The organism is Streptomyces sp. NPDC056160 (assembly GCF_042268205.1).
Classification (GTDB): Bacteria; Actinomycetota; Actinomycetes; order Streptomycetales; family Streptomycetaceae; genus Streptomyces.
In genome coordinates, this window is sequence record NZ_JBHJUW010000007.1 from 66,819 (window position 1) to 120,730 (window position 53,912).

Consider the following 53,912-nt stretch of genomic DNA (forward strand, 5'->3'; position numbering starts at 1 on the left):
GAAGAACCGTGACCGAGGGGACCGGCAGACGCGCCGGGGACCTGCCGGACGACCTGACCGACGTCGAGGCCGGGATGTGGCAGGCCTTCCGCAACGGCAGTGTGTACGACCTGCGCAGCGGGGACGCGGCGGTGGACGACCCGCACGGCCCGCACCCCTGGGGGCCCGAGCGGAGCGTACGCGCGCGCGTGGTCTGCTGGCTGCTGCTGGACGGACCGCCCGCGCTCGCCGGGCGCGTCTCGTCCCTGAAGCTGACCGGGCTGCGGATCACGGGCACGCTCGACCTCGCCGGGGGCACGGTGGTGCCCTACGTGGAGCTGATGGGCTGCCGGTTCGAGAACGAGGTGCTGCTGCCCGAGGCCCGCTTCACCACCGTGCGCATGGTGGACTGCGCGGTGCCGCGCCTGGAGGCCGCCCGCGTGCACACCGAGGGCGACCTGCACCTGCCGCACTGCCGCTTCCCGGCGGGCATCCGGCTCACCGACGCGCGGATCGGCACGGACCTGCTGCTCAACCAGGCGAGCGTGCACCACGACCGCGCCGGGCGGTCGATCGCCGCCGACGGGCTGATCGTGGGCCAGGACCTCCAGGCCGAGCTGCTCCGGGCGCACGGCGAGGTCAGCATGCGCGGCGCCAAGGTGGGCGCCTCCGTGAGCCTGCGCGGCGCCCAGGTGACGAGTCCCTACACGCGCTTCGCGCTGAACGCGCCCCAGCTGACCGTCGGCCGCACCCTCTACCTGACCCCGGCCGCCCTCGGCGCCCCGCTGCTGAGCGGGGTGACTCCCGCGCGCGGGACGCGGATCCAGCCGTTCGCGTGCCAGGGCGGGCTGCGGCTGGACGACGGGCGGTTCGGGGAGGCCGTCGACCTGGAGGGGGCCCGGTTCTCCTTCACCGACGAGCAGGCGCTGTCCCTGCGCCGGGTGCAGGCCCCCGAGCTGCGCTTTCTCGGGGAGCGTCCGCCGCGCGGCCAGGTGGTGCTGTCCGGCGCGCGGATCGCCACCCTCGTCGACCGGGCGGCCGGCTGGCCCGGGCCCGGCAACCTGCACATGGGCGGCTTCGTCTACGAGAACCTCGTGCCGCGCGGCCCGTTCCCGCTGACCGAGCGCCTGGACTGGGTGGCGGCGGCGACCGCCGAGTACAACCCGGAGCCGTACGAGCGGCTGGCAGCGGTGCTGCGCGAGGCCGGCGAGGACGAGGACGCGCGCGAGGTGCTGCTCGCCAAGCACCGCCGCCGGCGCGAGACCCTGCCGCCCGCGGCCCGGCTGTGGGGGTACGTGCAGGACGGGGCCGTGGCCTACGGGTACCGGCCGGGGAGGGCCGCGCTGTGGATGGCGGTGCTGTGGGCGGCCGGGTCGCTCGCCTTCGCGCACGCCGGTCGTCCCGCGCCCGGCCCCGGCGGCGCCCAGCAGCAGTGGAACCCCGCCCTGTACGCGCTCGACCTGCTGCTCCCGGTCGTCGACTTCGGCCAGGCCAGCCAGTGGCAGCTGGACGGCCTCTGGCAGTGGCTCGCGGCGGCGATGGTCCTGCTGGGCTGGACGCTGGCCACCACGGTGGCGGCGGGTGCGACCCGCCTGCTGCGCCGCAGGTGACCCCGGCGGCGACGGTGCCGTCCGGACATGTGAACACCGCCCGAACAATTGTTGAACACTCACCTTTTTGCCTGACCTTGACCGGTCGCCGTACAACTTTCCCCGGCTTGCTCCGGCCCTCTGGCGCGCCGCGACCTGCGGACTTTCAATGGTCGACACCATGGCTCTGCTGCCCCCCTTCATCCGCCCCACCCGGATGACCAGAACCCCGGCCCCCGCCACCGGGCCGCCGCCGGCCGGCCTGGCCGCCGACGACGAGGTGCTCCTCGACGCGCCGGACGACCGGCTGGGCCCGGCCCTGGTCGCCGCCGCGCGGGGCGCCTACGGACCCGCCGCGCACCTGCTCGCCCGCGCCCGGGAGCGGGCGGAGTGGGAGGACCGCGACGGCTATACGCGGCGCCTGGCAGCGTTCGCGGCCGCCCGCGGCGAGTGGCTGGACGCCTGGCGCGCCGCCGCACCCGGCGACCCGGACGCGCTGCTGCTCACCGCCCAGCTCGCCGTGGACCGCGCCTGGCCCTCACCGGCCAGGGCAGAGCTGCTGCGCGAGGCCGGCCCGCTCATCACCGCCGCCGCCCGCGCCGACGACCGGGACCCGGTGCCCTGGCGGGTCGCGCTCGACCACGCGCGCGGCAGCCGCGCCGGGCACCGCTACTTCGAGGAGCTGTGGGCCGCCGCGGTGCGCCGCGCCCCGCACCACCACGGCTGCCACGTGGCCGCCCTGCGGTACCTGGCCACCGTCTGCTGCGTCCCGCCGGGGAACACAGGGCCCGGCTCAAACAGGCCACACGCACCACACCACGCCGCACGCGGCGCACACGCGCCCCAGCACAGCTCCCAAGCACCGCAGGGCTGCTGGGCACCGTACGGCTCGCACGCACCGCACAGCTCCCGTGCGCCGCACGGCCCCCATGCACCGCACGGACCCCATGCACCGCACGGCTCGCTTCGGGAGTGCTTCGACTTCGCCGACCGGGCCGCCCAGGACGCCCCCGCCGACGCCCTCGTGCAGGGCCTGCCGGCGCGGGTCGCCTTCGCCTGCCTCGCCGACGGCGGCGGGCCCTGGGTGGAGCGCTCCCGGCTGGAGGCGGCGGCGGACCGGGCGATCGCGCTGTCCGCCCTCGTCCCGGCGGCGACGCCCCGGCACGCGGAGCTGCGCAACCTGCTCACGTACGTCCTGGTGTGCCTGGACCGCCACGAGGACGCGCTCGTCCAGCTGCGTCTGATCGGCCCGTACGCCACCTCCTTCCCCTGGGACCGGTTCTCCGACGACCCGCTCGGCCTGTTCCTGGAAGTGCGCGCCGACGTCCGCTCCGTCCCGCTCACCAGAGCCGCGCGCACCCCCTGAACCGGGCGCGGCGGACGGGCCGGGGCGCGCGGCCATTAGGCTTTTGCGCCGTGACCACCGTCCGGCTTCCCCTCTTCCCCCTGAACTCGGTGCTGTTCCCGGGGCTCGTGCTGCCCCTGAACGTGTTCGAGGAGCGCTACCGCGCGATGCTGCGCGCTCTGCTGAAGACGCCCGAGGACGAACCGCGCCGGTTCGCCGTCGTGGCGATCCGCGACGGCCACGAGGTGGCCCCGAGCGCTCCGGGCATGCCCGATCCGACCGCACTGCCCGAGCGCGGCCCCGCGGCCGGCTTCGGGCCCGACCCCGCCAGGGCGCTCCACGGCGTGGGCTGCGTGGCGGACGCGGCGACGATACGGGAGCGGGCCGACGGGACCTTCGAGGTGCTGGCGACCGGCACCACACGGGTGCGGCTGCTGTCGGTGGACGCCTCCGGGCCGTTCCTCACCGCCGAGCTGGAGGAACTGACCGAGGAACCGGGCGACGAGGCGGGCCCGCTGGCCGAGGGGGTGCTGCGGTCCTTCCGGCAGTACCAGAAGCGGCTGGCCGGCGCGCGGGAGCGGTCGCTGGCCACGGGCGCGGAACTGCCGGACGAGCCGAGCGTGGTGTCGTACCTGGTGGCGGCGGCGATGGTGCTGGACATCCCGACCAAGCAGCGGCTGCTCCAGGCGCCGGACACCTCCTCGCGCCTGCGGGACGAGCTGAGGCTCCTTCGCTCGGAGACCGCGATCATCCGTAATCTGCCGTCGTTGCCGTCCGCGGACCTGACGAGCGGCCCCACGAGCTTCAACTGAGGGAACGCGGGGCGACGGGGCGGACAGGGCGAACGGCGAGCACGAGGAGACCGGGGACGCATGGCGAAGAAGGCGAAGAAGCAGCAGCAGTCCGGGGGGACGCCCGCGACCGTGGCCCTGGGCGCGGCGGGCGTAACCCACACCGTCCACTCCTACGACCACGACCCGGCCCACCCGTCCTACGGCGAGGAGGCGGCCGAGGCGATGGGCGTCTGCCCGGACCGGGTGTTCAAGACGCTGGTCGCGGACGTCGACGGCGCCCTGACGGTGGCCGTCGTGCCGGTGGCGGGCTCCCTCGACCTGAAGGCCCTGGCGTCGGCGGTCGGCGGCAAGCGCGCGGCGATGGCGGACCCGACCCTCGCCGAACGCACCACGGGCTACGTGCGCGGCGGCATCAGCCCGCTGGGCCAGCGCAAGAAGCTCCCCACGGTCCTGGACGCCTCGGCGTCGTCCCACGACACGATCTGCGTCTCGGCGGGCCGCAGGGGCCTGGAGGTCGAACTGTCACCGGCGGACCTGGCCCGGCTGACGGACGCCGTACTGGCCCCGATCGGACGGACCTGAGGGCCCCGGGCCTTTCCCCCCTGCCGCTCGCGCCTCCTGCCTAGGCCGGGGAAGGCCCCTCGTGGGGTTCCTGGTCGTACGGGTCCGGGTCGCGGGGGCCGAAGAGGGCCGTCAGCGCGAGGTGCACCACGAGGGCGGCCAGCGGCCAGGCCAGCAGCGCGCCCTTGGCGCCCAGCCGGATCGGGGCCGAGAAGGTCTTCCCCTCGCCCACGGCCCTGGCGTGCGCGACGACGTCCTGCTGGGGGCCGAGCCACACGCCGAGCCGCCAGGCCAGCAGCGAGCCGAGGAGCCCGCCGACGCACAGGGCCACCACCAGGGGCACTCCCCCGCGCTTGCGCAGCAGGAAGACCACCACCGCGCTCAGCACCCCGAGCCCGAGGGCGAGCAGCGTGAACGTTCCGTCGACGCCGATCGCCTGCTCCCCCTCGGTGTCCTTGAGGTAGACGACCCAGCTGTTCCCGGTGACGTTCCCGACCAGGGGGACGCGCGGGGCCAGCCACAGCCACAGGAGGCCCAGCAGGACACCGCCGAGCGCCACGGCCACCGTGACCACGGCGGCCTCCCGGAGTTCGGTCTTCATCCCGGGGCCGTCCTGTCCGTCCACCGCTCCAGCCGTCCCCGCGCCGTCCGCGGGCGCCTGCGGGGTCTGCTCGGGCGCGCTCTCCACGGGCGGCTGCGCCGGGGGCTGCGCGTCGCCGCCGGGCCGGGCGGGCTCGGAGGGCTGGGCGGGCCGCCGGTTCGGCGGCGTGGGAGGAGTCAACGGAGCGGTCACCCTGTCATCGTGCCAGGTGACTCTGTCAGCCGCGTCACCGGACGGCCGCCCGGCGGTAGGCCCAGGTGGCCACGGCCAGCGAGACCACCCCGACCCCGGCGCAGACCGCCATGTCGATGCCCACCCACGTCCAGTCCGGACGGTCCGCGAAGCTGCGGGCGTAGGCCTCCACGCCGTAGGTGGAGGGCAGCAGGTCGCGGGCGAGCCGGATGACCTCGGGCATCCGCTCCGGCGGCAGCACTCCCAGGAGCAGCGCGGCCGACATGCCCAGCTGCCCCAGCAGCGTGGCCAGTTCCGGCCGGGGTGCGAGCAGCCCGCAGGCGGCGCCCAGGCCGGAGAGCGCCGCGCCCGCCAGCGGGATCACCGCCACGAGCACCCACAGGTTGCCCAGCGGCAGCCCGAACAGCGCGCAGCCGAAGAGCGCGGTCACGAGCGTTCCCGGCACCGTGAAGGAGGCGTACGCCGCCGCCGCGCCCAGCACCACGGCCGCGGGCGGCACCGGCAGCGTCGCGTAGTGGTCGAGCCCGCCGCTGGAGCGCAGCTGGCCGAAGTACTGGGCGAGCAGGTTGAGGGCGACGTAGGCGACGACGACGATGGACGCACCGGCCACCACGGACCGGGCCTCGCCGCCGCCGCTGACCACGCCCCGCATCATGATCATGATGCCGACGGACTGGAAGGTCGCCACGAACAGCAGCGGGATGCGCGCCACCCGCGCGCGGGACAGCTGGGCCCGGTACACGGCCGCGAGCGACGGCCACAGCCGCGCCCGCGGGCCGAGTTCGGCGACCGCCGCCCGGGCGGGACCGGTGTCCTGCGCGGCCGCCGCGCCGGCCAGCACGTCGGCGGGTACGACACTCACGTCGAACTGCTCCTCTGCTTCGCTGCCTGCCCCAGGCCCTGTCCACGACGTAGTCCGGCACCGCTCACGCCTTCACCAGCCCCTGCCGGGCGGCGCCGCCCAGCGCCAGGTACACGTCCTCCAGGCTGGGCGTGGTGAGGGTGAAGTCGTCCAGGGCTGCGAAGGCGGCGCCGCCGGTGACCGTGGCGACCACGGCGCGGGCCTCCTCGGGCGCGAGCCGCAGCGTCCAGCGGCGCCCGGACCGGTCGGCCCGCTCCTGGAGCGCGGCGACCTCCGGGACGTCCAGGGGCGCGCGCTCGCGCCACACCAGTTCGACCCGCACCTCGCCGGAGACCCGCTCCTTGAGGCCGGCCGGGGTGTCGCAGGCGATGACCCGTCCCCGGTCGAGGACGGCGACGCGGTCGAGGACGGTCTCGGCCTCGATGACGTTGTGGGTGACCAGCAGGACGGTGGTGCCGTGCTCGGCGCGGCGCCGGTCCACGGCGGACCACACGGCGCGCCGCGCCACCGGGTCCATGCCGGTGGTGGGCTCGTCGAGCACGAGCAGCGGGCGCTCGCCGACCAGGGCGGCGGCGAAGCAGGCGAGCCGCCGCTGGCCGCCGGAGAGCTTCTTCAGGGGGCGTGCGGCGATCGGCGCGAGGCCCAGTTCGTCGAGGACGGCGTCCCGCTCGGCGCGGGCCCGCCGCACGTCCAGTCCGCGCAGCCGGCCCGTCGTCTCGGCGGCGAGCGAGACGGTCAGCTCGTCCAGGGCGCTGGACTCCTGCCCGAGGTAGGCGAGGAGGCGGGCGGCCCGCTCGGGGTGGGCCACGATGTCGTGGCCGAGGATCTCGACGGTGCCGCGGTCCGGGCGCATCAGCCCGGTGAGCTGACGGACCAGGGTGGACTTCCCGGCGCCGTTCGGGCCGAGCAGTCCGAAGATCTCGCCGCGCCGCACGTCCAGCTCGATCTCGTCGGTGGCCCGTACCTCGGGGGTGCCCGGGGTGCCGCGCCGGCCGCGGGCCGCGGGATAGGTCTTGGTCAGTCCGCGCACCGCGCACACGACGTCGCCTGTGTGCCGAAGTCCCGGTGCCGCGCGCGTACTCACAAGGGACGAGAGTACGGGGTCCGCGGGCTTTACTCGTCCTTGGGGCGACCTCTCCCGGTTCCTCCGGGTCCTGGAACCGGGGGTCAGTCGCCCGCCGGGGCGTGCTCGGCGGCCGTGCGGACGTCGATCTCCCGCCAGAACCCGGCCCGGATCGCGTACCGGTCGTGCTCGTCGATCTGGTCGTCCTTGTGCGCGAGCAGCCCGAACCGCGCGGCGTAGCGCAGCAGCTCGCCGTCGATGCGGTGGGGCACCCGCGGGTACATCGACGACAGTTTTTGCAGGTGGGCCTGGTCGCCGAGACGTCCCATCCAACGTCGGGCGAACACCTGTCCGACCTCATACGGGTCGCCGCCGACGGTCGTGATGTCCTCCTCGCGGTCCGCCCACCGCTGCTCGGCCGTGGTGAGCTGGGCGAGGGTCGGCAGGGACGCGGCGTCGGGCGACTCGCCGGCCACGCCGGGCCGGTCCACCCAGCCCTTGTCGGAGGACCAGCGCAGGGTCGCGGTGGTGGGGTGCCGGTCGGCCTGCGGGACGCCGGGGGCGCGCAGGGCGGCGAGGTCCTTGGGGGTGGGGACGCCCTTGGCGGCGGCCGGCAGCCGCTCCTCGGCGCCGCCCCGCGTGCCGGCGTCCACCGCGTGGCGCGGCTCCTCGGCGGGGCGCTCGCGGGTGGCGGTCAGGCCGGACTCGGGCAGTGGCGCGGAGAGGATCGCGGCGATCTCGGGGCGGGGGGCGGGCGGCGGTGCGCAGACGCCGCCCAGGTCCTTGGCGCGTACCGCCTTGGTGATCCACGTACGGTCCAGGACACGGCGCTCGTCGGCCTCGGCGACCAGGTCCTCGGACTGGTTGTAGTCACCGTCGGCGGCCTGCACGGCCCACAGGTGGACGGCGACGCCGTGCTCCTTGGCGGCCATCATGCCCGGCAGCAGGTCGCCGTCGCCGGTGACGAGGACGACGTCCGAACAGGCGCGGTTGCGCGCCAGTTCGGTCAGCTCGGCGTGCATGGCGGCGTCCACGCCCTTCTGCGCCCACCGCCCGTCGCTGCGGGTCAGCGCGCCGAGCCGGACGGTGACGCGGGGCATCACGCGCAGCCTGCGGTGCTCGGGCTGGGGAACGCGGTCGGGGGCGCCGTCGAACCAGTAGATGCGCAGCAGCGGCCGCTGCGTCTCGGACTCGGCCTGCTCGCGCAGTCCCTGGATGAGGGCGGTGTGGTCGACGGTGATCCGGGACCGCGACGGCTCCCCGGCGAGGAGGCTCGCGGCGGCCCCCAGCAGATACCCGGCGTCCACCAGGACGATGCAGCGGTCCACGCGATCCACCCTCTTTCCGGGGAGGTTGCTCAGGTAGTGCTTCGGGCTTCTTTCGAGTCTGCCCGACGGCGCCGGGGTTAACGGCCCGAACTCGATCTTCGGCGTGGCGTTTCGGGAGCCCGTGGCCCGATGACCCTTGTTACATACGGTAATTATCCGACATGCGTTCATTGTCGGCGTATGTGAATCTGGTCGCGGCCCTGGCCCCTAGATCCCCCACAGGAGGCTGATCACCATGGCCAAGAACCGCAAGCAGGACCGCAGCCGGCAGAAGGCGTCCGTGGCCGCGAACGGCCCGCGCGAGACGGAGCACTCCGTGTCGGAACCGCAGCCCGAGCATCACGCTCCGCAGCTCAGTCCCACGGACGTGGCGCGCAAGGGCCGGCAGAAGCGCTTCGGCCACAACTGAGACCGGCGCGAGGGCCGTTGAGCGGGCCCTGGCATCCGCGAGGGGCGTACCCGATGCGCACGGGGACGCCCCTCGTCGGCGTCGTCAGCCCGCCAGGCAGGAGGGGCCGAGCAGCACCTTGAGATCGCCGAAGAGCGCGGGGTCGGGCTTGACCCGGTGCCGGTCGAGGCGCAGCACCGTCGTCTTCGACGGGCCCTGGAGCTTGATCCGGACCTCGCTGTCGCCCTTGTGGTGGGTGAGGATCTCGCCGAGGCGGCTGACCATGGGCGGGGTGATGCGGGTGGCCGGGATGGTGAGGACCACGGGCGCGTTGGTGCCCGCGTTGGACAGGTCCGGGACCTGGAGTTCCATGGCGACCAGGCGGGGCACGTCCTCGCGCTTGTCGAGGCGGCCCTTGACGAACACCACGGCGTCCTCGACGAGTTGGGTGGACACCAGCTGGTAGGTCGCCGGGAAGAACATGCACTCGATGGAGCCGGCCAGGTCCTCGACGGTGGCGATCGCCCAGGCGTTGCCCTGCTTGGTCATCTTGCGCTGGAGGCCCGAGATGATGCCGCCGATGGTGACGACCGCGCCGTCGGCGTGCTCGCCGCCGGTGAGCTGGGCGATGCCCGCGTCGGCCTTGTCGGAGAGCACGTGCTCCAGGCCGAAGAGGGGGTGGTCGGAGACGTAGAGACCGAGCATCTCGCGCTCCTGGGCGAGCAGGTAGGTCTTGTCCCACTCCTCGGTGGTGAACTCCACGTCCAGGCCGAAGCCGGGCTCGCTGCTGGTCTCCTCGCCCATCCCGCCGAAGAGGTCGAACTGGCCCTCGGCCTCCTTGCGCTTGACCGCGACCACGTTGTCGATCATCGGCTCGTACTGCGCGGTGAGGCCCTTGCGGGTGTGCCCCATCTCGTCGAAGGCACCGGCCTTGATCAGCGACTCGGTGGTGCGCTTGTTGCAGACCACCGCCTCGACCTTGTCGAGGTAGTCGGGGAAGGAGGAGTACTTCCCCTTGGCCTTGCGGCTCCTGATGATCGACTCGACGACGTTGGTGCCGACGTTGCGGACGGCGGAGAGGCCGAAGAGGATCACGTCGTCGCCCTGGGCGGCGAAGTTCGACTCGGACTCGTTGACGTTGGGCGGGAGCACCTTGATGCCCATGCGGCGGCACTCGTTGAGGTAGACCGCCGACTTGTCCTTGTCGTCCTTGACGGAGGTCAGCAGGGCCGCCATGTACTCGGCGGGGTGGTTGGCCTTCAGGTAGGCCGTCCAGTACGACACCAGGCCGTACGCGGCCGAGTGCGCCTTGTTGAAGGCGTAGCCGGCGAACGGGACCAGGACGTCCCACAGGGCCTGGATGGCCTCGTCGCTGTAGCCGTTCTTCTTGGCGCCCGCCTGGAAGATGGTGAAGTTCTTGGCCAGCTCGTCGGGCTTCTTCTTGCCCATCACGCGGCGCAGGATGTCGGCCTCGCCGAGCGAGTAGCCGGCGATGATCTGGGCCGCCTTCTGCACCTGCTCCTGGTAGACGATCAGGCCGTAGGTGACCGCCAGGACCTCTTCGAGGGGCTCTTCCAGCTCCTTGTGGATCGGGGTGATCTCCTGGAGGCCGTTCTTGCGCAGCGCGTAGTTGGTGTGCGAGTCCATGCCCATGGGACCCGGGCGGTACAGCGCGGAGACGGCGGAGATGTCCTCGAAGTTGTCGGGCTTCATCAGGCGCAGCAGGGAGCGCATGGGGCCGCCGTCGAACTGGAAGACGCCGAGGGTGTCGCCGCGCTGGAGCAGGTCGAACGTGGTCGGGTCGTCCAGCGGCAGGCTCAGGAGATCGATGTCGATCCCCTTGTTGGACTTCACCATCTTGACGGCGTCGTCCATGATCGTCAGGTTGCGCAGGCCGAGGAAGTCCATCTTCAGCAGGCCGAGCGACTCGCAGCTCGGATAGTCCCACTGCGTGATGGTCACGCCGTCGGTGTGCCGGACCCAGACGGGGACGTGCTCGGTGATGGTCTCGCTGGACATGATCACGCCGGCGGCGTGCACGCCCATCTGCCGCACCAGGCCCTCGACGCCCTTGGCGGTGTCGATGACCTTCTTCACGTCCGGCTCGTTCTCGTACATCCCGCGGATCTCGCCGGCCTCGCTGTAGCGCGGGTGCGAGGGGTCGGTGATGCCGTTCAGGTCGATGCCCTTGCCGAGGACGTCGGCGGGCATGGCCTTCGTGAGGCGGTCACCCATGGCGTACGGGTAGCCCAGCACGCGCGCGGAGTCCTTGATCGCGTTCTTGGCCTTGATCTTGCCGTAGGTGCCGATCATGGCGACCTTGTCGGCGCCGTACTTCTCCGTGACGTACCTGATCACCTCGACGCGCCTGCGCTCGTCGAAGTCGATGTCGACGTCGGGCATGGAGACGCGCTCGGGGTTGAGGAACCGCTCGAAGATCAGGCCGTGCGGGATCGGGTCGAGGTCGGTGATGCCCATGGCGTAGGCGACGATCGAACCGGCCGCGGAGCCTCGGCCGGGGCCGACCGCGATGCCGTTGTTCTTGGCCCACATGATGAAGTCGGCGACGACGAGGAAGTAGCCCGGGAACCCCATCTGGATGATGACGTCCATCTCGTACTCGACCTGCTTCTGGCGGTCCTCGGGGATGCCGCCCGGGAAGCGGCGCTCCATGCCGCGCCGGACCTCCTCCTTGAACCAGGTGACCTCGGTGTAGCCCTCGGGGATGTCGAACTTGGGCATGAGGTCGCGCTTCTCGAACATGCCCGTGGTGTCGACCATCTCGGCGACCAGGAGCGTGTTGGCGCAGCCCTGCTGCCAGGCGTCCGAGGAGTCGATGGCGTACATCTCGTCCGTGGACTTCAGGTAGTAGCCGGTGCCGTCGAACTTGAAGCGGTCCGGGTCGGAGAGGTTCTTGCCGGTCTGGATGCACAGCAGGGCGTCGTGGGCGCCCGCCTCGTGCGCGTACGTGTAGTGCGAGTCGTTGGTGACCAGCGGGGGGATGCCGAGCTTCTTGCCGATCTCCAGCAGGCCCTCGCGGACCCGGTGCTCGATGTCGATGCCGTGGTCCATCAGCTCCAGGAAGTAGCGGTCCTTGCCGAAGATGTCCTGGTAGTCGGCGGCGGCCTTCAGGGCCTCCTCGTCCTGGCCCAGGCGCAGCCGGGTCTGCACCTCGCCCGAGGGGCAGCCGGTGGAGGCGACGATGCCCTTGGACCACTGGGCGATGGTCTCCTTGTCCATGCGGGGCCACTTCTGCAGCCAGCCCTCGGCATAGGCGTCGGAGGAGAGGCGGAAGAGGTTGTGCAGGCCCTCCCTGTCCACGGCCCACATCGTCTTGTGGGTGTAGCCGCCGGAGCCGGAGACGTCGTCCCGCTTCTGGTGCGGCTGGCCCCAGCGGACCTTGCGCTTGTTGCGCCGGGACTCGGGTGCGACGTACGCCTCGATGCCGATGATGGGGGTGACCCCGGCCTTCTTCGCGGAGTGGAAGAAGTCGTACGCCCCGTGCAGGTTGCCGTGGTCGGACATGGCGATGTGCGTCATGCCCATCTCGTTGCACGCGTCGAACATGTCCTTCAGCCGCGCGGCACCGTCCAGCATCGAGTACTGGGTGTGGACGTGCAGGTGCGTGAACGGCGGCTTCGACACGGTGCGGCCTCCTGGAATACGGATCGGCGACGGGCTGCGGACGGTCTGGGGGTCAGCGTCGAAGTCTATGCCCCGGCACCGACACCCGGCGGCCGGCGGGGCGTGCCGTCCGCCGGGATTCCGCCGGGGCGGCCGGGCGCCCGCCCGCCACGCCGGAGGTGACATCGAACGTGACGTCGAACACCAGAACCGGGCACTCCTTCGTGACGTCGAACGTTGGTGGTGGAGGAGATCCGCCCGTCATGTCATGCACCACCCGTACCAGGAGGCACCCCGCGATGTCGGTCACCCAGCTCAGCGACGAGCACCGCGGCGAGGAGATCCTCTCCGTCTTCGACACCGCCTTCGGCGAGCTGCTGGCCGCCGACCCGGCCGCGTTCCGCGTGAAGTTCCGGAAGATGGCGTCCTCCGCCTTCGCGTTCTACCGGGGCACGGCGTGCCTCTTCTACCACGACCTGGCCGCGGGGAACACGGGTCCGGACGGCGCGCGCACGGCCGGCGGCCCCTACCTGGACGAGCGCACCTCGCGCGTGTGGATCCACGGCGACCTGCACGCGGAGAACTTCGGCACGTACATGGATTCGAACGGCCGCCTGGTCTTCAACGTCAACGACTTCGACGAGGCCTACGTCGGCCCCTTCACCTGGGACGTCAAGCGCTTCGCCGCCTCCATCGCCCTCGTGGGGTACGCCAAGGCGCTCAGCGACCGGCAGATCACGGAGCTGGTGACGGTCTACGCGAGCGCCTACCGCGAGCGGATCCACGCCCTGGCCACCGGCGCCAAGAGCGACGAGGTGCCGCCCTTCACCCTGGACACCGCCGAGGGCCCGCTCCTGGACGCGCTGCGCGACGCCCGCTCGCTGACCCGGTTCTCCCTGCTGGAGTCGATGACCGAGATCCGCGACTTCGAACGCCGCTTCGCGCCCGGCGGCGGCTCCATCGAGCTGGACGCGGCCACCCGCTACAAGGTGCTCGCCGCCTTCGACGGCTACCTGGAGACCCTGCCGGAGTCGTCGCTGGCCCGCCCGGACTCCTACCGCGTGAAGGACGTCGTGGGCCGCCGGGGCATCGGGATCGGCTCGGCCGGGCTGCCGTCGTACAACATCCTGCTGGAGGGCAACAGCGACGCCCTGGAGAACGACGTCGTGATCTACATCAAGCAGGCCCAGACCCCGGCCGTCTCCCGGCACGTCACGGACCGGGCGATCCGCGACTACTTCCAGCACGAGGGCCACCGCACGGTGATCTCCCAGCGCGCCCTGCAGGCGCACGCCGACCCGTGGCTGGGCTGGACCGAGCTGGACGGCGCCGGGCAGCTGGTGGCGGAGGTCTCGCCGTACGCCGTCGACCTGGACTGGGACGACATCGACGACCCGGAGGAGATCGCGCAGGTCGTCGCCGACCTGGGGCGGGCCACGGCCACCATGCACGCGGCGGCCGACGACCAGTCCGGCGAGTCCCTGGTGCCGTTCTCCACCGAGCGGGCCATCGACGCGGCGATCGCCGCCGACGAGGAGGGTTTCGCCCCGCTGCTCGTCGACTTCGCGCACGCGTACGGGGCACGCGCGCGCGGGGACCACCGGATCTTCGTCGACCTGTTCCGCAACGGCCGGATTCCAGGTCTGTGACGAGACGGCCGCTCACAGCCACCCTTTAGGGGCCTCTTACCGGCGGACGTGCCACACTCTCCTTCTGCTATGGACATATCCGGGACCCGACTCAGAGCCGTGCGCGCGGCGCTGTTCACGGCAGTGGTCGTGACACTCAGCACCGCGTCGCACGTCCTGCTGTCCCGGGTCCCGCTGCCGCTGAACACGGTGGCCTCGGTCGCGGGCGCCGTGTTCCTGCTCGCCTACGCCCTGGCCGGGCGCGAGCGCGGCTTCGGGCGGATAGCCGCCCTGCTGGTCCCGCTGGAGCTGGCCGCCGACACCGTCTTCACCACCGGCCAGCACGTCTGCTACGGCACCGCGGGCGGGCCGCTCGCCGGCCCGCTGCGCTCGGTCGGCTGGGACGTCCTGTGCGGCAACCGCACGCCCGTCGGCACCCCGCTGGCCCGGATGACCGGCGCCGGCCCCGACCGGCTCGCCGTGCTGCTCGCCCACGCCGACCCGGCGACCGCCTGGCTGCTGCTCGGCGGGCACGTCGGCGTGGGCCTCCTCGCCGCCGGGTGGCTGCGCCGAGGCGAGCGGGCCCTGGCCCAGCTGGTGCGCGCGGTGGCCGCCACCACCTTCCGGCCCCTGCTGATCGCGGTCGCGGCGACCACGGTCCGCCGCCGGCCCACGGTCCACCGGCCGACGCGCCCCGCGCCGCACCGCACCGCCCTGCGCGCCCGCCTCCTCGTGCACTGCCTGGGACGACGCGGGCCACCGCGCCCGACCGCCCCGGCCCACCGCCCCGCCCTCGCGCTCGCCCTCGGCTGAGCGGCGACGGCCGGCCCGGGCCGCCCGGTCCCCCACCACGTCCCACGCATCCCGCGCACGAAGCTGCGCGTCCCACAGGAGAACACCACCATGAGCAAGCGGAACACCCAGTCGGCGAAGACGGCGGCCCGGGAGCGGCTGCGCGTAGAGCGCGAGCGCGAGGCCAAGCGGGCCAAGGCCAAGCGGCAGATCACCGTCGCCGCCTCGGTCGTCGTCGTGCTGGCGGCGGCGGGCGGCATCGGCTACGCCGTGGTCCAGGCGAACAAGCCCGGCCACTGGGACGCGGTGAAGGACGACAAGGTCGTCGCACCCGCCAACACCTCGGGCACGGACGGCACGACCGTGATCCTCGGCAAGGCCACCGCGGCGAAGACCCTCAAGGTCTACGAGGACCCGCGCTGCCCGGTCTGCGCCCAGTTCGAACAGACCGTCGGCTCGACCTTGAAGAAGGACCTCGACGACGGCAAGTTCAAGATGCAGTACATCTCCGGCACCTTCCTCGACGACCACGACCAGGGCGAGGGCTCCAAGAACGCGCTGAGCGCCCTGGGCGCCGCGCTCGACGTCAGCCCCGAGGCGTTCCTGGAGTACAAGACCGCGCTCTACTCCGCCAAGTGGCACCCGGACGAGAACGACGACAAGTTCAAGGACGACAGCTACCTGCTCAAGGTCGCGGACACCGTCTCGGCGCTCAAGGGCAACGCCAAGTTCCAGTCGGCCGTGAAGAACGGCACGTACGACGCCTGGGCCATGGCGATGTCGAAGACCTTCGACGACAACAAGGACAAGGTGAGCGGCACCCCGAGCCTGGTCATGGACGGCAAGAAGCTCACCTCCCCCGGCTCGGACAACGCGCCGATGACCGTGGCGGACTTCGACTCGGTGGTCGGCGCCGCACTGAAGGGCTGATTCAGGCAGCGGGCCGGATCCGGTTCGGGCGGCAGGCGCTGAGCCGGCCGCCCGTAGCGGCGCGGACCCCCTGCGATCCGCGCCGGTCCGCACCGGCTCACGCCGATCCGCGCTGAAGAGCGGGCCAACTTCTGCCCCTTCGCCCGCTCTTCGCGTGTACTCGCCAGTAATCTGATCGGCCGTGACCAGCCGACACAGATCATCCGACCCCGCCCCGACGAGCCCGGGACCCTCCGGCCCCCCGCTCACCCCCCGCCGCCGTACGGTCGTCAAGGCCGCCGCGGCCACCGCCGTCCTGGCCGCGCCGCTCGCCGCCGCGCTGCCTGCGCGCGCCGCGACCGCGGCCCCCGCCTTCCTGCACGGAGTGGCCTCCGGCGATCCCCTGCCCGACGGCGTCCTGCTGTGGACCCGGGTGACCCCCACCCCCGAGGCCGTACCGGGCTCAGGGACCGGCCCCGACACCGAGGTGAGCTGGGTGGTGGCCCTCGACAGGGCGTTCACCACCGTCGTCGCCAGGGGATCCACCACCGCGACCGCCGCCCGTGACCACACCGTCAAGGCCGACATCCGCGGACTCCGGCCGGCCACCGACTACTGGTTCCGATTCTCGGCCGGCGGCACCGACTCACCCGTGGCCCGCACCCGGACCGCGCCCGCCCACGACGCCGCCGTCTCCTCACTGCGCTTCGGCGTGGTCTCCTGCGCCAACTGGGAGGCCGGGCACTTCGCGGCCTACCGCCATCTCGCGGACCGCGGTGACCTCGACGCCTGGCTGCACCTCGGCGACTACGTCTACGAGTACAAGTCGGGCGAGTACGCGGCCCGGGGCACGGTCGTGCGCCCGCACGAACCGGCGCACGAGATCATCACACTCGCCGACTACCGTGTCCGGCACGCCGAGTACAAGACCGACCCCGACCTCCGGGCGCTGCACCACAGAGCGCCGGTCATCGCGATCTGGGACGACCACGAGTTCGCCGACAACGCCTGGTCCGGCGGCGCGGTCAACCACACCGAGGGCGCCGAGGGCGCCTGGAGCGACCGCCAGGCCGCCGCCAGGCAGGCCTACTTCGAGTGGATGCCGGTGCGCCCGGCGATCGCGGGCACCACCTACCGCCGGCTGCGCTTCGGCACGCTCGCCGACCTGTCCTTGCTCGACCTGCGCTCCTTCCGCTCCCAGCAGGCGGCCACGGGCAGCGGCTCGGTCGACGACCCGGACCGCACGATCACCGGCCGCGCCCAGCTGGACTGGCTCAAGGCGGGTCTGTCGGCGTCCGGCACCACCTGGCGGCTGGTCGGCAACTCGGTGATGATCTCCCCCTTCGTCGTCGGCTCCCTCTCCGCCGACCTGCTCAAGCCGCTGGCCCAGTTGCTGGGGCTGCCGCGGGAAGGGCTGGCGGTCAACACCGACCAGTGGGACGGCTACACCGACGACCGCCGCGAACTGCTGGGCCACCTGCGCGCGAACGCCATCCGCAACACCGTCTTCCTGACCGGGGACATCCACATGGCGTGGGCCAACGACGTCCCGGTGGACGCCGGGACCTACCCGCTGTCGCCCTCGGCGGCCACCGAGTTCGTGGTCACCTCGCTGACCTCGGACAACCTCGACGACATGGTCAAGGTTGCGGAGGGCACCGTCTCCGCGGTGGCCTCCCCGGTGATCCGGGCGGCCAACCGGCACGTCCACTGGGTCGACACCGACCGCCACGGCTACGGCGTCCTGGACATCACCGCCGAGCGCGCGCAGATGGACTACTACGTCGTCTCCGACCGCACCCGCGCGAACGCGACGTCCGCCTGGGCACGTTCGTACCGCACGCGCAGCGGCACGCAGCGGATCGAGCGGACGTACGACCCCGTCTAGGGCTTCGCGGCCGCGCCGTGGCGACTCAGCCGAGGGTGCCGAGGAAGCCGAGCGCCACCCGCCAGGTGGCCTCGGCGGCCTCGGCGTCGTAGTCCGGCAGGCCGGGGTCGGTGTAGAGGTGGCCGGCGCCGGCGTACCGGTAGATCTCCACGTCGGCGCCGATGCGGCCCATCTGGAGGTACCAGGCGCTCAGCCAGTCGTCGGTCTCGAACGGGTCCGGTTCCGCCACGTGCAACTGGACGGGCAGCTCGTCGGCCCGGACACCCGGCGCGATGTCGGACGTACCGTGCAGGAGGAGCAGGCCGCGCGCCTTGTCGTCACCGAGGGCGAGGGTCTGGGCGATGGAGGCGCCGAGCGAGAACCCGGCGTAGACCAGGCCGCGCTCCGAGTAGGGCGCCGCGGCCAGCACGGCCCGGCGCAGCAGTTCGTCCTTGCCGATGCCGTCCTTGAACGCCATCCCGTCCTCGACCGAGTCGAACGTGCGGCCCTCGAAGAGATCCGGCGTCCACACCTCGTGCCCGGCGCCGCGCAGCCGGTCCGCGGCCTGCCGCACCGCGGGTCCGAGGCCATGGGTCGAGTGGAAGAGCATGATGTTCATGAGGCCATGGTGCCAGCCGGGTACGCCGACGTCCGCGCGGACCCGGCCGGATGTGAACGTCCTGCGAGAGTCTGCGAGAGCCTCGCCACACCGGCCCGGCCCTACCCACGAACCGCGCGAAGACACATGTTCGTGCCCGGCCGCCGCCGGTTACGTTCGCAGGCATGGAGAACGCACTCCGCCCGCTGATCGTGATCGGCGGCTCGGTCGTCCTCACCCTGGTCATCGGATGGGCCACCGACCTGCTGCTGCGCAAGGCCGACGAACGGCACCACGAGACACCGCTGTGGGGCCTGCTGCGCCGTGCCCGCGTCCCCTACCAACTCGTCCTGTGCTCCGCCCTGCTCAGAGGCTCCTACGACCGGGCCGAACTCCTGAAGGAGCACCGCGACGGCGTCGGCCGGGCGCTGACCCTGGTGCTGATCGGGTCGGCCGCCTGGCTCGCCGTCCGGATCGCGGCGGCCGTCGTCGAGACGTCGTACTCGCGTTACGCCAGTGCCCGCGCGCACCGGGACCCGGCCCGGGTGCGGCGGGTGCGCACCCAGGTCGAGCTGATCATGCGGGTGGTCACCGCCGTCGTCATCGTGGTGGCCGCCGCGTCGATGCTGCTGACCTTCCCGGCGATGCGCGCCGCCGGTGCCTCGCTGCTGGCCTCGGCCGGCATCCTCGGCATCGTCGCCGGTGTCGCCGCGCAGTCCACGCTGAGCAACATGTTCGCCGGGCTGCAGATCGCCTTCGGCGACATGGTGCGCATCGGCGACACCGTCGTCGTCGACGGCGAGTGGGGCACCGTCGACGAGATCACGCTGACCTTCCTGACCGTGCGCACCTGGGACGAACGCCGGATCACCATGCCGGTCTCGTACTTCACGTCCAACCCGTTCGAGAACTGGTCCCGCGGCACCCCGCAGATGACCGGCACCGTCTTCTGGCACCTCGACCACTCGGCGCCCCTGGACGCGATGCGCGAGAAGCTGCGGGACATCCTGCGCGAGTGCCCGGCCTGGGACGGCCGTGCCTACAACGTGCAGATCACGGACACCACGCCGAACACCGTCCTGGTGCGGGCGCTGGTGACCGCGAAGGACTCCGACGACATCTGGACGGTGCGGGTCGCGGTGCGCGAGCAGATGATCCGCTGGCTGTGCGAGGAACACCCCTACGCGCTGCCCCGGATCAGTACCGCGGAGGCCGTGCCGCCCCAGGAGGACGGCCTCAGTGGCCGCGCTCCGCGCCGCCGTTGACCTGGATGATCTGCGAGGTGACGTGGGCGGCGGCCGGGGAGGCCAGCCAGTGCAGGGTGGCGGCGACGTCGCCCGGCGTGCCCGCCCGCTTGTCGGAGGTCTCCGCGATGCGCCGCGCGCGCTGCTCCTCGTCCATCGCGTCGCCGAAGAAGCCGGTGTCCTCGATGTAGCCGGGCGCGACGACGTTCACCGTGATGCCGTGCGGCCCCAACTGGCGGGCGAGGTCGTGGGCGTAGGGGTGCAGGGCCGCCTTGGAGGCGGCGTAGGCACCCCTGCCCGAGCCCCGGTAGGCGGCGATGGAGCTGAGGAACAGCACGCGCCCGCCGGGCTCGGCGAGCCGGTGCTTGAGGGCCTCGGTGAGCAGCACGGCCGTCAGCGTGTTGATCCGGAAGTTGAGGGCCCAGTCGTCGGCGATCCGGTCGAGCGGGTCGTCCCGTTCGATCCGGGGTTCCAGGCGCCCCGACCCGCCGGCGCTGTGGATCAGGACGTCCACGGCGCCCAGCTCGTCGGCCACGAAACGGGCCGCCCCGCGCACGCCGTCCGCGTCACCGAGATCGGCGGCGTACGTGAGGGCTCCCGGCACCCCGGCCTTGCGCAGTACCTCCTCCCGCCGCCCGAGCAGCACGACCTGGTCCCCGCCGGCCGCGAACACCTGTGCCGTGGCCAGCCCGATCCCGGTACCGCCACCGCTGATCACCACGTTGCGCGTCATGGACCCGAGCCTAGTTCCCGACGCCCGCCCGCGAGGGTCAGCGCAGGCTGCGCACGTCGAGGTGGCGCAGCACCCGGTCCACGATCTCCGGGTCGGCGCCCGGCTCGCTGCGGGCCGCCAGCACCTCGTGCCGTGCCGCGCTCAGCATCTCGCCCTGGATCCGACGCAGCCGCTTGATGCGGCGCACCCGGTTCTCCTGCGCCTCCCGGCGCTCCTCGTCGCCGATCTGCGGGTTGATGCGCAGCCCGATCTCGAAGGCCCGGCGCAGCATCTGCTCGGAGACCTCGTCCGGCAGGTCCTCGACCGTCTCGATCTCCTTGAGCCGCCGCTTGGCCGCGCGCGCCGCCCGCACCGCCAGTTCCTTCTCGAACTCCTTCTCGCGTTCGGTGTCGGCCCGCACCCCGAGCCGCTTCACCAGCCAGGGCAGGGTGAGCCCCTGCACCACGAGCGTCACCATGATCACCCCGAAGGCGATGAACACGATCTCGTCCCGGTCGGGGAACGGTGCGCCGCTGTCCGTCTTCAGGGGAATGGCGAGCGCCAGCGCCACCGAGGCCACGCCGCGCATCCCCGACCACCACATGACGACGGTCTCCCGCCAGCTGGTGGGGATGTCCTCCTCGTAGTCCCGCCGGGCGTGCAGGCGTTGGGTGAGCCAGGTCGCCGGCAGCAGCCACAGCAGCCGGACGAACACGACCACGCCGACGACCACCCCGGCCCAGCCCAGCAGCTCGCCCCAGCGTCCGGAGGCGGTGCGGATGGCGTTGTGCAGCTCCAGGCCGATCAGTCCGAAGGCGACCCCGGTGACGAGGGTGTCGACGACGTCCCAGACGGTGTGCCCGGCCAGCCGGCTCAGCACGTCGTCGGCGTCGTGGGCGTACTCGGCCAGGAACAGCGCGGTGGTGAGCACGGCCAGGACCCCGGATCCGTGCAGTTCCTCGGCCAGCACGTAGGAGGCGTAGGGCACGAGCAGCGTCAGGCCGATCTGGAGGGTGGCGTCCCCCAGCAGGTCGAGGAGCTTGTTGGCGCCCCAGCCGAGCACCACGCCCACGACGACGGCGACCACCGCGGAGAGCACCAGGTCGAGTCCGGCGTGCCAGGCCGAGAACTCGCCGCTGACGGCGGCGGCGATCGCGACGTGGTAGAGCACGATGGCGGTGACGTCGTTGAACAGTCCCTCGCCCTCCAGGATGGACACCAGGCGGCGGGGCAGGCCGAGCTGTCCGGCGACGGCGGTGGCCGCGACCGGGTCGGGCGGTGCGACCAGCGCGCCGAGCGCGACCGCCGCGGCCAGCGGCAGCCCCGGCACGATGGTGTGGGCGACGACCGCGACACAGATGGTCGTCACGAACACCAGGGCCACGGCCAGCAGGAAGATCGGCCGTCTGTTCGCCGCGAACTGCCGCCAGGACGTGCGCCGTACGGCGGCATAGAGCAGCGGCGGCAGCAGGGCGGGCAGGATCAGGCCGGGCGGGATGTCCACGTTCGGTACGAAGTTCAGCACCGCGAGCACGATCCCGAGGAGCGTCATGAGCACCGGGGCGGGCAGCCCGAGCCGGTCTCCGACGGGGACGCTGATCACGGCCCCGAGCAGGACGACGAACAACAGGGCCAACTGATCCACGCTCAGCGCTCCGGGAGGTCGGACGTTCACACGGCAGCCTCCAGCGTGCCATGCCGCTTGGGCCGTCGGCCTCTTCGCCGAGTGGCTACAGGGCGCGCCGCATCGCCCGGTGCGCGATGCCGGCGTCCGGGAACTCGGGGCCGTAGGCCGCGTACCCCAGCCGCTCGTAGAAGCCGAGGGCGTGGGTCTGGGCGTGCAGGTCCACCGCCGTCAGGCCGCGCGCGCGGGCCGCGTCCTCCAGGGCGCGCACCAGGGCCACGCCGACGCCCAGCCCGCGGGCCGCGGCGGTGACGGCGAGGCGTCCCAGGGAGCCGACGGCCGCGTCGCCGCCGGTGCGGCCGGCGGCGGCCTCGCCGTGCAGCAGCCGTCCGGTGCCGAGCGGGGTGCCGTCGTCGCGGACCGCGAGCACGTGGAGGGCCACGGCGTCCAGGTCGTCGTACTCGATCTCCTCCGGGACGCCCTGCTCGACGACGAAGACCTCCTTGCGCACCGAGAAGCAGGCCTCGCGGTCGGCGAGGTCCTCCGCCACCCGGGTCCGGTACGGCGCCGGGGTCATGCGTACGTCTCCTCGCGGACCTGGTCCAGGGCCTGCTGGAGGTCGGCCGGGTAGTCGCTGGCGAACTCCACCCACTGCCCGTCCCCGGGGTGCTCGAAGCCGAGCCGCACGGCGTGCAGCCACTGCCGGGTCAGCTTGAGCCGCTTGGCGAGGGTGGGGTCGGCGCCGTAGGTGAGGTCGCCGACGCAGGGGTGGCGGTGGGCGGCCATGTGGACGCGGATCTGGTGGGTGCGCCCGGTCTCCAGCTTCACGTCGAGCAGGGAGGCGGCGCGGAAGGCCTCGACGAGGTCGTAGTGCGTGACGGACGGCTTGCCCTCGGCGGTGACCGCCCACTTGTAGTCGTGGTTCGGGTGGCGGCCGATGGGCGCGTCGATGGTGCCGCTGGTCGGGTCGGGATGGCCCTGGACCAGCGTGTGGTACCGCTTGTCGACCGTGCGCTCCTTGAACTGGCGCTTGAGCGACGTGTACGCGTACTCCGACTTGGCGACCACCATCAGGCCGGAGGTGCCGACGTCCAGGCGGTGCACGATGCCCTGGCGCTCGGCGGCGCCGGAGGTCGAGATGCGGTACCCGGCGGCGGCGAGTCCGCCGATGACCGTGGGTCCTGTCCAGCCGGGGCTGGGGTGCGCGGCGACACCGACCGGCTTGACGATCACGACGACGTCGTCGTCGTCGTGGACGATCTCCATGCCCTCGACCGGTTCGGCGACGACCTGCACGGGGGCGGGCGCCTGCGGCATCTCGACCTCCAGCCAGGCGCCGCCGCGCACGCGCTCGGACTTGCCGACCGCCGCGCCGTCGACCAGCACCTTGCCCGCGGCGGCCAGCTCGGCCGCCTTGGTGCGGGAGAAGCCGAACATGCGGGAGATGGCGGCGTCGACGCGCTCGCCCTCCAGGCCGTCGGGCACGGGCAGGGTACGGATCTCGGGAAGCGTGCTCACCCGTCGAGTATGCCGGACGGGTCGGACACTCCCGTACGCGCGGCCCGGTCCCTGTGGACGGCCCCGGCCCCCAGGGCGGCCGGGGAAGCCCTCGGCCCCGTGGGCGGCCTCAGTCCTTGTGGACGGTGCCGTCCGGGTCCCGGCCGCTGAAGGAGAGCAGCACGATCAGGATGCCGCCGCAGACGATCGCCGAGTCGGCGAGGTTGAAGACGGCGAAGTGCTTCGGGGAGATGAAGTCGACGACCGCGCCCTTGAAGACGCCCGGGGAGCGGAAGATCCGGTCGGTGAGGTTGCCCAGTGCGCCACCGAACAGAAGACCGAGCGCGAACGCCCACGGCAGGCTGTAGAGCTTGCGGGCGAGCCGGACGATCACCACGATCACGGCGGCGGCGATGACCGTGAAGATCACCGTGTACGCCTCGCCGAAGCTGAAGGCGGCTCCCGAGTTGCGGATCATCTGGAGCTGGAGCCAGTCGCCGATGATCTTCACCGGCGCGTGGTGCTCCAGCTTGGCCACCACGACGATCTTGCTGATCAGGTCGAGGGCGTACGCCACGGCGGCCACCGCGAACAGCACCCCGATCCGGCGCCTGCCCCGCGGCTGCCCGTCCGCGCGCAAGGCCGCTTCGGGGCCGTCCTGCGCGTCCGGCGTCGTTCCTGGTGGTGCGGCGGCCGTCTCCGCCGCGGCGTCGGGCTGCCGCTGCTGCCCGGGACGTTCCGCCTCCGGGGTGTCGTCCGGCGTACCGATGATGCGCTCCGCCTCTGCCACGTGAGTCCCTCGACCTAGGTACCTGACTGAGGACGAGACTACGGCACACCCCCCTGGGCCGACGTGCGCAGGAGGGCCCCGGAGTCCGTTCAGTAGCGGCGCTCCTGCTTCTGCTTGCACTCCACGCACAGGGTGGCCCGCGGAAAGGCCTGCATCCGGGCCTTTCCGATCGGGTTGCCGCAGTTCTCGCACAGGCCGTAGGTGCCCGCGTCCAGGCGGTCGAGGGCGCGCTCGGTCTGGGTGAGCGTCTCACGCGCGTTGGCGGCGAGCGCCAGCTCGTGCTCGCGCGTGATGTTCTTGGTGCCGGTGTCCGCCTGGTCGTCGCCCGCGCCGTCCCCGGAGTCCCGCATCAGACCGGCGAGGGCGGCCTCGGACGAGCTGATCTCGGTGCTCAGCCGCTCCATCTCGGACTCCAGCTCCGCGCGGGCTTCGGCGACCTCCTCCTCGGTCCACGGGTCCTCGCCCGGCCGTACCGCGAGGTCGCCCGGTTCCACCGCCGCGGCGACCCGTGCCTTCGGGACGGCGGTCGTGGCCGCCGCGGCCGTCCCAGGAGTCTTCTTCGCAACCACCGTCGTGGCTCCCGTCTGCTTCGCGGCCTCGGCCGCGCCCGCCTTCTTGCCCGTGCTCTTCCTGCCCACGGCGGCCCCGGTCCCACCCTGCGCGGCGGACTTCGCCCCGGACGGCTTCGAACCGGGCGGCTCCGCCACGCAGGGCTCGGGGCCGGGGGACTCCAGGCCGGAGGACTTCGCCTCGGGGGACTTCGGCTGGGCGGTCTTCCTCGAGGGGGTCTTCCTCGCGGAGGCCTTCCGGGCCGGCGCGCGCCGGTCCGTGGCGCGCCCGGCACCCGCTTCCCCGCGCGCGGGGTCGGTCGCGGCGCCGGGGTGCCGCGATCCGCCGGACGCCGACTGCTCGGCGGTCTTCTTCGCCACCATGGCCGCGGCCCCTTCACATATTGTGATCTTGCTCGCGAATCGTGCTGGGACGATAAATCGACTCCAGTCCCGCGGCAACGGGGCACGCCGCCCGATTCGCCCGCCTCGCGCGTACCGCGCGGCCGGCATGCATGCGTTGTGCCCAGCTCCCCGCCGGGTAATCCGACGAGCTGCGCGTCCTACGATCCGACCGGCCGCACCGGAGCCGTTCGGGTCACCGCCGCCCCGCCCGTCGCTGCCCCGCCCCGCCCCGCCCCGAAAACCGGTCGGCCGCTGTCCCCGGGGCGCCGTACACTGGGCGCAGCGAGAAGCGTGGATGGGGACGAGTAGCGGCGAAGGCAGCCCAGAGCGACCCGGGGACGGTGTGAGCCCGGGGGCGAGCGCGACGTGAAGATCACCCCGGAGCCGCCGGAAGAAAGCCCCCAGGGGCGAGTAGAACCGGCATCGCGAGCCCAATGAGGGGGCTCACCGGAGCGCGGGGCGCACCGGGGGGCCAAGGAGGGTGGTACCGCGGGAGCGCGCCGCACACGGCGTAGGCAGCACGATGGCTCTCGTCCCTCCGACGGAAGGCAGCACATCCGCCGGAGGAAGCTCGTTGAATACGCAGCCGCAGTACCGCCAGGTGCCCGCCCAGGTCGACCTGCCCGCGCTCGAACACGCGGTGCTCGACTTCTGGCGCGAGCAGAAGGTCTTCGCCAAGAGCCTGGAACAGTCCGAGGGCCGCCCCGAGTGGGTGTTCTACGAGGGCCCGCCCACCGCCAACGGCATGCCGGGCGCCCACCACATCGAGGCGCGCGTCTTCAAGGACGTCTTCCCCCGCTTCCGCACCATGCGCGGCTACCACGTGACCCGCAAGGCCGGCTGGGACTGCCACGGGCTGCCCGTGGAGCTGGCGGTCGAGAAGGAGCTGGGCTTCAGCGGCAAGAAGGACATCGAGGCGTACGGCATCGCGGCCTTCAACGACAAGTGCCGCGAGTCCGTGCTGCGGCACACCGACGCCTTCTCCGAGCTGACGACCCGCATGGGCTACTGGGTCGACCTCGACGACGCCTACGTCACGATGGACCCCGAGTACATCGAGTCCGTCTGGTGGTCGCTGAAGGAGATCTTCGCCAAGGGCCTGCTGGTCCAGGACCACCGTGTCGCCCCCTGGTGCCCTCGCTGCGGCACCGGCCTGTCCGACCACGAGCTGGCCCAGGGCTACGAGACGGTCGTCGACCCGTCCGTCTACGTCCGCTTCCCGCTCACCTCCGGACCGCTGGCCGGCCAGGCCTCGCTCGTGGTGTGGACGACGACCCCGTGGACCCTGGTCTCCAACACGGCGGTCGCCGCGCACCCCGACGTGACCTACGTCGTCGCGACGGACGGCGAGGAGAAGCTGGTCGTCGCCGAGCCGCTGCTCGCCAAGGCGCTCGGTGAGGGCTGGGAGGCCACCGGCGAGTCGTTCACCGGCGCGCAGATGGAGCGCTGGAACTACCAGCGCCCGTTCGAGCTGGTGGAGTTCCCCGCGCCGGCGCACTTCGTCGTGAACGCCGAGTACGTGACCACCGAGGACGGTACGGGTCTGGTCCACCAGTCCCCCGCCTTCGGTGAGGACGACCTCAAGGTGTGCCGCTCCTACGGCCTGCCGGTCGTCAACCCGGTCCGCCCGGACGGCACCTTCGAGGAGGACGTCCCGCTGGTCGGCGGCGTCTTCTTCAAGAAGGCGGACGAAGCGCTCACCGAGGACCTCCAGCAGCGCGGCCTGCTCTTCAAGCACCTGCCCTACGAGCACAGCTACCCGCACTGCTGGCGCTGCCACACCGCGCTGCTGTACTACGCCCAGCCGTCCTGGTACATCCGCACCACGGCCGTCAAGGACCGGCTGCTGGCGGAGAACGAGAAGACCAACTGGTTCCCGGACAGCGTCAAGCACGGCCGGTACGGCGACTGGCTGAACAACAACATCGACTGGGCGCTCTCCCGCAACCGCTACTGGGGCACGCCGCTGCCGATCTGGCGCTGCGAGGAGGGCCACCTCACCTGCGTGGGTTCCCGCGCGGAGCTGACCGAGCTGACCGGCACCGACCAGTCCGGCCTGGACCCGCACCGCCCGTTCATCGACGACGTCACCTTCACCTGCCCGCAGGAGGGCTGCCAGGCGACGGCCACGCGCGTGCCGGAGGTCATCGACGCCTGGTACGACTCGGGTTCGATGCCGTTCGCGCAGTGGGGATACCCGTACAAGAACAAGGAGCTGTTCGAGAGCCGCTACCCGGCGCAGTTCATCTCCGAGGCGATCGACCAGACCCGCGGCTGGTTCTACACGCTGATGGCCATCGGCACGCTGGTGTTCGACGAGTCGTCGTACGAGAACGTCGTGTGCCTGGGCCACATCCTCGCCGAGGACGGCCGCAAGATGTCCAAGCACCTGGGCAACATCCTGCAGCCGATCCCGCTGATGGACCAGCACGGCGCAGACGCGGTGCGCTGGTTCATGGCGGCCGGCGGCTCGCCGTGGGCGGCCCGCCGCGTCGGCCACGGCACCATCCAGGAGGTCGTCCGCAAGACGCTCCTGACGTACTGGAACACGGTCGCCTTCCAGGCGCTGTACGCCCGTACGTCGAACTGGGCGCCGAGCGAGGCCGACCCGGCCCCGGCCGACCGCCCGGTCCTGGACCGCTGGCTGCTCAGTGAGCTGCACGCGCTGACCGACCAGGTCACGCAGGCCCTTGAGGCGTACGACACGCAGCGTGCCGGCAAGCTGCTCTCGGCGTTCGTCGACGACCTGTCCAACTGGTACGTCCGCCGCTCGCGCCGCCGCTTCTGGCAGGGCGACAAGGCCGCGCTGCGCACGCTGCACGAGGTCGTCGAGACGGTGACGAAGCTGATGGCCCCGCTGACCCCGTTCATCACCGAGCGGGTCTGGCAGGACCTGGTCGTGCCGGTCACCCCCGGCGCCCCGGAGTCGGTGCACCTCGCCGCCTGGCCCGAGGCCGACCTGACGGCCATCGACCCGGAACTGTCCCAGCAGATGGTGCTGGTGCGGCGCCTCGTGGAACTGGGCCGGGCCACGCGCGCGGAGTCCGGCGTCAAGACCCGGCAGCCGCTGTCGCGCGCGCTGGTCGCGGTGGCGGGCTTCGACACCCTGGACCGCGAACTGCACGCGCAGATCACGGAGGAGCTGAACGTCTCCTCGCTGGCGTCGCTGAGCGAGGTCGGCGGTTCGCTGGTGGACACCACCGCGAAGGCCAACTTCCGTGCGCTGGGCAAGCGGTTCGGCAAGCGCGTCCAGGACGTGGCGAAGGCGATCGCCGGGGCCGACGCGGCGGCGCTTTCGCTGGCACTGCGCGAGGGCACGGCGTCGGTGGAGGTCGACGGCGAGACGGTCACGCTCGCTCCGGACGAGGTGATCATCACGGAGACTCCGCGCGAGGGATGGTCGGTGGCGTCCGACTCGGGTGCGACAGTGGCGCTGGACCTGGAGATCACCGAGGAGCTGCGCCAGGCCGGCCTGGCGCGCGACGCGATCCGGCTGATCCAGGAGGCGCGCAAGAACAGCGGCCTCGACGTCGCGGACCGGATCGCCCTGCGGTGGGTGTCCACGGACCCAGCGGTCATCGCGGCGCTGTCGGAGCACTCCGGGCTCATCGCCGAGGAGGTTCTGGCGACGGACTTCGCGCAGGGCGAGGCGGACGGCACGTACGGTGACGCGTTCGTCGACGAGGGCCTGTCGCTGACGTTCCGCCTGCGCAAGGCGTAGCCCTCCCGGGCGGGTGCGGCGGGGGTGGTCCGAGGAGGGTGTCCGCCCCCGCCGCCCCTCCCCTTCCCGTCCTGGGGGCTCCGCCCCCAGACCCCCTTTCGCGCAGTTCCCCGCGCCCCCAAGGCGCATCCGCGCACGAGAACGGCCCCGGAGGATTCCCTCCGGGGCCGTTCTCTCAGGCTGCCGACGCCTTGTTTCTCTCTCAGGAACCCCTCAGGGGGCCCTCAGTTGTCGTCCTCGTCGATCAGGAAGCCGCGCATCGGGGACGGCGCCTGGCCCATCGGGGACGGGCCCTGCGGACGTACCGGTGCCATCGGCTGGGTCATCGCCGGGGACATCTGCTGCTGGCCGCCGTAGGACGGACCGGACGGGCTGGGCGCGCTGCCCATCGACTGGTTGCCGCCGTAGGACGGGGCGCTCGCGCCGGCCGGGGCCATCGAGGGCGCCGGGGACGGCGGCAGCGACGCGGCCGCGGGGGTGCGCGGCGGGGCCAGCGAGTCGTCGGCCTGGGTCTCCAGCTGGCGCAGCTGCGACTCCAGGTACGACTTCAGGCGCGTGCGGTACTCGCGCTCGAAGCCGCGCAGGTCCTCGACCTTGCGCTCCAGCGTGGCGCGGGCGGACTCCAGCGAGCCCATCGCGACGCGGTGCTTCTCCTGCGCGTCCCGCTCCAGGGCGTCGGCCTTGGCACGGGCGTCACGCTCAAGACCCTCGGCGCGCGAACGGGCCTCGCCGACGATCTTGTTGGCCTCGGATCGGGCCTCGGCGATCGCCTGGTCGGCGGTCTGCTGGGCCAGCGACAGGACGCGCGCGGCGCTGTCGCCACCGGGACCCTGACCCATCGGGCCGGGACCGCCCATGGGGTTCGGGCCGCCCATCGGACCCGGACCCATCTGGCCCTGCATCGGACCGGGGCCCTGGCCCATCGGTCCGGGACCCTGACCCATCGGGCCGGGGCCCTGCGGGCCCTGTCCGCCGGGGCCGGCGGGCAGCTGCGGGGCACCGCTCGGCAGCTGGGGCGGGCCACCCATGGGGCCACCCATCTGCTGCTGCGGCGGGCCCGATATGCCGGCGGGCACCGGAGCGCCGGGACCTCGCATGCCCTGCTGCGGCATGCCGCCCTGCTGGGGCATCCCGCCCTGCTGGGGCATGCCGGGGCCGCCGGGACCCTGCTGCGGGTGCTGCTGGTCCTGCTGCTCCGGGGGCTTGCGCATGTTCTGCTGGTTCTGCGCGGCGGCCCGGGTGGCGGCGGCCAGCTTGGCGCGCAGGTCCTCGTTCTCCCGGAGCAGGCGGGTCAGCTCGGCCTCGACCTCGTCGAGGAAGGCATCGACCTCGTCCTCGTCATAGCCTTCTCGGAGGCGGACGGTCGTGAACTGCTTGTTCCGCACGTCCTCGGGGGTCAACGGCATCTCTTCACCTCAACGTAGTCATCGGCAGTCGGCAAGACCGTATCGTCCACATTCACGTCGCGAGGTTCCCCACGATGTAGATCAGGATGTAGACGATGATCATCAGGACGAAGAAGGACAGGTCGAGCGCCACGCCCCCGAGACGCAGCGGCGGGATGAACCGCCGCAGAAGCTTCAGCGGTGGATCGGTGACAGTGTAGGTGGCCTCCAGAACGACCACCATCGCCTTGCCGGGTTGCCACGAGCGGGCGAACTGGAACACGTAATCCATGACCAAACGGAAGATCAGCACGATGAGGAACACCATCAGCGCGATGTAGAGAACCTCCATGGCCACGCCCATGATCGGTGCTTCCCTCTCCCCTGTTCCGTGCCTGTTTTCCGGTGGTGCGTCTCAGCTCTGGTTGAAGAACCCGCCCTCTGCGATGCGGGCCTTGTCCTCCGCCGTGACATCGACGTTAGCAGGCGACAACAGGAACACCTTCTGTGTCACCCGCTCGATGCTGCCGTGGAGCCCGAACACCAGACCGGCGGCAAAGTCGACAAGTCGCTTCGCGTCCGTGTCGTCCATCTCCGTCAGATTCATGATCACCGGAGTGCCTTCACGGAAGTGTTCCCCGATGGTACGGGCCTCGTTGTAGGTCCGGGGGTGAAGTGTGGTGATCCGGTACGGCTCACGTTCGGACACGACCTTGGGCATGATCACCGGTGCGTTCTTCTCCAGGCTCGCGCGTTCTTGTGTGATGGATGCCACGGGCGCGATGCGCGCCGGACGAGGCGATTCCGCCGGGAGCGAAGCGGAATGGGACACAGGTTCACGTGGCGCCGGAGGCTGCACCACGCGCACTGGTTCATCCCTTTGGGGCTGATGTGTTCCGTGCGGCTGGTGCGACGGTTCGTGCCGTCGGCGGTCCCGCTCGGGCTCCGGATCGAGTTCGGGTTCGAAGTCGTCATCGGGGTCGAAACCCCGGCCGTCGTACCCATCGTCCTCCACGAGGCCGAGGTAGACCGCCATCTTGCGCATCGCGCCGGCCATGCTCTGAGTCCTCCGCTCTGTGGTGGATCGACTGACGACCGCCAAGTCCCCGCGATCCACGAGGTCGTTGCGCCTTCTTCGGCGGTATTGACCATATTTTCTGCTGTGGTCCGACTTCTTGGCGACGTTACCCGAGCCTGGGGCGGACTCCGAGTACCGCGGTGCCGACGCGCACATGTGTCGCTCCGGCGGCCACGGCCTGCTCGAGGTCCGCGCTCATCCCTGCCGAGACCATGGTGGCAGCCGGATGGGTCCGGCGCAGGTGGGTCGACAAATCCATGAGCCGTTCGAAGGCGGACTGTTGGCGTCCGGCGTACTCCCCGGTCAGCGGGGCGACGGTCATCAGCCCGTCGAGCCGCAGCCCTTCGGCGTCCGCGATCCGGTCGGCCAACTCCCCGATCCCGCGCGGGGCCACGCCGCCTCTCTCGCCCCGGCCGCTCTCCCCGGCGTCCAGCGCGACCTGGATGAGACACCCCAGTTCACGCTCCGCGCGCACGGCCTCCCTGGAGAGCGCCGTGACCAGCCGGGAGCGGTCCACCGACTGCACGACGTCCGCGTAACCGACGACGGACCGCACTTTGTTGGTCTGAAGTTGACCGACAAAATGCCAACTCAAGGGCAAATCCGAACATTCAGCGGCCTTCGGTGCCGCGTCCTGGTCGCGGTTCTCTGCGACGTGCCGCACCCCGAGGTCGGCCAGCATCCGCACGTCCGCCGCCGGGTAGGTCTTGGTGACCACGATGAGGGTCACCTCTTCGCGCGGGCGTCCCGCGGCGGCGCACGCGGCGGCGATGCGCTCCTGAACCCTCGCCAGGTTCCCGGCGAGTTCGTCCTTACGTTCCGTCATGCCCCATCAGTCCAGCCAGACATAGCCCGCGAGCCGACCGGTGGTGCGGTCGCGGCGGTAGGAGAAGTGGTCGTGCGACTCACGTGTGCACACCGGCGACTGCTCCCGGTCGTGCACGCCCAGGCGTTCGAGTTGCGCATGCACCCCGGCGCTCACGTCGAGCGCCGGCGTACCCCAACTCGTCTCGGCGTACGCCGCCGGCTCGATGGCGCCCACCTCGGCGCGCATCGCCTCGGGCACTTCGTAGCAGCGGCCGCACACCGCCGGTCCGGTACGGGCGGTGATCCGGGCCGGGTCGGCGCCGAGTTCCACCATGGCCCGCACGGCGGCGGGCACCACCCCGGCCACCATCCCGGGCCGCCCCGCATGGGCCGCGGCGACGATCCCGGCACTCGGGTCGGCGAGCAGCACCGGCGTGCAGTCGGCGGTGAGGACGGCGAGGGCGAGACCCCGCCGGGTGGTGACGAGCGCGTCGACGCAGGGGATGCCGGCCGCGGCGTCCCACGGTCCGTCGACGACCGCCACGTCCGCGCCGTGCACCTGGTTCATCCAGACCACCCGGGCCGGGTCCAGTCCCAGGGACTTGGCGGCCAGTTCACGGTTGGTCCCCACGGCGGCCGGGTCGTCGCCGACCGCGCCGCCCAGGTTCAGCTCCTCGTACGGAACGGCGCTCACTCCGCCCCACCGGTCGGTGAAGGCGAAGTGCGCGCCGTTCACGGTGTCGCGCTGTCCTATCACTTCAGGAAGTCCGGCACGTCCAGTTCCTCGGCCGCGCTGTCGGTGTAGGTCCGCGGCGCGGGCGGGGCCGGCGGCGGAGTGAGGTCGCTCAGCGGCTCCGGCGCGACCGGCTCCGGCTCCTCCTTCGGCTTCACGCTGCCGAGCGAGCCGAAGGTCGGGCGGTTCTCGGGCTGCCGTACCTGCGCGGAGTCCTCGCGGCGGGCGGAGGACGAGGCGGACGCCGAGGACGAGGCCGCCGAACCGAGGACGTTGTCCCGGCGGGCCGGGGGCTGGCCGCCGTCGAAGCCGGCCGCGATCACGGTCACCCGCACCTCGTCGCCGAGGGCGTCGTCGATGACCGCGCCGAAGATGATGTTGGCCTCGGGGTGGGCGGCTTCGCTGACCAGCTGGGCGGCCTCGTTGATCTCGAACAGACCGAGGTCGGAGCCGCCGGAGATGGAGAGCAGCACCCCGCGGGCGCCGTCGATGGAGGCTTCGAGCAGCGGGGAGGAGATCGCCATCTCGGCGGCGGCCACCGCGCGGTCGTCGCCGCGCGCCGAACCGATGCCCATGAGGGCGGAACCCGCCTCGGACATGACCGACTTGACGTCGGCGAAGTCCAGGTTGATCAGACCGGGGGTGGTGATCAGGTCGGTGATGCCCTGCACACCGGACAGCAGCACCTGGTCCGCGGACTTGAACGCGTCGAGCACGCTGACCTGGCGGTCCGAGATGGACAGCAGCCGGTCGTTGGGGATGACGATGAGGGTGTCGACCTCTTCGCGGAGTTCGGCGATGCCGTCCTCGGCCTGGTTGGCCCGGCGCCGTCCCTCGAAGGTGAACGGGCGCGTGACCACGCCGATGGTGAGGGCACCCAGGGAGCGCGCGATGTTGGCCACGACCGGCGCGCCGCCGGTGCCGGTGCCGCCGCCTTCACCGGCCGTCACGAAGACCATGTCGGCCCCCTTGAGGACCTCTTCGATCTCTTCGCGGTGGTCCTCTGCGGCCTTGCGGCCGACGGCCGGGTTGGCGCCGGCGCCGAGTCCGCGGGTCAGTTCGCGGCCGACGTCCAGCTTGACGTCGGCGTCGCTCATCAACAGCGCCTGCGCGTCGGTGTTGATGGCGATGAACTCGACGCCCTTGAGACCGACTTCGATCATCCGGTTGATGGCATTGACACCACCGCCGCCGACACCGATGACCTTGATGACTGCGAGGTAGTTCTGCGGTGCTGCCACGTCGAAGGCCTCTCGCCTCGAATTACGTCGCCGTCGTTGCGCGCTGTCCGCGCCGCGACGGCTGATGCCGAATGGGACGGTCCGTAACGCCGACCCGAACCCTAACCCTGAAGTTTAGGGTTACCAGTGTGCCTGTTCCTTGAAGTCTTCTGAACAGGACACTAAGTCGACAAGTGGCGCCCGTTCAACGAACACGCCGAACCTCCCGTTTTTCTTTTCACCCTATGTGATCAGGCATAGCGGTGCCCAACCAGGGTGCTGGCCTGCACGTATACCCGTCAACTGCCGGATGACGCAGGCGCGATGGGGACGCTGACGTCGAAGTGCCGGGCGCCCGGCGAGGCTTTCATCAGCGCGGTGAGCGCGCGGGCCTTCTCTGCGCCGCTCTCGCCGCTGCCCCACACCACGGTCCGGCCCCCGCTCAACTCCAGCGAGATGTCGTCGTAGGTACGGACCTTGACGGCCCGGGTCTGGTGGGAGACCGCGGCCGGGATGCGGCCGGCGACCGTGACGGCCTCGCGCACCAGGCGGGCCTCGTCGAAGCGTCGCAGGCTCGCCGCCGCGGAGGCCGAGCGGGCAAGGGACAATTCGAGGACGGGCACACCTTTCGGCGCCTGCGCGACCGTGGCGAACCGGACACCCCGGGCGTCCACTTCGACGAACTTTCCGCCTTTTTCCTCCACCATGACCGCGGTCCGCTCGACCACTTTCAGCTCGATTCCGTGCGGCCATGAACGAACGACGTCAACCGAGTCAATTCGGGGCAATTGACGGCGCAGCCGGGCCGCGATCGCGGCGGTGTCGACGGAAATGAGCGGATCGCCCACCGGGACGGCCGCGGCCGAGCGCACCTGTGCGGGGGACAACGCCCGGGTGCCGGAGACGGACACCCGCTCCACCCGGGTCCACGCCGAGCCGTACAGGACCCAGAGGGTTCCGCCGCCGAGCAGGACCACGGCCAGGCCCAGGATGACGATCGTACGAAGAGGGGGCCGCCGCGGCCGGCGGATCCGGGGCGGGCCGGACGACTCCTGCTGGCGTTCACCGCGTTCGGCGGTCGTCCGTCCGGCCACGCTCTCAAGCCCCTTCGTTCATATGGTCCTAACGGCGCGAGGCGATGGCCTCGTACACCATGCCGACGAGCAGGTCGTCGGCGTCCCGGCGGCCGAACTCACCGGCGGCACGCGACATCTGGTACAGCCGGTGCGGATCGGCGAGCACGGGCAGGACCTGCTGCTGCACCCACTCCGGGGTGAGGTCCGCGTCGTCGACCAGCAGTCCGCCGCCCGCCTTGACCACCGGCTGGGCGTTCAGGCGCTGTTCGCCGTTGCCGATGGGCAGCGGGACGTAGGCGGCCGGGAGCCCGACGGCGGAGAGTTCGGCGACGGTCATCGCGCCCGCGCGGCAGAGCATCATGTCGGCCGCGGCGTACGCGAGGTCCATCCGGTCCAGATAACTTACCGGGATATAGGGGGGCATACCCGGCATCTGGTGCACGCGCGGCAGTTCGTTCTTCGGGCCGACGGCGTGCAGGATCTGGATGCCCGCCTGCTGGAGCCAGGGCGCGACCTGCTGCACCACCTCGTTGAGCCGGCGGGCGCCCTGCGAGCCGCCGGTGACCAGCAGCGTGGGCAGGTTGGGGTCGAGCCCGAACGCCGCGCGGGCCTCGGGACGCACGGCGGCCCGGTCCAGGGTGGCGATCGCCCGGCGCAGCGGGATGCCGATGTAGCGGGCGCCGCGCAGCTTGCTGTCCGGGGTGGAGACGGCGACCTGGGCGGCGTAGCGCGAGCCGATCTTGTTGGCCAGGCCCGGGCGGGCGTTGGCCTCGTGGATCACGATGGGCACACCGCGCCGCTTGGCGGCGAGGTAGCCGGGCAGGGCGACGTAGCCGCCGAAGCCGACCACGGCGTCGGCCTTGGTGCGTTCCAGGATCTGCTCCGCGGCCTTGATCGTGCCGCGCAGCCGGCCCGGGACGGTGATCAGCTCGGGCGTGGGCTTGCGCGGCAGCGGGACCGCCGGGATCAGCGCCAGCTCGTAACCGCGCTCCGGGACGAGCCGGGTCTCAAGGCCCCGCTCCGTGCCCAGGGCCGTGATTCCCACGGTCGGGTCCTGCCTGCGCAGGGCGTCCGCGAGGGCGAGCGCGGGCTCGATGTGGCCCGCGGTACCTCCGCCGGCGAGTACGACATGCACCGAAATTCACCGCTCTCCGGACGAACGCGCCGCCGAGGCGCGCCGTCGCATCGTGTTCCATCTGCTGGGCCCCTGACCGGACCCCTGCCCCGATCCTGCCCCGGATCGCCGGCCCGAGCCACGGCCGGATCCGCCGGCGGACTCCCGGCCGGGAATCCGGCCGAAGGCCCGATCGGGCTTCCGGCCGGTTCTCCGGCCGGAAGCGGAGCCTGACGCACGCTTTCTACCAAAGCGAGGTTGCCGCATGGCAAGTGCGGCCCGCGCGGCGGGCTCGTCACGCGCGAAGGCGATCAGCAGCCCGATGGCGAACATCGTCGGCAGCAGGGCGGATCCTCCGTAGGAGAACAGCGGGAGCGGGACACCGGCGATCGGCAGCAGGCCGAGCACCGCACCGATGTTGATCACCGCCTGCGCGATGATCCAGGTGGTCACGCCTCCCGCGGCGTACCTCACGAAGGGATCCTCCGTGCGTCCGGCCACGCGGATGCCCGCATAGCCTAGAGCCGCGAACAGGGCGAGCACCGACAGTGTTCCCGCCAGGCCCAGTTCCTCACCGGTCACGGCGAAGATGAAGTCGGTGTGGGCCTCAGGGAGTTGCCCCCATTTTTCCACACTCGCGCCGAGGCCGGAACCGAAGAATCCGCCGGAGGCCAGGGCGTAGATGCCGTGCACGGCCTGCCAGCACTTGGTCACGTCACCGGAACCGACGCACGCGAACCGGTCCAGGCGGTTGGGGCTGGTCTTGATGAGGACCAGTCCGATCAGGCCGGCGACCGAGAGCACGCCCACGAAGAGGCGGGTGGGCGCGCCCGCCAGCCACAGCAGGCCGAACAGGATGGCGGTGAGGATGATCGCGGTGCCCATGTCGCCGCCGAGCATGATGAGCCCGAGCAGCATGAAGCCGACCGGGACGAGCGGTACGAGCATGTGCTTCCACTGCGTGAGCAGCCGCTTCTCCTGCTTGCGCGCGATCAGGTCGGCGGCCCAGAGCACCAGCGCCAGCTTGCCGATCTCGCTGGGCTGGATCTGGAAGGAGCCGCCCAGGGAGATCCAGTTCTGGTTGCCGTTGACCGACATCCCTATCCCCGGCACCTGCACCAGCGCCATCAGGAACACCGCGCCCGCCAGGATCGGGTAGGCCAGCGCCCGGTGCAGTTTCACCGGCATGCGCGCAGCGGCGAGCAGGAGTCCGGCACCGATCACCGCCGCGAGCAGTTGCTTGCGGAAGAAGTACGAGCCGGGCAGCGCCATCTGCAACGCGGTGACCTGGGAGGCCGAGTAGACCATCACCAGGCCCAGCACGGTGATCAGCGAGCTGCCGCCGAGGATCAGGTAGTACGCGGTGAGCGGCCGGTCCCACGCCTTGCGGGCGCGGGTGACGAGGGTGCGGACGGCGTTGTCGCGGCCGGGGCGGGCGGCGGCGGGCCGCTGGGCGGTGCGCCGCACGGGCGGCCGGCCCGCCCGGCCGCCGGGGCTACCGGGCATCTCCGCCTCCGCCGTACGTCGGCCGCCCAGGTCCTGTCCGGCCGGTCACGCCGCAGCCGCGGGGCCTGCCACGCCCTGCCCCGAGCTCTTCGAGCAGGGGGGGACCCCCGGCGGCGTTGTCGCCGGTCGCCGCGGCTCCGCCAGGACTTCCTCCTCCGCCGTGCGGCTGCACGCACCGAGCCCCGCTCACCCGGGCTGACACGCACCGTCGCTGAGCTGCGACATGATCCGCCGGACAGACCCTACGTCCGGCTCGGTTCGCGGGTCCCACGCGTCCCTCCCAAGGTCGCCCGGCAGCGGGGGCGGCCGGGGTCAGCGGGCGCCGAGTTCGCGAACGGCCTCCGCGAACGCGTCACCACGCTGGTTGTAGTTGGCGAACATGTCCATGGAGGCGCAGGCCGGGGCGAGCAGCACCGTGTCGCCGGGCCGGGCGAGCCGCCGCGCCTCCTGGACAGCCTGGAGCATCGCCCCAGTGTCGGTCCGGTCGAGGTCGACGACGGGGACCTGGGGCGCGTGTCGCGTCAGGGCGTCACGGATCAGCGCGCGATCGGCGCCGATGAGGACGGCACCGCGCATCCGCTTCGCCGAACGCGCGACCAGCTCGTCGAACTCGGCGCCCTTCGCCAGGCCGCCCGCAATCCATACGATCGACTCATATGCCCCCAACGAGGCCTCGGCCGCGTGGGTGTTGGTGGCCTTGGAGTCGTCCACGTAGGCGACGCCGTCGACGTCGGCCACGTGCGCGATGCGGTGGGCGTCCGGGGTGAAGGCCCGAAGTCCGTCCCGCACGGCCGTCGCGGGCACGCCGTAGGCACGCGCGAGGGCCGCCGCGGCAAGGGCGTTGGCGATGTTGTGCGGGGCGGGCGGGCGGACGTCGGAGACCTCCGCCAGCTCCTGGGCGTTCTTGTGCCGGTTCTCGACGAAGGCGCGGTCGACCAGGATGCCCTCCACGACGCCGAGTTGGGAGGGGCCGGGCGTGCCGAGCGTGAAGCCGACGGCGCGGCAGCCCTCTTCGACGTCGGCCGCGCGCACCAGGTCCTCGGTGGCCGGGTCGGCGACGTTGTAGACGCAGGCGACGCGGTTGCCCTCGTAGATACGGCCCTTGTCGGCGGCGTAGGCCTCCATGGAGCCGTGCCAGTCGAGGTGGTCCGGGGCGAGGTTGAGGACGGCCGCGGAGTGGGCACGCAGCGAGGGCGCCCAGTGCAACTGGTAGCTGGACAGCTCGACGGCGAGGACGTCGTAGCGCTCCTCGCCGAGGACGGCGTCCAGCAGGGAGACCCCGATGTTGCCGACCGCCGCCGTGCGCAGGCCCGCCGCCGTGAGGATGGAGGCGAGCATCTGCACGGTGGTGGTCTTGCCGTTGGTGCCGGTGACGGCCAGCCACGGGGCTGGTTCCCGGCCGTCGAGGCCGCGCAGCCGCCAGGCGAGTTCGACGTCCCCCCAGACCGGGACGCCGGCCTTCCCGGCCGCCCGGAACAGCGGCTTGTCCGGCTTCCAGCCGGGCGCGGTGACGATCAGTTCGGTGCCGTCGGGCAGGGTGTCGCCGTCGCCGAGGCGCACGGTGACGCCCAGGGACTCCAGTTCGGCCGCCTGCGCGCGGGCGCGCTCGTCGTCGCCGTCGTTGACGACGGTGACGCGCGCGCCCAGGCCGTGCAGGACCTTGGCCGCCGGGATCCCGGAGACGCCGAGTCCGGCGACGGTGACGTTCTTCCCCTGCCAGTCGGTCACTTGTCCGCTGCCCATCCCGCGTAGAAGAGGCCGAGTCCGACGATCACACAGATGCCCTGGATGATCCAGAATCGGACCACGACGAGCACTTCGGACCAGCCCTTGAGTTCGAAGTGGTGCTGGAGTGGCGCCATCCGGAAGACGCGCTTCCCGGTGAGCCGGAAGGAGCCGACCTGGATGACCACCGACATGGTGATGAGCACGAACAGGCCGCCCAGCAGCGCCATCAGCAGCTCGGTGCGCGAGCAGATGGCCAGGCCCGCGAGCACACCGCCGAGCGCGAGCGAACCGGTGTCGCCCATGAAGATCTTGGCCGGTGAGGTGTTCCACCACAGGAAGCCGAGGCAGGCACCCATCAGCGCGGAGGCGACGACCGCGAGGTCGAGCGGATCGCGCACCTCGTAACAGGCGTTGGGGTTGGTCAGGGTCATCGCGTTGGCGCACGACTCCTGGAACTGCCAGACGCCGATGAAGGTGTAGGCGCCGAAGACGAGGACGGAGGCGCCGGTGGCCAGGCCGTCCAGGCCGTCGGTGAGGTTCACGCCGTTCGACATCGCGAGGATCATGAACAGCGCCCAGATCACGAACAGCACCGGGCCGATCGTCCAGCCGAAGTCGGTGATGAACGACAGCTTGGTGGAGGCGGGGGTGTTGCCGCGGTTGTCGGAGAACATCAGTGACAGGACCGCGAAGCCGATGCCGACGATCAGCTGGCCGGCCATCTTCGCCTTGGCGCGCAGACCCAGCGAACGGCGCTTGACGATCTTGATGTAGTCGTCGAGGAAGCCGACCATGCCCATGCCGACCATGAGGCCCAGCACCAGCAGACCGGAGTAGGTCGGCGGCTTGCCCGTGATCACCTTGGACAGGAAGTAGGCGGCGACCGTCGCCAGGATGAAGGCGATGCCGCCCATGGTCGGCGTCCCGCGCTTGCTGGCGTGCTCGCGCGGGCCGTCGTCGCGGATGTACTGGCCGTAGCCCTTGCGGGCCAGCAGCTTGATCAGCAGCGGAGTGCCGACCAGCGTCAGGAAGAGGCCGATGACTCCCGCGAACAGGATCTGGTTCATCATCGGGCTGCGACCTCACCCTCGGCACCGGTCTCGACGAGCGCCTGGGCAACGCTCTCCAGACCGACCGAACGGGACGCCTTCACGAGCACGACGTCCCCCGGGCGCAACTCGCTGCGCAACAGGTCGATCGCCGCCTGTGCGTCGGACACGTGCACCGACTCCTCACCCCACGAACCCTCGTTGTATGCGCCCAGTTGCAGCCAGGACGCTTCCCTGCCCCCGACCGCGACGAGCTTGCTGACGTTGAGCCGGACGGCGAGCCGTCCGACCGCGTCGTGCTCGGCGAGCGCCTCGTCCCCGAGCTCGGCCATCTTGCCGAGCACCGCCCAGGTCCGCCGCCCCCGGCCCATCGCCGCGAGCGCGCGCAGGGCGGCCCGCATGGACTCCGGGTTGGCGTTGTAGGCGTCGTTGACGACGGTCACGCCGTCCGGGCGCTCGGTGACCTCCATCCGCCAGCGGGAGAGGGAGCCCGCCTCGGAGAGCGCGGTGGCGATCTCGGTTGCGGACATGCCCAGCTCATGGGCGACGGCGGCCGCGGCGAGCGCGTTCGACACGTGGTGCTCACCGTACAGGCGCATGGTCACATCGCATGCACCGGAGGGTGTGTGAAGGCTGAAGGAAGGCTGTCCGCTGTCCGTGAGTCTCACGTTCTCGGCGCGTACGTCCGCTTCGTCGGACTCTCCGAAAAGGAGCACCTTCGCCTTCGTACGGGAGGCCATGGCCCGGACCAACGGGTCGTCGGCGTTGAGGACCGCCACCCCGCCCTCCGCGGCCGGCGGCAGGCTCTCGACCAGTTCGCCCTTCGCCTGGGCGATCTGCTCCCGGCCGCCGAACTCGCCGATGTGGGCGCTGCCGACGTTGAGCACGAGGCCCACCCTCGGCGGGGTCAGTTCGGTGAGGTACCTGATGTGGCCGATGCCGCGGGCGCCCATCTCCAGCACGAGGAACTTCGTCTCCTCGGTGGCGCTCAGGGCGGTCAGCGGCAGCCCGATCTCGTTGTTGAGCGAGCCGGGCGTGAACACGGTCGGGGCCTTGCGCCGCAGCACCTGGGCGATCAGGTCCTTGGTGCTGGTCTTGCCCGCGGAGCCGGTCAGGGCGACGAGGGTCGCGCCGAGCCGGGTCACGACGTGGCGGGCGAGGGCGGCGAGGGCGGCCTGGACGTCCTCGACCACGATCGCGGGCACGCCGACGGGGCGGGCGGCCAGCACGGCGACCGAACCGGCCTCGACGACGGCCGCGGCGAAGTCGTGGCCGTCCACGCGCTCGCCGGCGAAGGCGACGAAGAGGCTGCCGGGCACCGCCTCCCGGGAGTCCCGGACGACGGGTCCGGTCACCTGGACGGACGGATCCGGTATGTCGTGCGTCTGCCCGCCGACGACTGCTGCGATCTCGGCGAGGGAGAGGGCGATCACAAGTTCATCCCCTGGGTCTTCTGGATTTTCGATCCCCGGGCCGTTCGGACGGTCGTCCCTGGGTCTTACGGGCGTTCATCCCTGGCTGTCCCGGGCGTTCACCCCTGGGTGTTCCGGATTGCTTCGCGCAGGACCTCACGATCGTCGAAGGGGCGGATCACGCCCGCGATGTCCTGGCCCTGCTCGTGGCCCTTGCCCGCGATCAGGACCGTGTCCCCGGGCCGCGCGCGGCCGACGGCGGCCGAGATCGCGGCGGCCCGGTCCTCGAACAGGAGCACCTCGCCGCGCTCGTGCGCGGGCACCGCGGCGGCGCCCTGGAGCATGGTGGCGAGGATCGCCAGGGGGTCCTCGGAACGCGGGTTGTCGGAGGTCAGTACGGCGGTGTCGGCGAGCCGGGCCGCGGCGGCGCCCATCGGGGCGCGCTTGGTCGTGTCCCGGTCGCCCCCGCAGCCGAGCACCACGTGCAGGTGCCCCTTGGTGACCTTGCGCAGGGCCTTGAGGACCGACTCGACGGCGTCCGTCTTGTGCGCGTAGTCGACGACCGCGAGGTAGGGCTGTCCGGCGTCGACGCGCTCCAGACGGCCCGGCACGCCCGGGACGGCGGCGATGCCGTCGGCGGCGCTCTGCGCGTCGAGGCCCGCGGCGGCCAGCGCGACGATGGCGGCGAGGGTGTTGGCGACGTTGAACGGGCCCGCGATCGGGGACCTGGCGGCGATCCGCCGGCCCTCGGGGCCGATCACGGTGAACGTGGAGTCCATCGGTCCGACCTGGACGTCCTCGGCGCGCCAGTCGGCGTCCGGGTGGCCCTCGGCGGAGAAGGTGACGACCGGGACGGTGGCCTCCCGCACGAGCCTGCGGCCGTACTCGTCGTCGTGGTTGACCACTCCGAGCCTGCTGCGGGCGGGCGTGAAGAGCTGCGCCTTGGCCTGGAAGTAGTCCTCCATGCCGGAGTGGAACTCCATGTGCTCCGGGCTGAGGTTGGTGAAGACGGCGATGTCGAAGACGCAGCCGTCGACCCGGCCGAGCACCAGGGCGTGGCTGGAGACCTCCATGGCGACCGCCTCGACACCGCGCTCGCGCATGACGGCGAACAGGGCCTGGAGGTCCGTGGCCTCGGGGGTGGTCCGCTCGGACTTGATGCGCTCCTCGCCGATGCGCATCTCCACCGTGCCGATCAGCCCGGTGGACTTCGCGGTCTTCAGGCCGCCCTCGACGAGGTAGGCGGTGGTGGTCTTGCCGGAGGTGCCGGTGATGCCGATCTGGAGCAGGTCGCGGCCGGGCCGGCCGTAGATCGTGGCGGCCAGCTCGCCCATCCGCGCGCGCGGGTCCTCGACGGCCAGGACCGGCAGCCCGGTCGCGGCGGCGCGCTCGGCGCCAGCCGGGTCGGTGAGCACGGCGACGGCGCCCAGGCTCGCCGCCTGGGTGACGAAGTCGGCGCCGTGCGCGCGGGCTCCGGGCAGGGCGGCGTACAGGTCGCCGGGGCGCACGGCGCGCGAGTCGTGGGTGATGCCCGTGACCTCGGCGGTGCTGTCCGGCTGCGCGGTACCCAGCTGACCGGCCAGCTCCGCGAGGGTGACGGCAAAGACCTGGACCGGCCGCGGCGGCCCCGGATATGTCACGGAAGCGCCCTTCTGGGTGGTTTGGGACTGATCAGGGTGTGGCACGGCGGTGAGCGTACCGGGCGTACCCGGCTGCGGGCGAAGCGAGGGCGCGGGCTCCGGGCGGTTCCCGGGTTCCGGGGTGATCGTTGTCACGGGCTGGTTCCTGGTGGTTCTGTTCCGGTGGTACGGGCTCCGGCGGGTGCTGCGGTGCCGGTCGGGGCCGTGAGGGCGCTCGGGGTCAGGGCTTGAAGTCGACGGGCAGGTTGGCGGCCTGCGCACCGGTCGGCGGCACCTGCAGCGTCTTCAGCGCGAACGCCATGACCTGCTTGTAGATCGGACCGCAGATCTGGCCGCCGTAGTAGCTGCCCTTGGTGGCGTTCTGGATCGCGCAGTAGACGGTGACGCGGGGGTTGTCGGCGGGCGCGAACCCGGCGAAGGACGATGTGTAGCCGCGGTATCTGCCGGTGGCCGGATCCACACGGTTGGCCGTACCCGTCTTGCCGGCGACGCGGTAGCCGGGGATGCGCGCCTTCAGACCGGTGCCCTGCTCGTCGTCGACGACGGACTCCAGCATCTGTGCCAGTTCCTTCGCCGTCTGCGCGCTCACGACCCGGCGCTTGCCGGGCTCGGCGGCGGGGCTGAAACGGCCGTCGGGGCCCTTGGTGCCGCGCACCAGGGACGGCTGGATCCGGACCCCGCCGTTGGCGATCGTCGAGTAGATGGACGCCGCCTGCAGCGCGTTGATGGAGAAGCCCTGGCCGAACGGGATCGTGTACTGCTGCGAAGTGGACCACTTCCCGGGCGGCGCCAGGATGCCCTTCGTCTCGCCGGGGAGACCGGTGCCGGTGTAGCTGCCGATGCCGAACTTGCGCAGGTAGGAGTAGAGGACCTTGTTGGCCTCCGGCTGCGTCGGGCCGAGCCGGCCGGTGGCCAGGATGGTGCCGATGTTGCTGGACTTGGCGAGCACGCCGTTGAGCGTGAGGTACCAGGTGTCGTGGTCGACGTCGTCCTGGAAGAGCCGGTCGCCGCGGTGCAGCCGGTTGGGCACGACGACGTGCGTGAGCGGTGTGGCCGCGTGCTTCTCCAGCACGGCGGCCATCGACATGACCTTGGCGGTGGAGCCGGGCTCGAAGGCGTCCTGGACGGCGGCGTTGCCGAGCGCGGCCGGGTCGGCGTGGGCCAGGTCGCCCGGGTCGAAGCCCGGGGAGTTCGCCATGGCGAGGATCTGGCCGGTCCGGGTGTCCTGCACGATCACGTAGCCGCGGTCCGCCTGGGACTTGCGCACCTGCTCGGTGATGGCGTTCTGCGCGGCCCACTGGATGTCGCGGTCGATGGTCAGCTCGACGTCGGTGCCCGGCACGGCCGGCGTCCCGCTGGAGCCCGCGGTGGGCACTTCCCGGCCGCCGGACTGGGTGTAGCGGATCTTGCCGGGCTTGCCGGACAGCTGCTTGTCCAGCTGCCGCTCGATGCCGCCGCCGCCCTTGCCCTCGGCGTCGACCCAGCCGAGGAGCGCGGCGGCGAGGTCGCCGCCCGGGTACACGCGCTGGGTGCTGGTCTGGGAGAGCACTCCGGCGAGGACGTTGACGGTCGACTTGTCCGTCTGCGCCTTCTTGGCGAGCGCGGCCTTCAGGTCCTTGATCTGGGTCCACACCTGCGGGGTCTGACGTCGGGCCAGCAGCACGTACCGCGTGTTCGGCGTCCGCAGCTTCTTCGCGAGACCGGCCTGGTCCTGGTTGAGGATCGGGGCGAGCAGCGCGGCGGCCTGTTCGGGGCCGTCGCCGACCTTCAGGGCCTCGCGGGTGAACAGGGTCGGATCGGCCGTGATGTCCTCGGCGTCCACGCTGCTGGCGAGGGCCACGCCGTTGCGGTCGGTGATGTCGCCGCGCTCTGCGGCGATCGTGTGGACCACGTAGCGGTTCGCGTCGGCCTTGGCGGCGTAGGCGCTCGCGTCGACGGCCTGCACCTGGAGCAGCCGCACCACGAAGACGAGCATCACCACGGTCAGCGCGAGGGCGACCATGCGCAGCCTGGGGCGCGGGCTGCCCAGGCGCAGGACGCGCACCGGCGGGGGCCGCCAGGTGGAGCTGGGGCGGCGGGCCGGACGGGCGCCGGGACCGGGGCGGGGCCGGCCGCCGCCGGGGCGGGCGGGCCTGGCGGGTCCGGGCACGCGGCGGCGCGGCGGTTCCCTGTCGGACACTTCCGTCACCTGCCGGGGGTCGGGGTCGTCGCGGGCTGGGGGGCGGTCATGGCGGCCGGGTCGCCCGCGGGGGCGTCGGTGGCCGCGCCGGCGGGGCCCGTGAGGGGCAGGGTCTGCGCGGGGCCGGTCTGCCCCGGGGCCGGGGTGGCGGCGCCGGCGGCGGACGCGGGCAGGTCGGGGTCGGTCGCCGTCAGGGTCTCGGGCGGCCGTACGGACACGGGAAGGTCCTGCACGAAGGCCTGCTCGGCGGCCGAGGGGACGCCCTTGACGGTGCCGTCCGGGTTCAGGAAGGCCGGGTCGCCGCCGGGCACCATGCCCAGTTGGAGGGCGCGGCGCTGGAGGGCGTCCGGGGCGGAGTAGGAGTCGATGTCCCGCTGGAGGCCCTGCTCCTCGTCGGTGAGCTTCTTGGTGTCCTTCTTCAGGTCGTCCATCTGGAACGCGCCCTCGCTGAGCGCCGAGTTCAGCACCAGCAGCCCGATGAGGCCGCCGCCCAGGAGCAGCACGACGAGCAGGACGAAGGGGGCGCGGGCCGCCTGCTGCCCCTTCACCGGCAGGAGCCGCGTCAGCCGGGCGGCACGGCCCCTCGGCTCGGGTTTGCTGCTCACTGGTCCCCCTGGCTCACTCGGCGTCCTCCCTGATGCGCTCGGCCCCGCGCAGCCGGGCCGGTGCCGCCCGCCGGTTCGCGGCGATCTCTTCCTCGCTGGGAAGTTCGGCACCGCGCGTGAGCAGCTTGAGCCGGGGCTGGTAGCGCTCGGGTACGACCGGCAGGCCGGGGGGTGCCGTCGTGGCCGCGCCGGCCGCGAAGACCTGCTTGACCAGGCGGTCTTCGAGCGACTGGTACGACAGTACGGCGATCCGTCCGCCGACGTCGAGGGCCTTCACCGCGGCCGGGACCGCCCGCTCCAGGACGGAGAGTTCGCCGTTGACCTCGATGCGCAGCGCCTGGAAGGTGCGTTTGGCCGGGTTGCCGCCGGTGCGCTTGGCGGCCTGCGGCAGGGCGTCGCGGATCAGCTCCACCAGGCGGGCGCTGTTGGCGAACGGCTCCTTCTCGCGCTCGCGCACCACGGCGGCCACGATCCGCTTGGCCTGCTTCTCCTCGCCGTAGGCCCGCAGGATGCGGACGAGTTCACCGGCCGGGTAGGTGTTGAGGACCTCGGCGGCACTGATCCCGGTGGACTGGTCCATGCGCATGTCCAGGGGCGCGTCCTGGGCGTAGGCGAAACCGCGGTCGGCCTCGTCGAGCTGCATCGAGGAGACACCGAGGTCGAAAAGGACGCCCTGCACGCGCGGCAGGCGGAGCCGGGCGAGGACGTCGGGCAGTTCGTCGTAGACGGCGTGCACCAGGGTGGCCCGCTCGCCGAAGGGGGCGAGGCGTTCACCGGACAGGCGCAGCGCCTCCTTGTCGCGGTCGAGGGCGACGAGACGGGCCTCGGGGAAGCGGGTGAGCAGCGCCTCGCTGTGTCCGCCGAGGCCGAGGGTGCAGTCGACGACCACCGCTCCCGGCCGCTCCAGGGCGGGTGCCAGGAGGTCCAGGCACCGCTGGAGCATCACGGGTACGTGTCGGCTGTCGCTCAAGGGGCCCTCTCAGGTCCGGCACGCCCCGCACGCACCGCCGGGTCCCCGACCGCTCGCGAGACGACGGTGCCCTGCCGGCGCCGGAAGCGTCAGCCGACCGGGAGCGGGAGGGAGCCGAGCCGTACGTACGCGCCGCGCACGTGGGGAGACCGTCGGGTGTGTGCGAGGTCTCCGGGAATGCAGTACAGCAGGGAGCGCCACGCCTCCCGCTTCGCGTCACTTTAGTCCACCCTGTCGCCCGGTCAATCAACCGGCCTGCGCGTCGCCCGCCGGAGTGCGGGGACACGGGCTTGCGGGAGGATTCACCCGCACGGACGTGGCTCGCGCTGTGTGTGGAGTCGCTCACACGACGCCACTGTGGTGTTCTTTGTCCCCTCCCATGACGCGACCGGAGCGCGCACGCCCAGTAACGTCATGAGTATGACGACTTCCGCATCAGTTCCCGCCAACTCCGAGGACGCCGCCACGGACCGCTCCGTCATCGACCGCCTCGTCGCGGCCAACGGGACCTACGCCGACGCGTTCACCGACCCCGGCATGGACGCCCGGCCCGTGCTCCAGGTCGCGGTCGTGGCCTGCATGGACGCCCGCCTCGACCTGCACGCCGCGCTCGGCCTGCGGCTCGGCGACTGTCACACCCTGCGCAACGCGGGCGGCGTGGTCACCGACGACGTGATCCGCTCACTGGCCATCAGCCAGCGCGCCCTCGGCACGCGCAGCGTGGTGCTCATCCACCACACGGGTTGCGGCATGCAGACCATCACCGAGGAGTTCCGGCACGACCTGGAGATGGAGGTCGGGCAGCGTCCGTCCTGGGCCGTGGAGGCCTTCAAGGACGCCGACCAGGACGTACGGCAGTCGATGCAGCGCGTGCGCACCTCGCCGTTCCTGCTGCACACCGACGACGTACGCGGATTCGTGTTCGACGTCAGGACGGGCCGGCTGCGCGAGATCGACCCCGTGTGACCTCCGTGCCCGCCCGCGGTCCGGCTCCCCGGCACCGCCGCCACCTGCACAGGGCCGGTCGCCGGCACTCCGGCGCGGCCCCGGGCGGGCCCTTGGTCGTCCCCGGCGAAAAGTCGTAGAACCCGAATCTCGCGGCCAGTTGTCCACAGGCGAGTGACACGAATCGGTAACGGCGGCAAGAATGCGGGGTGTGACATCGCACGGAACCGTTCCGGCGCGGTGTCCGTGTTCGGGGTGGGCCCGGTCCGCGCAGCGGGAGGCCGGCCCGGAAAGTTGGGGAATCCCCCGCTCGGCGACGGGCGCGGGGAAGGGCCGAGGAGGGCCGGGTGACGACCTTTGACGAGCGAGCGAGCCATGGGGGCGCCCCCGCGCGAGTGAGATCGAGCGTGGGGGAAGACCTGACCGCCACTGTGGAGCGGGTCCGCAGTTCGGTGGAGGGAGTGATCGAGGGCAAGCCCGAGGTCGTACGGCTCTCGCTGACCGTGCTGCTCGCCGAGGGGCACCTTCTGATCGAGGACGTCCCCGGAGTGGGCAAGACGATGCTCGCCAAGGCGCTGGCGCGGTCCATCGACTGCTCGGTGCGGCGGATCCAGTTCACCCCCGACCTGCTGCCCTCGGACATCACCGGTGTGTCCATCTGGGACCAGCAGCGCCGGGACTTCGAGTTCAAGCCGGGCGCCATCTTCGCGCAGATCGTGATCGGCGACGAGATCAACCGCGCCTCGCCGAAGACCCAGTCGGCGCTCCTTGAGTCCATGGAGGAGCGCCAGGTCACCATCGACGGGCAGACCTACGAACTGCCCAGCCCCTTCATGGTGGTGGCCACGCAGAACCCGGTCGAGATGGAGGGCACCTACCCGCTGCCCGAGGCCCAGCGCGACCGCTTCATGGCCCGGGTGTCCATCGGCTACCCCAGCCCGGAGGCCGAGTTGCAGATGCTGGACGTGCACGGCGGGGTCAGCCCGCTGGAGGACCTCCAGCCGGTGGCGCACGCGCACGACGTCGTGAAGCTCGTCGAGGCGGTCCGTTCGGTGCACGTCGCCAAGGCGGTGCAGCGGTACGCGGTCGACCTGGTCGCCGCCACCCGGACCCACCCCGACCTCAGACTCGGTGCCTCCCCGCGCGCGACGCTGCACCTGCTGCGCGCGGCGAAGGCCGCCGCCGCCCTGAGCGGGCGGGAGTACGCGCTGCCGGACGACGTGCAGGCGCTCGCCGTCGCGGTCCTGGCCCACCGTCTGCTGCCCACCGCGCAGGCGCAGCTCAACCGGCGGACGGCCGAGCAGGTCGTCGAGGAGATCCTGCAGCACACGCCGGTACCGGCGGCGGCCCAGGCGGGCGGCGGCCTCGGCATGGGCAACACCACGCCGGAGTTCGGCCGGCAGCAGCCGCGGAGGCTGTGATGACGGACGCGGGGGCCACCCGCGCGGAGGACGAACACGGCGGACGCGGCGGCGTGCGCACCGCGCTGACGGGGCTCACCACCCGCGGGCGCTCCTTCCTGGCCGCCGGAGTGGCGGCGGCCGTCTGCGCGTACATCCTGGGACAGGCCGAACTGCTCCGGGTCGGGCTGCTGCTGGCGGTGCTGCCCCTGGTCTGCGCGGCCGTCCTCCACCGCACGCGCCACCGGGTCACGGGCAGCCGCCGCCTCTCCCCCGCGCGCGTGCCCGCGGGCTCCGAGGCCCGCGTGCACCTGCGGATGGACAACGTCTCCCGCCTGCCCACGGGCCTGCTGATGCTCCAGGACCGGGTGCCCTACGTCCTCGGGCCGCGCCCCCGCTTCGTGCTCGACCGCGTGGAGCCGGGCGGCCGCCGCGAGGTGTCCTACCGGGTCCGCTCCGACCTGCGGGGGCGCTATCCGCTGGGGCCGCTGCAACTGCGGCTGACCGACCCGTTCGGGATGTGCGAACTGACCCGCTCCTTCTCGACGTACGACACCCTCACGGTCGTCCCGCGCGTGGAGCCGCTGCCGCCGGTCCGGCTGGGCGGCGAGGCCAAGGGGTACGGCGACGGACGGCATCGTTCCCTGGCTCTGGCCGGCGAGGACGACGTGATCCCGCGCGGGTACCGCCACGGCGACGACCTGCGCCGCGTGCACTGGCGTTCCACCGCGCGCTACGGCGAGCTGATGGTGCGCCGCGAGGAGCAGCCGCAGCGGGCCCGCTGCACGGTGCTCCTGGACACCCGCGCGCTCGCCTACCGGGGCGCGGGCCCCGACTCGGCCTTCGAGTGGGCCGTGTCCGGGGCCGCCTCCGTGCTCGTGCACATGCTGGAGCGCGGCTTCTCGGTACGGCTGCTGACGGACACCGGCAGCTGTGTGCCGGGCGAGGGCTCCGACGGGTTCGCTGGCTCCGGCCAGGAGTCGGCGGACGCGGCCGGGCTGCTCATGGACACGCTCGCCGTGATCGACCACTCGCAGGGGGCGGGGCTGTCGCGCGCGTACGACGTGCTGCGCGGTGGCAACGAGGGACTGCTGGTGGCCTTCCTCGGCGACCTCGACGAGGCGCAGGCCACGATGGTCGCCAAGATGCGGCAGCGCAGCGGGGGTGCGGCCGCCTTCGTGCTGGACAGCGAGGCGTGGAACCGGGAAGCAGCCGACGCGCCCGGCGGCCCCGCCGACCGCGCCGAGGAACGGCTGCGGATGCTGCGGGACGCGGGCTGGGCCGCCGTGGGCGTGCCGCGGGGCGCCTCGCTGGAAGAGACCTGGCGCCACGCGGACCAGGCACGCACGGGCGTCGGCGCGCCGGGCCGGGCCGGCTTCGCGACGACGTCCGCGCCGGACCCGGGAGCGAGCGGTACGGGGGGCCCGGGCAAGGCCGGCGCGGCGGGCGCGGGGGGAGGGCCCTCCGTATGAGCGGGGCAGCCGGCCAAGCGGTTCGGATCGCGGCATCCGGCGGAGCGCTACCGATCACGGCGTTCGGCCGAGCGGTTCCGGTCGAGACGGCCGGCCGAGCGGTTCCGGTCGAGACGGCCGGCCGAGCGGTCCGGTTCCGGAAGGCGCGGCCGGATGCCGGGGACCGCGGGCGGCAGGGCAGTCGCCGGGACCGTGTCGAGAGGCCCCCGGCCGCTCCTTGCCGGCACGGGTTCGGCGGTCCCGGGGACCGGCGCGGCGGGGGCCCGGCAGGTGACGGCGAGTGCGCGGGGCGCGGGCGGTGCGGGCGGAGTGCCGGACGGTGCGCGGGGCGGGGGCCGGGACGGGTGGAGCGGAGCGGGGGCACGAGTGGTGTGACGGGCCCGGTGGGCCGGGGGAAGGCGCGGGGATGAGCGGACGGACACGATTGGCGCTGTGCGCCGCGGCGGCCACGCTGATGGCGGCGTGCGCGTTGCTGCCGCTGGTCTCCCCCGCCACCTGGATCGTGCAGGTGGCGCTGATGCTCGTGGTGCAGTGCGGCGTCGGCGTGGCCGCCCGGCGGGTGCCGCTGGCGCGGCCGCTCACCGTGGCGGCGCAGGCCCTGGTCACCCTGCTGCTGCTGACCCTGGTCTTCGCACGGGCCCAGGCCCTCGCCGGGCTGCTCCCCGGCCCGGCCGCCATCCGGCACCTGGTCGACCTGCTGCGTCAGGGTGGCCAGGACGTCGGACGGTACGCGATCCCGGCACCGCTGTCCGACGGCATCCGGCTGATGCTCATCGGCGGTGTCCTGGTGATCGGGCTGATCGTGGACACCCTCGCGGTGACCCTGCGCAGCGCGGCCCCCGCGGGGCTGCCGCTGCTCGCGCTGTACTCCGTGGCCGCGGGACTGTCCGACGGGGGCTCGGCCTGGCTGTGGTTCCTCCTCGCCGCCGCCGGCTACCTGATGCTGCTGCTGGTCGAGGGCCGGGACCGGCTCTCGCAGTGGGGCCGGGTGTTCAGCGGCGCCTCGCGCGCGGGTGCCGGGGAGCCGGGCACCGCGCTGGCGCCGATCCGCACCGGGCGCCGGATCGGCGCGGTGGCGCTGGGCGTCGCCCTGGTGGTTCCGCTGGCCCTGCCCGGCATGCGCGGCGGGCTGCTGGACGCGGCCGGGGCCGGGGCCGGCTCGGGCATCGGGGGCGGCACGATCTCCGCGGTCAACCCGCTGGTGTCGCTGCGCGACAGCCTGAACGTCGACGAGGACCGCACGGTTTTGACCCTGCGCACCAACTCCGCGAACGCCTCCGACCTGTATCTGCGCATCGTGTCCCTGGACGACTTCGACGGCACCACGTGGAAGCCCTCCCAGCGGCACATCGTCGGCGTGCCAGACCCGTTCCCCGCCCCGTCCGGACTGGACGGCGCCGTGCGGCGCACGGAGATCACCACGTCGATCGCAGCGGCAGACTGGTACGCCCAGGACTGGCTGCCGATGCCGTACCCGCCGAGTGGTGTGCGGATCGACGGCAGCTGGCGCTACGAACCCGTGGGCATGACCCTGGTCGGCGACCACGGGCAGAACACGCGTGGCCTGACCTACCAGGTCAAGAGCCTGGAGGTGCAGCCCTCCGCGGAGCAGCTCGCCACCGCCGGAGAGCCTCCGGCGGTCGTGAAGCGCGAGTACACCAAAGTGCCCAAGACGCTGCCCGGCCTGGTGGCGAACACCGCGCGCGCGGTCACCGAGGGCGCGGCGAACCACTACGAGCAGGCGGTGAAACTCCAGGACTGGTTCGCGTTCGACGGGGGTTTCCAGTACGACACCCAGGTCGAGGCGGGCACCGGCTCCGAGGCGATCTCGCGCTTCCTGAAGGACAAGCGGGGCTTCTGCGTCCACTTCTCCTTCGCGATGGCGGCGATGGCCCGCACGCTCGGCATTCCCGCCCGGGTGGCGGTGGGCTTCGCACCCGGCACCCCCCGGGGCGACGGCACCGTCGAGGTGGGCCTGAAGGACGCGCACGCCTGGCCCGAGCTGTACTTCGAGGGCGTCGGCTGGACCCGCTTCGAGCCGACGCCGACGCGCGGCACGGTCCCGCAGTACACCGAGTCGGACCCCGCGGACACGACGCTGCCGAACCCGGCGGTGCCGTCCCCGCAGGCCAGCTCACAGCCCTCGGCCGCGCCGTCGACGACCACCGACTGCACGCCGCAGATGAAGAAGCTGCAGGAATGCCCGAGCCCGTCCGCGCAGGCCGCGCTGCCCACCGGCGGCGACGGTCCGAAGTGGTACGCGGTCGCGGGGTGGGCGCTGGGCGGGCTGGTCGTCGTCGTCCTCCTGCTCTCGCCCTTGCTGTGGCGCACACGCAGGAGAGCGGTCCGGCTCGGTGCGCACGGGCGCGGGGAGGCCGGCGCACCGGCCCACCGGCTCGCCGTCTGGCAGGAAATGACCGACACCGCCTGGGACTTCGGGATCTTCCCGGACGAGTCGCAGACGCCCCGCAAGACGGCGGCGCGGATCGTCCGGCTCGGCCGGCTCGACCCGCCGGCCGCGGCCTCGGCACACCGGCTGGCCGACGCCCTGGAGCAGGTGCTCTACGCCCCGAGCCCACGGCCGATGCCGGGGCTCGCCGAGGACGTCCGCCGGGTCGTCGCGGGACTGCGTGGCACCGCGTCGCGGGGCGCCCGGTTGCGGGCCGCGCTCGCGCCCCGCTCGGCCGCCCGGCTGACCTGGGCCTTCTCTGCCCGGTGGGCGGCCCTGCGGTCCCGCGTGACCGGTCTGCGCCCGGTACTGCGCCGGCCGTCGCGGCAGCGGGGCTGAGACCACGGTCATGTGCGAGGGGCCGGCCACTTCTCTTGGGTTCTAGTGGCAACGCCGTTCAGTTAGGGCGGTCTGGGCCGTGTCAAGGGTCGGTTGTGAGCATGTTGATGCTGATGGTGGCCTTGTAGGTGGTCCGGTCGATGG

General features: G+C 72.3%; 43 protein-coding genes. 15 read left to right on the forward strand and 28 right to left on the reverse strand.

Annotation, left to right across the window (positions count from 1 at the left end):
- Positions 1-8 precede the first annotated feature (8 nt).
- The 4 genes from ACFC02_RS04295 (at position 9) to ybaK (ending at position 4,289) form a co-directional block, all read left to right on the forward strand.
- Complete coding sequence (locus tag ACFC02_RS04295; protein WP_376351937.1) at positions 9-1,589, forward strand: oxidoreductase; 1,581 nt, start codon at positions 9-11, stop codon at positions 1,587-1,589.
- A 148-nt stretch (positions 1,590-1,737) separates the two neighbouring features.
- Complete coding sequence (locus ACFC02_RS04300; protein WP_376351940.1) at positions 1,738-2,934, forward strand: hypothetical protein; 1,197 nt, start codon at positions 1,738-1,740, stop codon at positions 2,932-2,934.
- A 50-nt stretch (positions 2,935-2,984) separates the two neighbouring features.
- Positions 2,985-3,725, forward strand: coding sequence for an LON peptidase substrate-binding domain-containing protein (locus ACFC02_RS04305; protein WP_360962906.1), 741 nt, complete (start codon positions 2,985-2,987; stop codon positions 3,723-3,725).
- Positions 3,726-3,785: 60 nt separating this feature from the next.
- On the forward strand, positions 3,786-4,289 hold the full coding sequence (gene ybaK, locus ACFC02_RS04310; protein WP_376351944.1) for a Cys-tRNA(Pro) deacylase: 504 nt from the start codon (positions 3,786-3,788) through the stop codon (positions 4,287-4,289).
- Between the two features lie 40 nt (positions 4,290-4,329).
- Here ybaK and ACFC02_RS04315 read toward each other — a convergent pair whose 3' ends face one another.
- From ACFC02_RS04315 to ACFC02_RS04330, 4 genes are all read right to left on the reverse strand, one after another.
- Entirely contained in the window at positions 4,330-5,061 is a 732-nt protein-coding gene (locus ACFC02_RS04315) for a DUF2567 domain-containing protein (RefSeq protein WP_376351947.1), read from the reverse strand.
- A gap of 34 nt (positions 5,062-5,095) precedes the next feature.
- Positions 5,096-5,923: an ABC transporter permease gene (locus tag ACFC02_RS04320; protein WP_376351950.1), complete on the reverse strand. Its 828-nt coding sequence runs from the start codon at positions 5,921-5,923 to the stop codon at positions 5,096-5,098.
- Positions 5,924-5,987: 64 nt separating this feature from the next.
- On the reverse strand, positions 5,988-6,962 hold the full coding sequence (locus ACFC02_RS04325) for an ABC transporter ATP-binding protein (RefSeq protein WP_376352048.1): 975 nt from the start codon (positions 6,960-6,962) through the stop codon (positions 5,988-5,990).
- A 128-nt stretch (positions 6,963-7,090) separates the two neighbouring features.
- Positions 7,091-8,314: an NYN domain-containing protein gene (locus tag ACFC02_RS04330; RefSeq protein WP_376351953.1), complete on the reverse strand. Its 1,224-nt coding sequence runs from the start codon at positions 8,312-8,314 to the stop codon at positions 7,091-7,093.
- Positions 8,315-8,549: 235 nt separating this feature from the next.
- Here ACFC02_RS04330 and ACFC02_RS04335 point away from each other — a divergent pair, with 235 nt between their 5' ends.
- The gene (locus ACFC02_RS04335; RefSeq protein WP_360962920.1) at positions 8,550-8,723 is read left to right on the forward strand and encodes a hypothetical protein; all 174 of its coding nucleotides are present in this window, start codon (positions 8,550-8,552) and stop codon (positions 8,721-8,723) included.
- A gap of 84 nt (positions 8,724-8,807) precedes the next feature.
- Here ACFC02_RS04335 and dnaE read toward each other — a convergent pair whose 3' ends face one another.
- Positions 8,808-12,347 carry a DNA polymerase III subunit alpha gene (gene dnaE / locus ACFC02_RS04340; protein WP_376351955.1) on the reverse strand — a complete coding sequence of 1,180 codons (3,540 nt, stop codon included), beginning with the start codon at positions 12,345-12,347 and terminating at the stop codon, positions 8,808-8,810.
- A 278-nt stretch (positions 12,348-12,625) separates the two neighbouring features.
- Between dnaE and ACFC02_RS04345 the strand changes: the two genes are divergently transcribed.
- The 4 genes from ACFC02_RS04345 (at position 12,626) to ACFC02_RS04360 (ending at position 17,543) form a co-directional block, all read left to right on the forward strand.
- Positions 12,626-13,975 carry a DUF2252 domain-containing protein gene (locus ACFC02_RS04345; RefSeq protein WP_376352051.1) on the forward strand — a complete coding sequence of 450 codons (1,350 nt, stop codon included), beginning with the start codon at positions 12,626-12,628 and terminating at the stop codon, positions 13,973-13,975.
- Positions 13,976-14,044: 69 nt separating this feature from the next.
- Positions 14,045-14,767 carry a hypothetical protein gene (locus ACFC02_RS04350; protein ID WP_376351958.1) on the forward strand — a complete coding sequence of 241 codons (723 nt, stop codon included), beginning with the start codon at positions 14,045-14,047 and terminating at the stop codon, positions 14,765-14,767.
- Between the two features lie 90 nt (positions 14,768-14,857).
- A complete protein-coding gene (locus tag ACFC02_RS04355; RefSeq protein ID WP_376351960.1) occupies positions 14,858-15,676 on the forward strand; it encodes a thioredoxin domain-containing protein in 819 nt (272 codons plus the stop codon).
- Positions 15,677-15,857: 181 nt separating this feature from the next.
- Positions 15,858-17,543, forward strand: coding sequence for an alkaline phosphatase D family protein (locus tag ACFC02_RS04360; RefSeq protein ID WP_376351963.1), 1,686 nt, complete (start codon positions 15,858-15,860; stop codon positions 17,541-17,543).
- A gap of 25 nt (positions 17,544-17,568) precedes the next feature.
- Here the strand turns inward: ACFC02_RS04360 and ACFC02_RS04365 are convergent, their stop codons facing one another.
- Positions 17,569-18,141 (reverse strand): dienelactone hydrolase family protein, encoded by a 573-nt coding sequence (locus tag ACFC02_RS04365; RefSeq protein ID WP_376351966.1) that lies wholly within the window; start codon positions 18,139-18,141, stop codon positions 17,569-17,571.
- Between the two features lie 164 nt (positions 18,142-18,305).
- Here ACFC02_RS04365 and ACFC02_RS04370 point away from each other — a divergent pair, with 164 nt between their 5' ends.
- Positions 18,306-19,385: a mechanosensitive ion channel family protein gene (locus ACFC02_RS04370; RefSeq protein WP_376351968.1), complete on the forward strand. Its 1,080-nt coding sequence runs from the start codon at positions 18,306-18,308 to the stop codon at positions 19,383-19,385.
- On the opposite strand, the gene ACFC02_RS04375 is transcribed toward ACFC02_RS04370, so the two are convergent.
- The 6 genes from ACFC02_RS04375 to ACFC02_RS04400 all read right to left on the reverse strand — a co-directional run bounded on the left by ACFC02_RS04375 (position 19,357) and on the right by ACFC02_RS04400 (position 24,919).
- A complete protein-coding gene (locus tag ACFC02_RS04375) occupies positions 19,357-20,097 on the reverse strand; it encodes an SDR family NAD(P)-dependent oxidoreductase (protein ID WP_376351971.1) in 741 nt (246 codons plus the stop codon). The genes ACFC02_RS04370 and ACFC02_RS04375 overlap by 29 nt on opposite strands.
- 37 nt (positions 20,098-20,134) lie before the next feature.
- Entirely contained in the window at positions 20,135-21,721 is a 1,587-nt protein-coding gene (locus ACFC02_RS04380) for a Na+/H+ antiporter (RefSeq protein WP_376351974.1), read from the reverse strand.
- Positions 21,722-21,806: 85 nt separating this feature from the next.
- Complete coding sequence (locus ACFC02_RS04385) at positions 21,807-22,277, reverse strand: GNAT family N-acetyltransferase (RefSeq protein WP_376351976.1); 471 nt, start codon at positions 22,275-22,277, stop codon at positions 21,807-21,809.
- Complete coding sequence (locus tag ACFC02_RS04390; RefSeq protein ID WP_376351979.1) at positions 22,274-23,218, reverse strand: RluA family pseudouridine synthase; 945 nt, start codon at positions 23,216-23,218, stop codon at positions 22,274-22,276. Before ACFC02_RS04390 ends, ACFC02_RS04385 begins: the two co-directional genes overlap by 4 nt.
- A 109-nt stretch (positions 23,219-23,327) precedes the next feature.
- The gene (gene lspA, locus ACFC02_RS04395; protein WP_376351982.1) at positions 23,328-23,987 is read right to left on the reverse strand and encodes a signal peptidase II; all 660 of its coding nucleotides are present in this window, start codon (positions 23,985-23,987) and stop codon (positions 23,328-23,330) included.
- An 89-nt stretch (positions 23,988-24,076) separates the two neighbouring features.
- Positions 24,077-24,919, reverse strand: coding sequence for a TraR/DksA C4-type zinc finger protein (locus ACFC02_RS04400; RefSeq protein ID WP_376351985.1), 843 nt, complete (start codon positions 24,917-24,919; stop codon positions 24,077-24,079).
- A gap of 544 nt (positions 24,920-25,463) precedes the next feature.
- Between ACFC02_RS04400 and ileS the strand changes: the two genes are divergently transcribed.
- Entirely contained in the window at positions 25,464-28,661 is a 3,198-nt protein-coding gene (ileS, locus tag ACFC02_RS04405; protein WP_376351988.1) for an isoleucine--tRNA ligase, read from the forward strand.
- 224 nt (positions 28,662-28,885) lie between these two features.
- Here the strand turns inward: ileS and ACFC02_RS04410 are convergent, their stop codons facing one another.
- The 16 genes from ACFC02_RS04410 to rsmH all read right to left on the reverse strand — a co-directional run bounded on the left by ACFC02_RS04410 (position 28,886) and on the right by rsmH (position 47,163).
- Positions 28,886-30,067 carry a DivIVA domain-containing protein gene (locus ACFC02_RS04410; protein WP_376351991.1) on the reverse strand — a complete coding sequence of 394 codons (1,182 nt, stop codon included), beginning with the start codon at positions 30,065-30,067 and terminating at the stop codon, positions 28,886-28,888.
- Positions 30,068-30,119: 52 nt separating this feature from the next.
- Positions 30,120-30,410: a YggT family protein gene (locus tag ACFC02_RS04415; protein WP_009188102.1), complete on the reverse strand. Its 291-nt coding sequence runs from the start codon at positions 30,408-30,410 to the stop codon at positions 30,120-30,122.
- Positions 30,411-30,461: 51 nt separating this feature from the next.
- Complete coding sequence (locus ACFC02_RS04420) at positions 30,462-31,103, reverse strand: cell division protein SepF (protein WP_037863360.1); 642 nt, start codon at positions 31,101-31,103, stop codon at positions 30,462-30,464.
- Positions 31,104-31,230: 127 nt separating this feature from the next.
- Entirely contained in the window at positions 31,231-31,950 is a 720-nt protein-coding gene (locus ACFC02_RS04425) for a YggS family pyridoxal phosphate-dependent enzyme (RefSeq protein ID WP_376351995.1), read from the reverse strand.
- 6 nt (positions 31,951-31,956) lie between these two features.
- Complete coding sequence (gene pgeF / locus ACFC02_RS04430) at positions 31,957-32,688, reverse strand: peptidoglycan editing factor PgeF (RefSeq protein WP_376351997.1); 732 nt, start codon at positions 32,686-32,688, stop codon at positions 31,957-31,959.
- Positions 32,685-33,905, reverse strand: coding sequence for a cell division protein FtsZ (ftsZ, locus tag ACFC02_RS04435; protein ID WP_376352000.1), 1,221 nt, complete (start codon positions 33,903-33,905; stop codon positions 32,685-32,687). Before ftsZ ends, pgeF begins: the two co-directional genes overlap by 4 nt.
- Positions 33,906-34,183: 278 nt before the next feature.
- The gene (locus tag ACFC02_RS04440; protein WP_376352003.1) at positions 34,184-34,978 is read right to left on the reverse strand and encodes a cell division protein FtsQ/DivIB; all 795 of its coding nucleotides are present in this window, start codon (positions 34,976-34,978) and stop codon (positions 34,184-34,186) included.
- 28 nt (positions 34,979-35,006) lie between these two features.
- Positions 35,007-36,095 carry an undecaprenyldiphospho-muramoylpentapeptide beta-N-acetylglucosaminyltransferase gene (gene murG / locus ACFC02_RS04445; RefSeq protein WP_376352006.1) on the reverse strand — a complete coding sequence of 363 codons (1,089 nt, stop codon included), beginning with the start codon at positions 36,093-36,095 and terminating at the stop codon, positions 35,007-35,009.
- Positions 36,096-36,101: 6 nt separating this feature from the next.
- The gene (ftsW, locus tag ACFC02_RS04450) at positions 36,102-37,580 is read right to left on the reverse strand and encodes a putative lipid II flippase FtsW (RefSeq protein ID WP_376352008.1); all 1,479 of its coding nucleotides are present in this window, start codon (positions 37,578-37,580) and stop codon (positions 36,102-36,104) included.
- 312 nt (positions 37,581-37,892) lie between these two features.
- Positions 37,893-39,323, reverse strand: coding sequence for a UDP-N-acetylmuramoyl-L-alanine--D-glutamate ligase (gene murD / locus ACFC02_RS04455; protein WP_376352011.1), 1,431 nt, complete (start codon positions 39,321-39,323; stop codon positions 37,893-37,895).
- Complete coding sequence (gene mraY, locus ACFC02_RS04460; protein ID WP_037863372.1) at positions 39,305-40,378, reverse strand: phospho-N-acetylmuramoyl-pentapeptide-transferase; 1,074 nt, start codon at positions 40,376-40,378, stop codon at positions 39,305-39,307. The genes murD and mraY overlap by 19 nt, the downstream gene beginning before the upstream one ends.
- Entirely contained in the window at positions 40,375-41,790 is a 1,416-nt protein-coding gene (gene murF, locus ACFC02_RS04465; protein WP_376352016.1) for a UDP-N-acetylmuramoyl-tripeptide--D-alanyl-D-alanine ligase, read from the reverse strand. The genes mraY and murF overlap by 4 nt, the downstream gene beginning before the upstream one ends.
- Before the next feature lie 98 nt (positions 41,791-41,888).
- Positions 41,889-43,544, reverse strand: coding sequence for a UDP-N-acetylmuramoyl-L-alanyl-D-glutamate--2,6-diaminopimelate ligase (locus ACFC02_RS04470; RefSeq protein WP_376352019.1), 1,656 nt, complete (start codon positions 43,542-43,544; stop codon positions 41,889-41,891).
- Positions 43,545-43,629: 85 nt separating this feature from the next.
- On the reverse strand, positions 43,630-45,588 hold the full coding sequence (locus ACFC02_RS04475) for a peptidoglycan D,D-transpeptidase FtsI family protein (RefSeq protein ID WP_376352022.1): 1,959 nt from the start codon (positions 45,586-45,588) through the stop codon (positions 43,630-43,632).
- A 5-nt stretch (positions 45,589-45,593) separates the two neighbouring features.
- Positions 45,594-46,193: a septum formation initiator family protein gene (locus ACFC02_RS04480; RefSeq protein ID WP_376352025.1), complete on the reverse strand. Its 600-nt coding sequence runs from the start codon at positions 46,191-46,193 to the stop codon at positions 45,594-45,596.
- Positions 46,194-46,206: 13 nt separating this feature from the next.
- Positions 46,207-47,163: a 16S rRNA (cytosine(1402)-N(4))-methyltransferase RsmH gene (gene rsmH, locus ACFC02_RS04485; protein ID WP_376352028.1), complete on the reverse strand. Its 957-nt coding sequence runs from the start codon at positions 47,161-47,163 to the stop codon at positions 46,207-46,209.
- A gap of 420 nt (positions 47,164-47,583) precedes the next feature.
- Here rsmH and ACFC02_RS04490 point away from each other — a divergent pair, with 420 nt between their 5' ends.
- The 4 genes from ACFC02_RS04490 (at position 47,584) to ACFC02_RS04505 (ending at position 53,768) form a co-directional block, all read left to right on the forward strand.
- A complete protein-coding gene (locus ACFC02_RS04490; protein ID WP_376352031.1) occupies positions 47,584-48,129 on the forward strand; it encodes a beta-class carbonic anhydrase in 546 nt (181 codons plus the stop codon).
- A 326-nt stretch (positions 48,130-48,455) separates the two neighbouring features.
- The gene (locus tag ACFC02_RS04495; protein WP_376352034.1) at positions 48,456-49,529 is read left to right on the forward strand and encodes an AAA family ATPase; all 1,074 of its coding nucleotides are present in this window, start codon (positions 48,456-48,458) and stop codon (positions 49,527-49,529) included.
- Positions 49,529-50,980, forward strand: a complete 1,452-nt coding sequence (locus tag ACFC02_RS04500; protein WP_376352037.1) for a DUF58 domain-containing protein — start codon at positions 49,529-49,531, stop codon at positions 50,978-50,980. Before ACFC02_RS04495 ends, ACFC02_RS04500 begins: the two co-directional genes overlap by 1 nt.
- Before the next feature lie 406 nt (positions 50,981-51,386).
- Positions 51,387-53,768, forward strand: coding sequence for a transglutaminaseTgpA domain-containing protein (locus ACFC02_RS04505; protein ID WP_376352040.1), 2,382 nt, complete (start codon positions 51,387-51,389; stop codon positions 53,766-53,768).
- Positions 53,769-53,912 lie beyond the last annotated feature (144 nt).

What these genes read in the sequence shown, in the direction of transcription:
- ACFC02_RS04300 (WP_376351940.1), top strand. Translation starts at nt 1,738, where the DNA reads ATGGTCGACACCATGGCTCTGCTGCCCCCCTTCATCCGCCCCACCCGG.
- ybaK (WP_376351944.1), top strand. Translation starts at nt 3,786, where the DNA reads ATGGCGAAGAAGGCGAAGAAGCAGCAGCAGTCCGGGGGGACGCCCGCG.
- ACFC02_RS04335 (WP_360962920.1), top strand. Translation starts at nt 8,550, where the DNA reads ATGGCCAAGAACCGCAAGCAGGACCGCAGCCGGCAGAAGGCGTCCGTG.
- ACFC02_RS04345 (WP_376352051.1), top strand. Translation starts at nt 12,626, where the DNA reads ATGTCGGTCACCCAGCTCAGCGACGAGCACCGCGGCGAGGAGATCCTC.
- ACFC02_RS04350 (WP_376351958.1), top strand. Translation starts at nt 14,045, where the DNA reads ATGGACATATCCGGGACCCGACTCAGAGCCGTGCGCGCGGCGCTGTTC.
- ACFC02_RS04355 (WP_376351960.1), top strand. Translation starts at nt 14,858, where the DNA reads ATGAGCAAGCGGAACACCCAGTCGGCGAAGACGGCGGCCCGGGAGCGG.
- ACFC02_RS04365 (WP_376351966.1), bottom strand. Translation starts at nt 18,141, where the DNA reads ATGAACATCATGCTCTTCCACTCGACCCATGGCCTCGGACCCGCGGTG.
- ACFC02_RS04370 (WP_376351968.1), top strand. Translation starts at nt 18,306, where the DNA reads ATGGAGAACGCACTCCGCCCGCTGATCGTGATCGGCGGCTCGGTCGTC.
- ACFC02_RS04375 (WP_376351971.1), bottom strand. Translation starts at nt 20,097, where the DNA reads ATGACGCGCAACGTGGTGATCAGCGGTGGCGGTACCGGGATCGGGCTG.
- ACFC02_RS04385 (WP_376351976.1), bottom strand. Translation starts at nt 22,277, where the DNA reads ATGACCCCGGCGCCGTACCGGACCCGGGTGGCGGAGGACCTCGCCGAC.
- ACFC02_RS04400 (WP_376351985.1), bottom strand. Translation starts at nt 24,919, where the DNA reads ATGGTGGCGAAGAAGACCGCCGAGCAGTCGGCGTCCGGCGGATCGCGG.
- ileS (WP_376351988.1), top strand. Translation starts at nt 25,464, where the DNA reads ATGGCTCTCGTCCCTCCGACGGAAGGCAGCACATCCGCCGGAGGAAGC.
- ACFC02_RS04410 (WP_376351991.1), bottom strand. Translation starts at nt 30,067, where the DNA reads ATGCCGTTGACCCCCGAGGACGTGCGGAACAAGCAGTTCACGACCGTC.
- ACFC02_RS04415 (WP_009188102.1), bottom strand. Translation starts at nt 30,410, where the DNA reads ATGGGCGTGGCCATGGAGGTTCTCTACATCGCGCTGATGGTGTTCCTC.
- ACFC02_RS04420 (WP_037863360.1), bottom strand. Translation starts at nt 31,103, where the DNA reads ATGGCCGGCGCGATGCGCAAGATGGCGGTCTACCTCGGCCTCGTGGAG.
- ACFC02_RS04425 (WP_376351995.1), bottom strand. Translation starts at nt 31,950, where the DNA reads ATGACGGAACGTAAGGACGAACTCGCCGGGAACCTGGCGAGGGTTCAG.
- ftsW (WP_376352008.1), bottom strand. Translation starts at nt 37,580, where the DNA reads ATGCCCGGTAGCCCCGGCGGCCGGGCGGGCCGGCCGCCCGTGCGGCGC.
- murD (WP_376352011.1), bottom strand. Translation starts at nt 39,323, where the DNA reads ATGGGCAGCGGACAAGTGACCGACTGGCAGGGGAAGAACGTCACCGTC.
- mraY (WP_037863372.1), bottom strand. Translation starts at nt 40,378, where the DNA reads ATGATGAACCAGATCCTGTTCGCGGGAGTCATCGGCCTCTTCCTGACG.
- ACFC02_RS04490 (WP_376352031.1), top strand. Translation starts at nt 47,584, where the DNA reads ATGACGACTTCCGCATCAGTTCCCGCCAACTCCGAGGACGCCGCCACG.
- ACFC02_RS04500 (WP_376352037.1), top strand. Translation starts at nt 49,529, where the DNA reads ATGACGGACGCGGGGGCCACCCGCGCGGAGGACGAACACGGCGGACGC.
- ACFC02_RS04505 (WP_376352040.1), top strand. Translation starts at nt 51,387, where the DNA reads ATGAGCGGACGGACACGATTGGCGCTGTGCGCCGCGGCGGCCACGCTG.